Here is a 57,671-nt window from a genome sequence, read left to right as displayed (position 1 = left end):
GCAAGAACGTTGCGGCTAAAACCGGTTCTTTACAAAATGTTTCAAATCTAATGGGCTTTATGAGAACAAAATCAGGAACCAGAGTTCCATTTGTGTTCTATACAAATTCTCTGTCATATGATCAGAAGACCAGAGATCTGGTTAAGTATCATAAGATAGCATCTCCTCATTTAGGATATGAACGTTATGTTCTAGAGCAGATTTATGATGAGAAGGTTATGGGAAGAGACTTCTGATCTGACCAATTTAATTGGTAAGCCTATGAGCTTCATGTTCACTAATCAGGCTTAATGTTGTAAAATCAAGTTTACTCAAAACCAATAATAACTACGGTGTAAAACTTAATATGAAATTACTACAAAAATCTCACAAACTTGATAATGTTTGTTATGACATCCGAGGAAAAATCCATCAAGAAGCTTTACGAATGGAAGAAGAAGGACAGAGAATCCTTAAATTAAACATCGGTAACACCGCGCCATTTGGTTTTGAGGCGCCAGAAGAAGTAGTCCGCGATGTAATCAGAAATATTCCAAACTCTCAGGGCTACTGCGAATCAAACGGAATTTTCTCTGCCCGTAAGGCCATTGCCCAGTACTATCAGCAAAAAGGCTTAAAGAATGTTGATGCTGATGATATTTTTATTGGAAACGGCGCATCTGAGCTTATCACCATGACAATGAACGCATTGTTAAACAATGGTGATGAAGTTTTAGTTCCAGCACCTGATTATCCTCTATGGACTGCAGCTATCAATCTTGCTGGCGGAAAGGCAGTTCACTACATGTGTGATGAACAGTCAAACTGGTACCCAGATCTTGAGGACATGAAAAAGAAATTAAGCTCAAGAACAGTAGGTATCGTTCTCATAAACCCTAATAATCCGACTGGTGCAGTTTACCCTACTCCAATTCTTCAGGAAATTGTTGAGTTTGCAAGACAGAATGATCTGGTTATTTTTGCAGACGAAATCTACGACAAGATCCTATATGATGATGTTGCCCACAGAAGTATCTGCACCCTTGCAGATGACGTTACAATTGTAACGTTCAATGGTCTTTCAAAGGTATACCGTGCCTGTGGATTCAGAATGGGATGGATTCTGATTACAGGTCCAGAGAAGAGAAACAAGGGCTTTTTGGATGGCATCAAGATCATGATGGCTATGAGATTATGCGCCAATGTTCCTCTGCAGCATGCAATTCAGACAGCACTAGGCGGATACCAGAGTATTAACGAGCTGATTATTCCTGGTGGACGTCTGTATCAGCAAAGAGCTGCAATGTATGAAAGACTGAACTCAATTGATGGTATTTCAGTTGTAAAACCTCACGGTGCATTATACATGTTCCCTAAGCTTGATAAGAAGTTCAATATTAAGGACGATCAGAAATTCGCTATGGATCTGCTACGTCAGGAAAAGATGCTGATTGTTCAGGGAACAGGTTTCAACTGGCCAGAGCCAAACCACTTCAGAATGGTGTTCCTGCCTTCAATTGACATCATCAACGATGCCTGTGACAGACTTGAGCATTTCTTAAAGACTTACCGTCAATAAGCTACGTAATAATCACATTATTAACAGAAGGGACTGCCTATGCAGTCCCTTTTCTATGATAAAATTGTCATAAATAAAGTAATTATAATCAGCATCTATTTATGGCAGAAAAAGAAGTAAGTTTTATAACAGATCTTCAGGGCAAAAAAACACATGCTATTTTGCCTATCAACGTATATAACCAGCTGATTGCCCTGCGTGAGCTTGTAAAAAACACCGCACCTTTGGGAGCTCACGAAATTTATACATTCAGTATCAGAAACATAAGTGCCAAAGGATACCCTGAAGGGACACGAAGCAAACCACATTTTGTGGTATTAAAAGGTTCTCAGGCTGTTCTTCAGCCAGTCGAATCAGTACCACAGAATATAAGCAATATAAGAGAAGATTTGCTTTCTAACGGAACTCTGGAATTAGATCCTGTAAATAACTGTTTTGTTTTTGCAAAAGACCTCAAGTTTAAAAGTGCCAGTGCAGCTGCCGCTATAGTAGCAGGCAATGTGAGAAACGGACTTGACGTATGGTTAAACAGAGAAGGATTTACATTAAAAGAATCTGGTTACGGACTAAAGAAAAACAAGCGTGCTAAATAATAATTGAGAGGTCATTATGACATTTGAAAAGAAAGAAGGCAGAAAAGGTTCTGCAAACTATAAAAACAAAAATAAAACTGTAGCACACTCAAATAATCAAAAGGATAATCAGACCGAATTCAAAAAGGACAAAAAATTCTCTGGAAAAAAGGATTTTGCAAGAAACAGCGATAACAAGAGAGCATCCTTCAAGCCAAGAAATAATGACAAGACAAGATTCAGAGAAGAAAGCAGACTTGCAGATACTCAGGCTCATACAGAACATGTAAAACGCAAAGGTTTTTCTGAATTCCAGCTAAGACTTGTAACTTCAATTCTTGAGGATGTACTGGTAATGCACAACTCTCTGGATAGAGCATATGCATTCTGGTTTAACAAAGTAAAGATTGATCCGGTTGAGCAGGGTTTCCTGATTAAACAGATTAACTTCATGTTCTCAAGATTATCTTTATTTGCTTTTGTTTCAAACCTAAAGAGACCTTCTGATTTTGAACGCCATGTTGGCAGATTAACCTTTGCATACTGTGCTTATAAGGACTGGCCTCTTCCTGAACTTGAGGGAGAAGAAGGATTTGATCGCCGAGGTCTAAAAAAGCGTATTGCCGAGGCAAAAGACGATCCGCTATACAATGACGGATGCCCACTATGGTTACAGGAACTTGGCTATTCTGAACTTAAGGCAAAATGGGACGAGGAGCGTAAAGCATTAGGAGGCGAATCTCATCGCTACATCAGAGCCAACACTATCAAGGGAACTCGTGATGAACTTGCACACAAGCTGACAGAGGAAGGGGTTGTAACCAAATCTGTTGCAGGAGTTCCTCTTGCTTTAGAAGTAACATCTAATTCTGCCCTATTTAGAACAAAAGCTTTTAAGGATGGTTTATTCGAGCAGCAGGATGCAGGTTCTCAGCTTATTGGACAGTTTGTGGACGCAAAGAGCGGAGAGAGAGTTATTGATGCGTGCGCAGGCTCTGGCGGTAAAACCCTTCAGCTGGCAGCATCCATGGAAGGCAAAGGCGTAATCATAGCCATGGATACAGAAGCATGGAAACTTGAAGACCTCAAAAAGAGAGCCAAGAGAGCCGGTGCTTTTAATATTGAACCAAGACTTATTGATTCAACAAAAGTTATCAAGAGAATGGTTGAATCTGCAGATAAGGTGCTTATTGATGCTCCATGTTCAGGAACAGGTGTAATCAGAAGAATGCCTGATTCAAAATGGAGAGATGGTCGCGAACACCTAAAAGAGCTTCGTGATATTCAGGCGGATATTCTTGAAAGATATAGCAAAATGGCTAAGATTGGAGGTTTTGTGGTTTATTCTACATGCTCCATTATGCCATCTGAGAATGAAAAGCAGATTGAAAAATTCCTTGAAAACAATCAGGGTAAATTTGAGCTTGTGGAAGATAAACACATCATGCCTTCATCAGGTTTCGATGGATTCTACATGGCAAAGCTAAAGAGAATCGGTTAGAAAAAAGGCCTTACGGCCTTTTAAGTTCATAAAAAATCCCACTAATGTGGGATTTTTTATAGCTGATTCTTGGAGTTAGAATCCCTCTCTTCTTCCTGAGAATGATGATCTGAATCCTGATTTAGAGCCTTTATCGCCACGCTTTAAACGGCCTTTATCAGAACCAAAGTCTAAGCGTTCTCTTCTATCAGAACGACCGCCTCTTGAGCCCCCTTCAAACTTTCTGAAATCTCTTCCAGAATGCTGTCCCTGACGATCAAACTTATCATCGCCAAAACGACCGCCCTTTCTATTTCTATCTCTGCCGCCACGGGAACGTGGTGGTTCAGCTGTATATAAACGAAGATCTAATGGTCTGCCGCAAACTCTTGCCTGAGCAAGAATATGCATGGTGTCCTTTGGCATACCGTCTGGAAGATCAACAGTAGTAAAGGTATCAAAAATTGAGATTTCACCGATAAACTTAGACTCGATGTTACCCTCATTAGCAATTGCTCCAACGATCTGGCCTGGCTTTACACCATCCTTTCGACCAACAGCAACTCTGAAGCGAACCATTGCCATTTCAGGATATTCGCGTAGAGGAGCAGCCTCAGCTGAAGGCAGACCTCTTCTCTGACCTCTTTCCTGATAATTATCATCATCAAAGGTTCTCATACGAGGCTCTGGCTTGGAATCATCTAAAAGCAGAGTTCCATCTTTCTGAACCATCTTGGCAAGTGCGGCACAAAGAGTTTCTACTTCGATTGAATCATCTGACAGCAGCTCTGAAATAACCTCTTCGTACATCTCTAGATTTCCCTCGGCAATGGTCTCCATTACCTGATTCTTGAAGTTCTCAAGACGGGCCTTGTTAACATCTGCAACAGAAGGCATCTGCATAGGTTCAATCTTCTGACCGGTTACTCTTTCAATTAAACGAAGAGCTCTTCTCTCACGAGGAGATACGAACAGAATAGCCTCACCGGTTCTGCCGGCACGACCGGTTCTACCGATACGGTGAACATATGATTCTGCATCATAAGGAATATCGTAGTTAAATACGTGGGTAATTCTATCTACATCCAGACCACGAGCAGCAACGTCAGTTGCAATGATGATATCAAGATGACCAGCCTTCAGTCTGTCAATAATCTTCTCACGCTGACGCTGAGGAATATCGCCATGCAGTGCAGCACATGCAAGACCGCGAGCCATAAGCTTGTTTGAAACATCCTCGGCATCGGTTTTGGTTCTAACGAACACGATTACAGCATCGTAATTCTCTACCTCAAGAATACGGGTCATTGCATCAATCTTATGAGCGCCAGATGCAATCCAGTATCTCTGATGAACAGTCGTTGCGGTAGTAGTCTTTGACTCAATTCTTACATCAACAGGATCGGTTAAATGATTTTTTGCAATCTTTGCAATAACAGGAGGCATGGTTGCAGAAAACAGCACTGTCTGTCTTGAATCTGGAGTATTGCTTAAAATCCAGTCCACATCATCGATAAAGCCCATTCTAAGCATTTCGTCAGCTTCATCAATAACCATAAATGAAAGGTTAGACAGATCGACCTTGCCTCTCTCGATCAGATCAATAAGACGACCAGGGGTTGCAACAACAACCTGAGCACCGTGTCTTAAGGTTCTGATCTGATTCTCATAGGAAGCACCACCGTAAATAGGTGCAACTCTGAAATCCTTAATGTACTTTGAAAAACTCTGACAGGCTTCAGCTGACTGAATAGCAAGCTCACGGGTAGGCTCAAGAATTAAAGCCTGAATACAGTTTCTCTTACAGTCAATTCTGGAAAGAATTGGCAGAGAGAAAGCTGCTGTTTTTCCGGTACCGGTCTGAGCCTGACCAATCATATCTTTTCCAGATAGAACAACTGGGATTGACCTTTCCTGAATTGGGGTAGGAGACTCAAATCCTAGGTCGTGTACAGCATGAAGAACTTCTTTACTTAAGCCTAAATCGTCAAATGTAACGATTGCCTCTTCAGACTGTGAAACCAATAAACTCTCTTCGCCACCAACAGTAGTAGCGACATTTTTTTCAATTAACTCTGACATTTTTGCTCCGATAAAAGAGGAGCGTCCCTTCTTAACGATATGATCTATATGACCTATAGATTAATTAATCTGAAAATACTATACAGACACACATAAATGAGCCAAAAACCCGCGGCTCAAGAAAAGAAAAATAGACACGCCTCAAAACTAATCGTGCAATTATACTTAAAATGTGATCTATATTGCAATATTTTATTTATTTAATTATACAAAACTAGCTTACTCTTTGATATTTCAAACCAAACTCCCCAAGTATTTTTAAAAATTACAAAACAATTAACTTTTGTATACGACCATCCAATTTTAATTTTTCATTGTTTTTTTTACAAAATCATAGCATTTTGCAATCATAAAACTGCACTAAAATATTACATATTTATTTTATATTGTATTTTATTTATTCTATTTTTCAGGTAGTTAGTATATATTTATTTATAATTTTGCAATTTATTTTTGAATTGCAACTCTCTAGTGTTATGATGTCAAAAATACGATACATTGTTTAATCTATTTTTTTACAAAACAATACGGTTTTGCAAAATAAGGAACGGTAATATGGGAACTTCAGATAAAAACCGAGTCATTATTTTTGATACCACACTAAGAGATGGTGAACAGGCACTTCAGCAGTCTCTTACATCAAAACAGAAACTCCAGATTGCATTATGTCTTGAGCAGCTTGGAGTTGACGTTATTGAGGCAGGATTCCCGATTTCCTCACCAGGAGACCTTCAGTCCGTAAGAGAAATCGGTCTGGCCGTAAAAAACTCTACAGTCTGTGGACTATCCCGAGCGCTTGATAAAGACATTGATGCCTGTTATGAAGCTCTCCATGAAACTGATCATTATCGAATCCATACCTTTATAGCCACATCAGATGTTCACGTAAAAGACAAACTGAAAAAAGGCTTTGACGATGTCGTAGAAATGGCGGTAAGAGCAGTTAAAAGAGCCCGAAACTACACAGATGATGTTGAGTTCTCATGTGAGGATGCAGGTAGAACTCCTATAGATCACCTTTGCCGAATGGTAGAAAATGCAATCAAGGCAGGAGCCACTACCATTAACATTCCTGATACTGTAGGCTACACTCTGCCTTATGAGTTCGGTGGCATTATAAAGACTCTATTCAACCGAGTTCCAAATATCGACAAAGCTACAATCTCCGTTCACTGCCACAACGATCTTGGTATGGCAACTGCAAATTCTCTTTCAGCTGTAATGGAAGGAGCCCGTCAGATCGAGTGTACCGTAAACGGACTAGGAGAGAGAGCCGGAAATACCTCATTAGAAGAGGTTGTAATGGCAATGAAGCTTCGTGAGCAGTACATGAAAGGTGTTTACACCAACATTGTGACCGAAAATATAGCCAGAGCCTCTCAGGTTGTTTCAGGTATTACCAATGAACCAGTACCAAGCCACAAGGCTATTGTCGGTTCAAACGCCTTTGCCCACAGCTCTGGAATCCATCAGGACGGTGTACTCAAGAACAAGAGCACCTATGAAATTCTTACCCCTCAGAGTGTTGGATTTAAGGAAAACAACATGCATATGACAGCCCGCTCAGGCAGACATATGATCAAGGCAGTTCTAGAAAAACTTGGCTATAGAGAGAATTCATACAACCTTGATGATGTTTATGCACGATTCCTGAAACTTGCTGACAGAAAAGGTCAGGTATTTGATTATGATCTTGAAGCTTTGCTGTTCCTTTCCCACGAACAGGAAGAAGAATCTCAATTTGAACTGGATAACCTTACTGTACTTTCCGGAGGAAAAAATATCATTCCTACAGCAACCGTAAGACTTAAGATTGGCAAGAGAACCCGTACCGATTCTGGTACAGGCAATGGTCCTATTGATGCAGTATTCAACTGTATTGCAAGACTTACCGGCATTAAGCTTCAGCTTGATAATTTTGTAATTTCGGCAAAAGGCTCGGGTATGAATGCGCAGGGTCAGGTGGACGTGGACGTTATTTACGATGGCGGTCATTACCACGGCAAAGGACTTTCAACCGATGTTATTGAGTCATCTGCTCTGGCACTAATTTCAGCATGTAACAGTATCTACAGAGCCCAGCTTGTTAAAGAAGAAAAGAATGAAAAGGAGAACGTATAAAATGGCTAACAATTATAAGATTGCAGTTTTGGCTGGTGACGGAATTGGTCCTGAGGTAATGGCAGAAGCATTAAAGGTTCTTGATGTTGTACAGAAAAAATTCGGCTTTACTCTTGAATACAAAAAGGAACTGGTTGGAGGATGTGCCATTGATGAATGTGGAACTCCTCTTCCAGAACAGACTATGGCTGCCTGTAAATGGGCTGATGCGATCCTGTTTGGTTCTGTAGGAGGTCCTAAATGGAATCACCTTCCAAATTCTCAAAGACCAGAGGCTGGAGCCCTGCTTCCTTTAAGAAAAGAATTCTCCCTCTTCTGTAATTTCAGACCAGCAAAGATTTATCAGGGTCTAGGTTCTCTATCACCTCTTAGAGCTGATATAGCAATGCGCGGATTTGATATGCTCTGTGTTCGAGAGCTGACAGGAGGCATTTATTTTGGTCAGCCAAAAGGCCGTGAAGGTACAGGACCACAGGAAAAAGCTTTTGATACTGAGATCTATCATCGTTTTGAGATCGAACGTATTGCAAAAATCGCTTTTGAGGCTGCACGTCTGAGAAGAAAGAAAGTTACCTCTGTAGATAAGTCAAATGTTCTTCAGAGTTCTGTTCTATGGAGAGAGGTAGTTAATGAGATAGCTAAAGACTATCCGGATGTTGAGCTTGAACATATCTATGTAGACAACGCCACCATGCAGCTTGTAAAAGCTCCATCTCAGTTTGATGTAATGCTATGTTCAAATATGTTTGGCGATATTCTTTCTGATGAATGCGCGATGATAACCGGCTCAATGGGTATGCTGCCATCCGCTTCTCTAGGCGAAGGCGGTTTTGGTCTATATGAGCCTGCAGGTGGTTCTGCTCCTGATATTGCAGGAAAGAATATTGCAAATCCTGTAGCACAGATCCTCTCTGCAGCCCTTATGTTACGTTATTCACTCAAGGAATATGACGCTGCGCAATGTATTGAAGATGCCGTTGCCAAGGTACTTAAGAACGGTTATCTGACTACAGATTTAATGGAAAGCGGAGCTTCACCATATCCAGCACAGTCAACCTCAGATATGGGCGACAGAATTGTCGAAGAAATAAACAGATAAGCTCTTATAAAGAAATTAGAACACATAGGTTTTTAAAATGGGAAAGACACTTTATCAGAAGGTTTATGACAGCCATATTGTCTTTGAACAGAAAGGCGAGTTACCAACCTTATATATTGACAGACAGCTTGTTCACGAAGTTACATCTCCTCAGGCCTTCTCAGGAATAGAAAACTCTGGCAGAAAACTTCACAGACCTGATTTACATCTGGCAACCATGGATCATGATATCTCCACACGAGAACAGTCCATCGAAGCATGTTCTCCAATGGCCCAGGAACAGATCCGAGCCCTAATAAGAAACACAGAAAAGTTCGGTGTAAAATTCTTTGGCTTTGGAGATGATAATCAGGGTGTTGTCCATATCATCGGACCACAGACAGGCTTTACCCTGCCAGGTACCACACTGGTATGCGGAGATTCCCATACAGCAACTCACGGTGCATTCGGAGCTTTGGCCTTTGGTATCGGAACCTCAGAAGTTGAGCATGTCATGGCAACCCAGACCTTGAAACAGGGACGTCTTAAAACCATGAAGATTAACTGTAAGGGCACTCTTAAAAAAGGCGTATATGCAAAAGATCTGATACTTGCCATCATTGCCAAACTTACCACTGCAGGAGGAACCGGATATGCAGTTGAATTCTGCGGTGAGGCTGTAAGAGCTTTATCCATGGAAGGAAGAATGACACTTTCCAACATGGCCATTGAATTTGGAGCTAAAGCAGGCATGATTGCTCCAGATGAAACAACTTTTGAATATCTTAAGGGAAGAATGTTCTCTCCTAAAGGAGATGAATTTGATAAGGCGGTTGAGTACTGGAAGACTTTAAAATCAGATGATGATGCAGTATTTGACAAAGAGGTAACCATTGAGGCATCAGAGCTTGAACCATTTGTAACCTGGGGAACAAATCCTGGTCAGGGATCCCCTATCACTTCAACTGTACCTTATCCTGCTGATTACTCCGATCAGGTTGTAGCAAAATCCTGTAAAGATGCCCTTGATTATATCGGACTGAAAAGCGGAGATAAGCTCATAGGAACTCCTGTTGACTACGTCTTTATAGGCTCATGTACAAATGGAAGACTTGAGGATTTCAGAGAAGCAGCAAAAGTCCTAAAAGGACATAAGATTGCAAAAAACATTCAGCTTGCTATTGCTGTTCCAGGATCTGGATGGGTTAAACGTCAGGCAGAAGCAGAAGGGCTTGATAAAATCTTTATCGAGGCTGGATTTGAGTGGAGACAACCAGGATGTTCGATGTGTCTTGCCATGAACGATGATAAAGCCCCTTCAGGAATTCGTGTAGCTTCTACCTCAAACCGAAACTTCGTAGGTAGACAGGGTAAGGGTTCTAAGACCCATCTTATGAGTCCTGCAACCGCTGCGGCATGTGCTATTAAAGGTACATTGGCTGACGTAAGAGAATTTATCTAGGAGGAAGATATGCAGAAATTTACAGTTCATACCGGCGTTGCAGTTCCACTAGACTCAGCAAATATTGATACTGACCAGATTATTCCTAAGCAATTTCTTCTAGCTGTGGACAGAAATGGCTTTGGAGCACATCTTTTCCACGACTGGCGATACCTTGATGACGAGGAAAAACAGCCTAATCCAGAATTTAATCTGAATAAGCCAGAATTTAAAGGTGCAACTATTCTGGTTGCAAGAGACAACTTTGGAAATGGATCTTCAAGAGAACATGCGCCATGGGCTCTGATGGGATATGGTTTTAGAGCTGTTATAGCTCCTTCATTTGCAGATATTTTCTACAACAACTCTCTGGGAAATGGACTTCTGCCACTGAAACTGACAGCACAGGAGGTGGATGAGATATTTAAGGTTCTTCAAAAGAAACCAGGAACAGAAATAACCATCTCGCTTGAGGATATGACAGTTACATGTGGAGAGCTACACTTTTCATTTGAGCTAGATCCTTTCCGCAGACACTGTATGTTGGAAGGTTTGGATGCTATTTCTCTAACCCTGCAGCATGAAAAGGAAATCAGCGAATACGAGTCAAGAATGCCAGTATGGATGGCTCACGGAACCAAGTAGAACAACTCTTAATTCAGCACCTCATCTGGTGCTGAATTTCTATTAGAGAAAATCCCAGCAGAGCCTGGCTTCAAATAGAATAATTACAAATAGCATTATCAGCTTTGTTCCCTTCATTCCCTTTCTTACAAAGAACGAACAGCCGACATAATTTCCTGCAATATTAAACAGGCCTGCAATAAATCCCATATATAAAATAACGGAACCGTGGCTTACAAACACAGATAAAGCCGCTATATTAGTGGTCAGATTAATAGCCTTCGTCAAACCGTTGGCATTCTGCACAGAATACTTTGCAAAAGAACAGAAGCCAAGCAAAAGAAACGTTCCTGTACCAGGACCATAGATTCCATCGTAAATACCCACAAAGAAAGCAATAGCAGCACAGGTTGAGATTACATACAGTCTGCTGTATTTGCTCTGATCTGGCTCACCAAACTTTCGATATCTTAAAAGATAAAAAGCGGTTAAAGGCAGAATAACCATGATAGTTATCTTAAGAACCATATCGGAGATCCACAAAGCTAGTTCGGCTCCGATGGATGATCCAAGAATAGCAAAAATAACTGCAACAGCAGCATCTTTATATCGGATATAACCAAGTTTTGCGTATCGTAAAGTCGCAAGAAAGGTACCCATGGTGCTTGAGAGCTTGTTTGTTCCCAAAGCCAGATGAGGAGGAAGTCCAGATAAAAGATATGCAGGAAGAGATATAAATCCGCCACCGCCTCCGACTGCATCAATAAATCCAGCCAGAAAAACGAGAGGACAGACAATAATAAAGAAATATATGTCTAAAACCATTTTTTACCTCAGTCTTAGGCATACATTTTACAGGATCTACAGTTGGATATAGATCCTGCATACATAAAAATTAGCTGAATTTATAAATAATTGACTTAACCAGAGGCTTCTCTGGAGTAACAACTGGATTTAAATCAGCAAACTGTGGAAGATGAGGACAGTCAGGGTAGAACTCAGGTTCAATGCATACAGCACACTGATCCTTGTAAATTAAGCCGTTATCTCTTGCCTTGATTGCACTATCGCCCTGATTTACATAATTTCCGGTATACATTTGGAATGCTGGATAATCAGTAAACATTTCAAGAGAAAGCTTTCTGTCATCAGATGTAAGCTTAATGAAAGGCTTGTTTAAGTCACCTTTAATCAGGAATGGATGGTCATAACCTAAAGCAGCAGTCATCTGATCATCTTTTCTGAAATCACGAGCTAAGGTTTTCTCTGAGGTGAAATCGAAAGCTCCACCTGCAACTTTTCTTACTTCTCCGGTAGGAATTGAGGTGTCATCTAATGGAAGAAATTCTGTTGAATCCATCTTAACAGTATGATTTAGAACAGAACTGTTAACACCGTTCAGATTAAAATAGGCATGATTAGTGATACATGCATAGCACTTGGCATCACACTTTCCAACGTATTCAATCTTCAGTTCATTCTCCTCTGAGACTGTATAAACTACAGTTAGATCGAAATTACCAGGGAACCCCATATCTCCGTCAGGAGAATGCAGAGTATAGGTTAATGAGCTTGCAGATTTTGACTGCAGAGTGAAACGTCTCTTGTCAAAGCCATCAACACCACCATGAAGACAGTGTTTTGCACCTGAGTTTAACTTATACTTCTTACCGTCAATTTCAAATTCTGAATTTGCAATTCTATTTGCAAATCTTCCAATAGTTGCGTTAAAGAAGCAGCTCTGTTTTGACCAGTCAGCAGGATCCTCAAGACCTAATACAACTTCTCTTGAAGACTCACCCTTTACAGGAACCTTACAGGAGATGATGGTTGCACCCCAGTCCATTACGGTAACAGACATGCCCTTAGAATTTGAGATTGTTTCCAGATTTGGATTAACTGAATACTGTTCGCTCATTTTGTATTCCTTATAATACTGTCTAATTATTGTGAATATTTTTATATTCTTTTTTTACATACAGAATGCATTATAAACAGAAAACTTCTAATTTATGTAAACGTTTACAATAAATAGTGATACGCATCAAAAAAACTAATAATTTCTCTCAAGATACAATAATTATTTACCAATTTTTTGTAATAAAATATCAAAAATATTAATAAAGAAATGCAATCAACTTTGGAGATAATTATGGATTTTCTTGATATTTCAAAGCAACGCTACACAACAAAACACTACAATCCAACAAGAAAAATTTCAGATAAAGATATGAAGGATTTGCTGGAAGTGCTCAGACTGGCCCCTTCTGCAGTAAATATTCAGCCATGGCATTTCTACGTAGGTTCTACACAAAATGCGAAAGAAAAAATTCTACCAGCGATTCCTGACTTCAATATTCCAAGGATTCAGGATTGTTCCCATTTTGTTGTGCTCTGTTCTAAAACTAAAATGACCGATCAGGAGTTAAGTGCAATTACACAAAAAGAAGATAAGGATGGAAGATACCCTAAGTCAGAAATCAGAGACACTGTAGATTCTCACAGAAAAATTTTTGCACATATGCATGAGGACCAAGGGGATTTCTCGCAATGGACCGCTAAGCAGACCTATATTGCAATGAGTGCTCTTCTATATGCAGCAGCCTCAAAGGGAATTGACAGTACTCCAATCGAAGGAATGGACTTTGATAAGACAGATGATATTCTTAATCTGAAGAATAAGAACTTAAAATCTGTTATGATCGTCGCTCTGGGTTATCGAGCAGACAACGATTCTAATGCCGATAGACCAAAATCACGATTAAATTCTGATGAAGTTTTTTCATCAATTGATTAGGTATATAAATGTTTGAATACACAACTCACGGCACCTGCTGTAAGAAGATCTTTGTTCAACTAAATGGAAATACAATTGAAGATGTAAATTTTCTTGGTGGTTGCGATGGTAATCTTAAAGCAATCCGCAGACTTGTTCTAGGCAAGAATGCGAAGGAAATAATTGAATTGTTAAGAGGGAATGAATGCAGAAACAAGGGAACCTCATGTGCAGATCAGCTGACATATGCCCTTGAGGAAGCCTTAAAGACAAGCACAAACTAATCCTTTCCCAAAAGGGCCGTATTATGGACGATATTGAGATTCTCTTATCGTCCAACCTTCCATGAAACACAATTCATCTTACTGAATACAAAAGAATTCTAGCTTAGAGAAAATTATTAGATTTGGTGCCGAAGATGGGACTCGAACCCATACGCTTTTAAGGGCGGCGGATTTTGAATCCGCTGCGTCTACCAATTCCGCCACTTCGGCATGAAGATTTGAAAATTTGATAGGTAGTACTAAGTAACTCGCTAATATTACATTAAAAATTCAGCTATTTCAATAAAAATCTGAGCATTTGCTCTCTTCATTGATCATATGGAAATAGCTTGAATTCAAACAAAACCAAATGATAGTTATATTAACAGTGAATTAGGTCTTTCTCTTCAACAGGTATACAGCAAGAGCTAAAAAAACGGCAGACGCAAAGGTTGCGCCTATAATTGGGGGAACACCGTAAACAATTGAGAATGGCGCTACAATCTGGTTTAAAACATAATAACCAAATCCCAACGCAATACCGGACAGAATTCTTGTTCCCATATTCATTGATCTTAATGGACCAAAGATTGTTGATAAAGCCAATAGAAGCATTACCAGCATAATAACAGGAGCTAGGAGCTTATTATAAAAAGAAAGACGATATCGCGATGAATCAACACCGTTCTGCTCAATATAGTTTATGTAATCGTGTAGTTGTATGGCAGAAAGTTTATCTGAGATTTCATTCAGGATCTCAATTCGTTCAAGATTTACTCTTAAAGGCCAATTCTGGTTTTTATATTTATTATAAACAACCCCATCATCGTTAATAATCTGCTCAACCACATCTTCCATAACCCAGTGGTTATCAACATAATTACCAGTTAAAGCTGTTGCAAAGGATTTTAATTTTGTACCTTCATATTCATATTTAGATACACCTGCAATAGTTTTTCTATTTACCATTGCACTGACACTGATAAAAATATTGCCCTCTTTAATCCAAGCTCCACTTGTTGTAAAAGCGAGACCTGTTCCAGATGAACGACGGTAATACTCTCCCTCAGCAAACTTATCCAATTTTGGAACAAATGTTTCTGACAAAAAAACAACAACTAAAATTAAAGGGATTAAACTTTTAAAGCAGGATATACCAATACTTAGTTTAGATAAGCCAATGGACTGAATAATAATAATCTCAGAATTTCTTGCCATCATACCCAGTCCAATAACTCCGCCAATAAGAATTGAGACAGGGAAAAACTGAACAAAAACAATCGGGAATCTATAGCAGGTATATAAAAGGACAAAACCAAAATCAATATCACCTCTGCCGATAAATCTTAATGAATCAACAAGATTAATAAGACTAGCAAACAGAGCTAAGCAGACTGAAACAAATAATACAGAAAAAACTATATTTTTTCCGATGTATCTATCTAATATTCCGTACATAAAATCATTCCATGCAAAAACTGATTTAATTCTACCATACAAGCAATATTAAGATATTGAACAGTCATAATTATGATGGTTTTAAAAATATTCACTTTTAATTTTATTGTTGTTATATATTTCAAAATAAATTGAACAGATTAACGCAATTTGTACAGTAAAAATATAAAAAAAGTAACAATAAGATAATATCTTTAACAAATATTTACATTTTTAGATTATGAATAATTCTTAAAAAAAAGCCATTTTATAAAAGAGTAAAAATTTATTTAACCCAAAATGCGACAATATTCATAATAATGAATATAAAAAAACACCTTTTGTAAAAAATTCTAAAAATCCATGCAGCATTGTTTTATAATTTGTCACATAAATGGACAAGTAATTATAAAGAAAATAAAAAATGACACTAAAATTACCAATTGCTTTAAAAGAACGAACAATTGATTCACCATTCACCTATTTCCGCTATGACAGTGATGAGGACGATTTTGTCGTACCTTTTCATTATCATGAGGGGCAGCAGATTTTCAGAGTTATCGAAGGAAGTGTGAGTATTTCCATTAACTCAAATCCTTTCGTACTGAAAAAAGGAGACTTTGCTATTGTTCCGGAAAACTGTGTACATGCACTATATCCGCTAGAAAAAGGAACAAAGTTCGAGTCTGTAGCTTTCAGCTTAAGAGAACTTTTTGACCTCAGTCAGAGTCATTATTCTCTTATTAAGAAAATCATTACCCATCAGATTGAGATCAGTCTTTACTACAGTTATCAAGATAATAAAACAGTAACTGCTATTGCAGAAGAATTAACCAAAGCAGTCAACTCCAATGAAATGTGTTCTGGAATTATTGCCACAGCAAAGGTATTAGAACTGTTCGGAGAAGCAACAAAATTAAGCAGCTGCAAGATTTACGATAGAGATCTAATAAACAGATATTACAAGTACTACATTAAGTCTACTGTTATCTACAAGTACATATGTGATAACTACCGTAGAGAAGTGACGCTTGAAGAGTTGGCAAATGCAGTTGAGTTATCAGAGAAGTATTTCTGCAAATTCTTTAAGGAACTAACAGATCTTAGACCTATGGAATTTGTGAATATGTTCAGAATTGAAGCCGCAGCAATTGAACTTGCAATTTCTACAGACAGTATCAACGAAGTGGCTTCAAGATGTGGCTTTAAAGATCCTTGCTACTTCACTAAGTTGTTCAGAAGATTCAAGGGAGCATCTCCAAGAGATTTTAGAGAAAGCATCCCAAATCATTTTGAAAAATAAATTACGACAACTATCCTTATAGGCGACTTTACAGTCGCCTTTATTTATTTCTTTTTCTTATTAAAAAGTTACGGTCAATATTCAAAGGAATCAGAACAAAGATCGTAAATATCAGTGGAACAATATACATTCCTGGATATAAAGGGAACTTTTCAGAATTTAAAAGATTTCTAACAGATAAAAGAGCCAAGTAGTAACATACGAAAAGGATGATTGCAGGGCCTAATCTTGCAAATTTTCCCTGTCTAGGGTTAATCATTGACAAAGGAACCGCCATAATTGAAAAAATAAAGCACGCAAAAATGGGAGCAATTCTCCACTGCAATTCAATCTTTGCTGCATTTGACACAGACTTAATGAGGTCAATAGTAGGAATACTCTCAAGAGAATCATCTATAGCATCTTCATCTGATTCATATGGAACAGGAATAGACAAGGTATTGAAATCAACCTTTTCTAATTCAGCTGAAAGTCCATCTGACCTATAAAGAGAACCTTTTTCCAAAACAATCCATTGAGTTCCACTTCTATCCTTTGACATGTGTCCTGATGTTGCATTCAGGAATTCAAAGTCAGTAGAGAAAAGAGCTTTGGATTTTAATGTCCTAATAACAAAAACCTGACCAAGCTGTTTCTCTCCATTCATATCATTAACATCGTGAATATATATAGTGTAATCACCAAAATCAGTAAATTTTCCACTTTCAATCGGTAAATACCTAGGGTTATTCTTTGAAGAATCAGAAAGCGCATTCTTAGCCAGATTTGATGTTGGCATAAAATACAAGCAATTCAATGCAGTCACAGTTGCTGTTATTAAAGAAAGTACCATGCAAATCTTCATGAAAGACACACCAGAAAGGCCGCATGAACGCATTACCACCATTTCCGAGTCAGAAGACATTCTTGATAGAGAGACAATGATTCCGACATAAAGACTCATTGGCAAAAGAATAAAGCCAATGGATGGTAATGAGTAAATAATCATCTCAGAAACAACTCCAATAGGAATACTTCCAGTTGCAGCCTGACCTAAGATCTTAATAACTGTCTGGCAAAGAAATACAGAAAGCAGAACCACAAGCGTTACAGTCTGTACCTTCAGAATATCTTTAAATATGTATTGTTTTATTATCAAAATATATTCCTATATTTTCTTTAGAGAGTTAACCCACGCACTTATCAGCGAGACTGGAGCTCTGCTGTTTAGCATTGGAGAATCAGCTCTTATATACTTCATTTCATTATACGCATCAAGTAAATGCGATGCAGGAATTTTTATAAGTTTATCTAGTGAGTTATTCTTAAGTAATGGCAGAGAATCCTTGTCTATTCTAGCCTTGCATTTTAACAGTTCCAGAATAACTTCCTGCAGAATAAGGAAATTCTGTTCATTTGTAAGTCCCAGGATAAGAGATACCGCTTTTGAAGAATCTCCTTCATTAGAAATATCATCAATTAAAGCAGAAATAATATCTGATGCTTTTACATCAAGCTCTTCTTTATAGTATTTTAAAGCACCTCGGGGAGAGTTAAAGGATAAAGCCAGCGCAATTCTAGCTCGATCCAAAGAAAAATGATTTCCCAGATGAGATTTAAGATAATCCAAAGCAACGGACTCTGAAACCATCGGAATCTGAATCTTGAAGGCTCTAGAGAGAATAGTAGCAGGAAGCAATTCCAAAGTCTTGGTAAGCAGAATTATCAGAGTATTTGAGGTTGGCTCTTCAAAAGTCTTTAATAAAGCGTTAGCCGCCCCCTCTCCCATCAGATGAGCATTTGAGATAACAGCTACTTTGCCGTTACCTAGTACTGAGCCCTGAGAAATCCATTCCGTAAGATTTCTTATTCCATTAATTCTTACAGATTTGTTTCCCTTAGATGCCGTATTTTCCGATTCCTCTTCCTCAAGAGGAGTCCCCATATCAGCAAGCAGTTTTGAAAAACTATGGGTAAGCTCCTCTTCTCTGTCAGATTCTTCAGCAGTAGATGACAGCAGAGAAATAAAATCAGGATGGGATCCGTTCTGGAGATCATCAAAGAGATGACAGGATTTACAGACACCGCAGGCTGATTTTCTATTCTTATCAGAACATAAATACAGCTTTGCAAATTCAATAGCAAGAAAAGCCCCTCCAAGATCAGGAGCTCCGGAAAGAATTACGGAAGAAGGAACTCTTCCACTTTCAAATGCATTTTTAAAAGCCTGAAAAGGAGGCATGAGCCAGGGATCAAACATTTAACTTATCCATGCAGGCGATTACATTGGAACTTACAACATCACGAGGCTTTGAGCCGTCTATAAGAACAATATGGTCTGGATCTTCCTTTGCACACTTGATATAAGTATTTCTGACTCTTACGAAGAAATCCATTTTTGACTGTTCGAATCGATCAAGAGAGCCTCTATGTCTGGCTCTCTTCATTCCCTCTTCAGGATCAATATCCAAAAGGATGGTTAGATCAGGACGAAAATCCCCCAGAACAATATTTCTTACAGCATTGATATGATCCATGTTCATACCTCTGCCACCGCCCTGATAGGCAATGGTTGAGAGATCATGACGATCACAGATAATATCAAAACCTTCAGTAAGTTTTGGCTTAATAAAACAGTTCACGAGCTGAGCTCTTGCAGCATACATTAGAAGTAATTCTGTGGTATCACACATAGAATCATCATCTCTTGGAGTCTTTAGCAAGGCACGGATATCCTCTGCAATTGGTGTACCCCCAGGTTCTCTAACGCAGATTACCTTTCTTCCTTTATTTTTAAGATAACTGCTTATAACCTCAATCTGGGTGGATTTACCTGCACCTTCAGAGCCTTCTAGGGTAATAAATAAGCCTTTTGCCATTTTTTTAAGTCAACAATAATAAACAAAACAGAAAACTTATGATGATTATATCATTAGCTTTCTGGCAAAAAAATTAATAAGGAATACGTTTAAGTATGATTTGACTATTTCTTTTTATCAGATACTGTAGCCTTTGTATTAGTAGCTTTTGTTTTCTTGGAATCAACAGCAGAATTATTTGTGTTCGCAGAAGACATTACCTTATTTGAGGTATCGTCACTCTCTGAGATCTTTATTGTCACAGAGCCTTTTTCTTCATCTATATTGTCAGTGCTTACTGATTCCTTTGAGTTACGACTATCCTTTAATTCATTTCCTGCATTTGAAGCTTTAGAATTGCTAGGGACATTATCCTCGATTGAGGAATTATCAACATCCATATTGTCAGAGACAGATTCAACATTATTTTTTTCTTTTTCATCAGAAACAGACTCTTTTTCACTCTGTGCACTATTCTTATCATCATATAGTTTATAGTTTTTAACCTTTTTCCTATATTCTGCCACTGCCTTATTATGTTCTGTCAGAGTATTGGAGAATACATGCCCCTCTGTTGGAGATATGCCTTTTGCAACAAAATACAGGGCTTTTGACTTGTCCGGATGTAAAGCAGCATGAATAGATTTAGTCTGAGGCATACAGATTGGAGTTGGAGGCAGCCCATCGCGTGTGTAGGTATTATAAGGACTGTCAGCTTTTAAATGAGATCTGGTCAAAGTTCCAGAAAACTCTCTGCTTACACCGTACATGACAGAAGGATCGGTCTGTAGACGCATACCTTTTGAAAGTCTGTTTTCAAATACAGCTGCAATTAAGTTTCGCTCTTCATCAAGAAAGGTTTCTCTTTCTATCAGAGAAGCAAGAATAAGAGCCTCATATGGAGTTTTAATATTATTACTCTCATCTCTGTTATCCCATTCTGCCTTTAGAGCCTTTATCTGGGAAACAATGCCCTGTTTGAAAATTGTATAAAAAGGATCCTTTTCATATAAAGGATATGTTGCAGGAGAAATAAGGCCTTCAAGAGAGCTTACATCTTCTCCAATAAAATCCAGAAGAGCATCATGATCTTTAAGTAAGGTTCTGATAAATGAATCCTCTTTAGCGACTGCACTAAAGAAACGGTCATCGGAGATTTTATTTTTAAAGCGTTCCGCTTTTCTAATGATTTTCGCAAGGTTCATGCCCTCGACAATTGTAAAGGTTGGATAGGTCTTTACAATGACATTTCCCTCTGACATATCCTTCAGGATTGAGATAAAGCTTTTATTCGGTCCAATTAAATACTCTCCCTTCTGTATCGAAGAATAAGAAGTAGAAAAACGCAGATAGAATCTTGCAACCAGACGGTCCCAGGAATTATCCAGAAGATCGTTTATTACGTTTTTAACAGTTGCCCCCTTTTTTAGTTCATAGGTTGCAGTTTTAGGTGAAAGCTCACTGTTATTCAGCTTCTCTATGGATGAATATGCAAAGAAAGAAATTGCAGAAAAAGTAATCAGAATAAGAAAAAGAAAGCCAATTAGAATTTTTTTTGATTTAGTCATGAAAACAAAACAGTTAATTCAGTTGCAAATGATATGCTGTGATTATAGTCCATTAAAATCATTTTAAAGAACAATAATCTGCAAAACGAATGTTAGCACCAAAATACACAACAACATGTAGCAGATATATAGGAAAAGAAAAATAGTTCTCTTCTATTCAATCGTTAAGATTTGTCAGATTCTCTTGAGAAGAATCTCATCGACTTTTTAGTCTCAAGAATAGACTCAGAGATTTCAGTCATTATCTCATTATAGTTTCTTCCTTTTGAGATTGTGCTTGAGGAACCGATTACTGCTCTGAGATTTATGCTGACATCATCAATAGTGAAATTCTTTTCCATCTCATCGTAAAGTTCAGCCTGGACTCTATCCACATCAACGTTAGAACGAATGTTCTGCATCAGAATAATAAACTGAGAACCCACACGACAGATAAAATCATTATAACTTACAACGGATTTAATCCTTCTGGTAACCTCTCGTAACAGCTTATCTCCAATCATAAAATCATAGCAGGAATTTATCTGGTTAAAATGAATAAGTTCTAATACCACGAGCCCATGATCAGCAGAACCTTTTATTCTGTCCTTTACAAGATGCAGAAACTTATCATGTCCTGTAGTTGAGGTTATAGGGTCGATTTCCTTTGATTTTTTTAGCTCGGAGTAAAATCTGAACAGATAAAATACTAATGAAAGTGTAAGAAGATAAAGCAGAAAAAGAACAAAATAAATCTTATTACCAAGCACGGCTGCCTTTCCAGAATTCCTAACCTTTAAAGCCAAATCCCAGTGCTGTTTTCCGAAAAATACTGACTTCTGTCTATAAACTAGATTTCTGTGCTTGAAAAGAGTACTGTCACCCCATATAAAATCACGTTCATCTTTGTTGAGATAGGCTTTTATAGAGTAAACGAACCGTCCTTTTTCCGAGTTTAATTTCATATAATCAAGAAGTTTATAGAAATCAACAATAACGCCAACATATCCCCAGTATTTACCATCCACATATACAGCTTTTCGGTTAAAAATATTAATTTCGTGTGTTCTTGGAGAAACAATAGGCCCCTGAACAATGACATCTCTTGGATTTCGTCTTGCCAGATCAAGGTAATATTCTGTTGTTTTATCATTAAAATTTAACTGGGAGAAATTCTCTTGAGGCTCATTGGAGACAATAAAGAACGAATCATCCGGGGCAATCATGTAACCATTAATAAAATCCTTTGAATTTGAATTAAAAAAAGCAGAAAGATCTTTTGGCAGCAGATTAAGCTCAATAAAGTTTTTTAATTCAGCATTGGTTACTTTAGGATTATCTTCAATATATTTCTGAAGAATTTCAGCATGCTCAATAACCTGATTAAAACTGGACAAAAGATCCTTTTGCAGGTTATCCATTCTTTGGGTTGCAAGCTCACTGTTTTGTTCTTCGAATGTGCTGTTAACACTTACATCCAAATAGATTCCAGCAATAAAAAAAAGAAAAGTAATTACGAAGAAAACAAAAGTATATATGTATAGTCGAAAAGTACTAAATAACACGCATACACCATTTGATCAAACTTTATGATGTGATCTTATCATCACGCCAAAACTAAGCAAAAGCATATGGACCTTTAAGTTAAACCAACTTCAAAGATTTTTTTATTTTAAACCTTTATGGATTTAATCGCTTTTTTTAGCGATAGAAAAATAGTGTGAGAACGGTCAAAAAGTGGTAGAATAACGCATATTTTTTTTGCGCAAAAATGATTAACGAAAGGCTTTAATAATTATGGATATGGAAAAAACCTATACCCCAGAAAATTTTGAAAGCAATACCTACCAGAAATGGGAGAAGGAAGGTTACTTTAAACCTAACTATGATGAATCAAAAGAGTCATTCTCCATTGCACTTCCTCCTCCAAATGTGACAGGTTCACTACACATGGGTCATGCTTTCCAGCAGACTATTATGGATACACTGGTCCGCTACCACAGAATGAAAGGGGACAATACCCTATGGCAGTGCGGAACAGACCATGCCGGAATCGCAACCCAGATGGTGGTAGAGAGAAAGCTTGCAAAAGAAGAAAATCTGACCAGACATGATCTCGGAAGAGAAAAGTTTATCCAGAGAATCTGGGACTGGAAAGAACAGTCAGGCGGAACCATTACCCGTCAGATGCGCAGATTGGGAACCTCTGTAGACTGGACTCGTGAAAGATTCACCATGGACGAAGGACTATCAAAGGCAGTGCTTGAGGTTTTCGTTCGTCTATACGATGAAGATCTGATTTACAGAGGAAAGAGACTGGTTAACTGGGATCCTAAGCTGCGTACCGCAATCTCTGATCTTGAAGTAGAGAACAAGGACGTTAAAGGCTATATGTGGTACGTTAAGTACAAGCTAGCTGATGGCGTAACCACTGCCGACGGCAAGGATTATGTACTGATTGCAACCACCCGTCCAGAGACTCTTTTAGGTGATACCGCTGTTGCCGTAAACCCAGCAGATGAAAGATTCAAGTCAATTGTCGGCAAATACCTTGAATTACCTCTTGTAGGCAGAAAGATTCCAGTGGTAGCAGATATCCATGCTGAGATGGAAACTGGTACCGGATGCGTTAAGATTACCCCTGCTCATGATTTCAACGACTATGCAGTTGGTAAGCGCAACAAGCTGCCAATGATCAATGTTCTTACAGAAGATGCTCATATCAGAGAAGAAGGTGAGGTATTTGACACCAATGGCGAACCAACAACAGAGGTCAGTGGTTATATTCCAGAGGCATACCGAGGATTAGACAGATTTGAGGCAAGAGACAGAATCGTAGAAGATCTTAAGGCTCAGGGCTTATTAGTTAAGATCGAGGACCACGCTCTGTCTCAGCCATTTGGCGATCGTGGCGGTGTTCCTATCGAGCCAATGCTGACTGATCAGTGGTACGTTCGTGCCAGTATTTTAGGCAAACCAGCAGTAGAAGCTGTACAGGACGGAAGAATCAAGTTCGTTCCAGCTCAGTACGCAAACATGTATTATTCATGGATGAACGATCTTCAGGACTGGTGTATTTCCCGTCAGCTATGGTGGGGACACAGAATTCCTGCCTGGTATGATCAGAATGGAAAAGTTTACGTTGCAAGAAACGAGGATGAGGTAAGAGCGAAATACAAGCTTGGTGCTGACGTTGAGCTTACCCGTGATCCAGATGTTCTGGATACCTGGTTCTCTTCAGCTCTTTGGACTTTCTCAACCCTAGGCTGGCCAGATAATACAAAAGAACTTAAGATGTTCCACCCAACCTCAGTTCTTGTAACTGGATTTGATATTATCTTCTTCTGGGTTGCACGTATGATCATGATGACCATGCACTTTATGAAGAATGAAGACGGTACTCCTCAGGTTCCATTCAAGACCGTATACGTTACCGGACTTATCCGTGATGAGGAAGGCAATAAGATGTCCAAGTCTAAGGGAAATGTTTTAGATCCTTTAGACATGATTGACGGTATTGATAAAGACAGCCTGATCACCAAGCGTACTGCTAACATGATGCAGCCTCAGATGGCAGAAAAGATTGCTAAGCGTACCGCAAAACAGTTCCCAGAAGGAATTGCAGCTCACGGTACAGACGCATTAAGATTCACCCTTTGTGCTCTAGCCTCAAACGGTAGAGACATCAACTGGGATATGAAGCGTCTTGATGGTTACAGAAACTTCTGTAACAAGATCTGGAACGCCTCAAGATTCGTACTTATGAATGTAAGTGAAATGAATCTGACCAAGCCAAATCCAGCAGATCTGTCAGTTGCAGACAAGTGGATCAGATCAAAGATGCGTAAGGCTATTGAAAACGTTACCACATCAATCAATGCCTACAGATTTGATCAGGTTGCAAACAATATCTATGAGTTCATCTGGAATGAATACTGCGACTGGTATCTGGAGTTTACCAAGGCTATTCTGAAGTCAGATAAGGCTACTGAATCTCAGAAGAATGCAACTGCATATACTCTGGTTGAGATTCTAGAAGCTGTAATGAGAATGGCTCACCCTGTAATGCCATTCCTGACAGAGACCATCTGGCAGCAGACTGCACCTATGATTGGCAAGCTGAATGAAGATAAGACAATCATTACTGCAAAATTCCCTGTTGCAGAGGATTTTGACAATGATGATAAGGCTGAATCTGATATTGCCTTCATTCAGGAAGTATCAACTGTAATCCGTAACCTAAGAGCAGAGATGAAGGTTGCACCTTCTGTAACACTTGCTCCTATGATGCGTGGTGCCAGCGATGATGAAAAGAAGTGTGCTTCAGATAATTTCATCTTCATGCAGAATCTTGCTAATATCGAAATGATCAAGTTTGTAGAGGCCAGTGATGAAATTCAGCCTTGTACTTCAAAGCCAATCGGTAACGCAGAAATCCTGATTGCAATGAAGGATCTAATCAACAAGGATGAAGAGATCAAGCGTCTTAAGGGAATGATTCAGAAGCTTGAGGCAAACATCAAGTCAGGCGAGAGCAAGCTTTCAAACGAAGCATTCGTTTCAAAGGCTCCTGCAAAGATTATTGAAGGAGCAAAAGCTCAGCTTGAACTGAACAGAACTCAGCTTGAAAAAGTAGTTGCTCAGCTTCACGAGATTGAGAATCTTTAAGAAATAATCTTTTTAGATTAAACGATAAATCCTCACTATGTTTTATACTGACGTATGTGAGGATTTTTTTACTTAATAACATTATATATAAGCAATAATTTATGAAAAAAATATTGTTTTTCTTAGTGATAATTATATTTGCAAACTCTGCTTACGCATACACCGATCCCTATCTATGCTCAAAATACTATAAGCTTAGGATCAAGAATGTTGAAAAGGTTCTGGCAGTAGGTATAAGAAAAGTTAACAATACTTCAGTTGAAACATACGTACTTGGATTCGGAACCCCTATCCATGCCACCATAAATGGAGCAAAACTGACAGATGCCTATATCTCAAAAAGAAGAACACTTCAGTGCAGTGGAGAAACAATCGGTCACGTAAGAATCTATGAACTTGCAGGTCTGGGAATAAAAACTGGAGAGTTTATAATCAAAAGTGGAGACAAGAAAGCCTCCACCTATCTAGAAATTGATTAGATCTTATCTAATGCCTGCTGGATATCAGCAATAATATCCTCAACATCTTCAAGACCAACAGAAAGTCTTACTAAACCAGGAGTAATACCGCATTCCTTTAACTGATCATCAGAAAGCTGACGGTGAGTTGCAGTTGCAGGATGTAGCAGACAGGTCTTAATGTCTGCAACGTGAACCTCAGGGGATGCAAGCTTAACATTATCAATAAACTTGGCTCCGGCTTCTCTTCCCCCCTTAAGTTCAATTGACATAACACCTGAACACAGACCATCGGTCATGTATTTCTGACCTAATGCGTAATAAGGGTCTGATTTTAAACCAGGATAGATAACACGTGAAATCTTCTCATTCTTGGACAGATATTCAGCAACCTTTAAGGCATTCTCTGAATGCTTGCGGATACGTAATGGAAGGGTTTCAATTCCAAGATTTATATAGAATGCAGCCTGAGCTGTCTGGCAGACACCTAAATCACGCATAATCTGAGCTCTAGCCTTAACTATGAATGCAGCCTTTCCGAAAGCCTCAGTATAAACAAGACCATGATAGGACTCATCTGGGGTTGTAAACTCAGGGAATTTTGATGATTTTGCCCAGTCAAAGTTACCACTGTCAACCAAAGCTCCGCCAACCTGAACTGCATGACCATCAAGATATTTTGTGGTTGAATGAATAACGATATCAGCACCGAATTCAAAAGGCTTACATAGAATTGGAGTTGCAAAGGTATTATCCACAATCAGAGGAATCTCATGCTTGTGAGCAAGAGCGGCATAACGCTCAATATCAAACACAGCAAGAGCAGGATTAGCAAGAGTTTCACCAAAGATAGCCTTTGTCTGAGGTCTGATCTTTGCTTCAACCTGAGCATCTGTTTCCTCTGGTTCAAAGAAGGTTACATCAATACCCATTCTCTTGAAGGTAACAGCCATAAGATTAAAGGTACCGCCATAAACTGTAGATGAGCATAGAATATGATCACCGGCCTTGGCAATGGTAAGCACAGCTGTTAAGGTAGCGGCCTGACCAGATGAGGTCAGCATAGCACCAACACCACCTTCAAGCTTTGCCAGTCGCTCTTCTACAAACCCACAGGTAGGATTAGCCAGACGAGAATAGAAATAACCGTTACTCTTTAAATCGAACAGATCAGCGATTGCTTGTGTACTCTCATATCTGAAGGTTGTACTCTGAATAATTGGCATTGCGCTTGGTTCACCATTCTTTGGAGAATAACCAGCATGAATACACAAAGTTGAATCTTTCATTTGAACTCCCAAAACAAAAATAAATCGTTAAAAAACGACATCTTGTTTTATCTTGCCTTTAGATTTGGACTTCCTGAGGTAATGGGAAACTTTTTTCTTTGAGATCACTACCTACTTCTTCTACTGAGGAAGCTCCATTTTGTTTTAAATACTCGACAATCTCATCAACAACATACTGTGGAGCTGATGCACCTGCACTCAGGCCTACTGTCTTGATATTATTAAACCATGAAATTTCAATTTGTGAACTGTCATCGATTAAATAGGCAAAAGCTCCCTCATTTAGGGCAACTTCTTTTAATCGGTTTGAATTTGAGGAGTTAGCGGAACCGGCAATTAATACCAGATCACATTCGCGGGCAAGCTCTTTAACAGCATTCTGTCTAACCTGAGTTGCTCTGCAGGTATCATCTGCCTTTGGTCCCTGAATATTTGGATACTTTTTCTTCAGTGCTTCAACAGTAAGTCTGGTCTCATCAACACTTAGGGTTGTCTGTGTTGCGAACATGGAATTATCAGCATCGATATCAAGAGAATTAACATCGTCTTCACTGATGATGACATGAACCTTAGTTACATCACCAGTATACTGACCGATGGTACCGACAACCTCCTGATGACCTTTGTGTCCAATAACCACTGCATCCATTCCCTTTAATCCAGCCTTATTCATTTTTTTATGAATAACACTGACAACCGGACAGGTAGCATCAATAATAGTGAGGTTTCTGGATTTTGCAGACTCAAAGGTGCTTATACCTACGCCATGGGCTGAGAAAATAAGAACAGAGTTCTCTGGTACTTCATCTAGGGAATCAACGAAGTGAGCACCGATTGAACGTAAGTCATCCACAACATGCTTGTTATGAACGACTTCATGAAGAACATAAATTTCCTGATCAGAAAATTTTAAGATAGCATTCTTTACAGTTTGAATTGCCCTTTCAACACCTGCGCACATACCGCGGGACTTAGCAATTTTTACAGAAAAAGACATAAAAAGCTCCTATTTTTTTATAGGATCTTCTTTTCCTAAAAATCCTATAATCACCAAAAGGCCTGCGCCACAGCAGACTGCAATATCAGCTACATTGAATGCTGGATAAGCATAGAAAAATGAATCAGTTTTTATATAGAACAGCAGGAAATCTATAACGTGAGACCAGAGGATTCTATCAATAAGATTGCCCAATGCACCACCAATTACAAGAGAGATTGCAAGGCAGGTCCATTTCTTTTCACGGGAAGTTCTTAAAAGACAGAAAAGTAGTACCGCACAGATCACAACCGCTATTCCCATAAAGAAATAGCGCTGCCATCCGCCCATTGAGGCTAGGAAACTAAATGCAGCACCTTCATTCCAGACATGAACAATACTGAAAAAAGATGCAACACGATAACCAACTGTATCAACTGGAATAGTTGAACTGATCCAGTATTTGGTCAACTGATCAAGAACAATAACAAGCAAGCTCCATAAGAGGAACTTGCTTCCATTTTCTTTTGAAAACAATGAAGTCATATTAAGCAAATTTTCTTACTTCACCGTTTGACTTGATGTTCTCAATACATCTTGGGCAAAGACCTGGATACTCAGGATCTGCATCTACTGCATCCTCATAATGCCAGCATCTCTCACACTTCTTAGCTGATGACTTGGTAACAGTAAAGGAACAGTCAATTACCTCAGACTTGAAAGCATCAGCAGGAGCAACTACATCTGAAATTACAGCCTTAGAAGTAATCAGCACAAAGCATAACTCGCTTTCAAGCTTCTTAAGATCATCAAAGAGCTGGCCCTTTGCAAATACCTTAACGTCAGCCTCAAGAGAGCCACCGATTACACCGTTATTTCTAGCGGTTTCGATAGCCTTGTTGGCCTCATTTCTGAAGGTCAGCATTCTCTTCCAGTACTCAGAATTGAATTCTGAAGACTCATCAAGCTCTTCTAGCTTATCAAACCAGGTAGAAGTGAATACGAATTCCTCTCTCTTACCAGGCATAGCTTCCCATGCTTCCTGAGCAGTGAATGATAGTATAGGAGCAATCCAGCGGATCAGAGACTCTGCAATCAGATATAAAGCACTCTGACATGAACGACGAGCAGCACTATCAGCCTTAGCTGTATACTGACGGTCCTTGATGATATCAAGATAGAATGAACCTAACTCGATAGAGCAGAAGTTCATCAGAATCTGAACCACCTTGTGGAAGTCGTACTCATCGTAGCAGGCTACAACTTCTTTCTGAGTCTTAGATGCTAAGGATACAGCCCACTTATCAAGCTCAACCATAGAGCTGAATGGAACCATATCGGTTTCAGGATTGAAGCCGTTCAGATTTGCCAGTAGGAAACGGATAGTATTTCTTACACGACGGTATGCATCAGAAGATCTCTTGAAGATTTCATGAGAAACAGCCATATCGCCGGTATAGTCATTTGATGCAATCCACAGACGCAGAACATCAGCACCAAGTTTGTCAATAACTTCCTGAGGAGCGATTACGTTACCCAGAGACTTGGACATCTTTCTGCCCTGGCCGTCAACTGTGAAGCCGTGGGTCAGAACTTCCTTGTAAGGAGCCTTGTCTTTTGTTGCAACAGAAAGCATCAGAGAAGACATAAACCAGCCACGATGCTGATCTGAGCCCTCTAAGTATAGGTCTGCACTGTGGCCCTTAAACTCTTCACGCTGATCAACAACACTGAACTGAGTTGAACCTGAGTCAAACCATACATCCAGAGTATTTGGATCCTTGTGATAAAACTTTGCCTCTTCAGCTCCGATCAGATCTTCAACCTTGAGATCCCACCAGGCCTGAATACCATCCTTCTCAACAGCCTTGGCAACCTTCTCAATAATTGCAGGAGTATCAGGATGAATTTCGTTAGTTTCATTGTTGATTAGGACAGCACATGGCATACCCCAGGTTCTCTGACGGGAAATACACCAGTCTGTACGCTGCTTAACCATTGCCTCAATACGGTTCTGTCCCCATGCAGGGATCCACTTGGTCTTTGAAATTTCCTCAAGAGCTCTGGTTCTTAGGCCCTTGCCATCCATTGAAATGAACCACTGAGGAGTTGCACGGAAAATAACTGGGGTCTTATGACGCCAGCAGTGAGGATAACTGTGGGTAATAGAAATAGCCTTAACTAAAGCGCCCTTTTCTTTTAAAACCTCAATTACCTTAGGATTTGCCTTTAGAACATTTAAGCCGGCAAAGAATTCAACATCCTCTTTAAAGCAGCCGTCAGGGCCAACTGGATTGTAGATTTCAATACCGTACTTAGTGCTTACATTGTAGTCGTCTAGACCGTGACCGCCTGCGGTATGAACACATCCGGTACCGGCCTCCAGAGTTACGTGAGCACCTAAAATAACAGTTGACTCAATATTCAGGAATGGGTGCTTGAACTTCATAAGCTCTAAAGCCTTTCCTGATACTTCATCACCAATCTGCTCGTACTTTTCAATACCACAGCTGTTCATTACAGTTTCAATCAGGTCTGAAGCCATAATAAAACGCTCAGAGCCGCGATCTGTCTCGACCTGAACTAGGCTGTACTTAAGCTGTTCGTTCAGACAGATTGCTCTGTTGGCTGGAAGAGTCCATGGAGTAGTGGTCCAGATTACACAGGAGATTGGGCCCTGACCTTTGCCCTGTGCATTGAATGTATTCAGAACCTTCTCATCATCTGTTGAGGCAAAACGAACATAAATAGAATCTGACTTAACATCAGCGTATTCAACCTCAGCCTCAGCAAGCGCAGACTGACAGTCCATACACCAGTAAACAGGCTTCAGACCTCTTACAAAGTGACCGTTTGCAATAACCTTTCCTAAAGCTCTTAAGGTATCAGCCTCAGTCTTATAGTTCATGGTCAGGTATGGGTTCTCCCAGTCACCTAATACACCAAGACGCTTGAAATCCTTTTTCTGACCTTCAACCTGACTTGCAGCATACTTTCTGCATTCTTTTCTGAAGGTTGCAGCATCAACCTTGGCACCAGGCTTTCCGATCAAACTCTCAACCTTAACTTCAATTGGAAGGCCATGACAGTCCCAGCCAGGAATGTAAGGAGAGTCAAAACCAGATAAGGTTTTTGACTTGATAATAATATCCTTTAAAACCTTGTTAATAGAGTGTCCAATGTGAATATTGCCGTTTGCATATGGAGGGCCGTCATGAAGAATAAACATGTTGGCACCAGCACGTGCTGTGCGAATTTTCTTATAAAGACAACGCTTTTCCCAGTCCGCCAGCATTCCAGGCTCTCTCTGAGAAAGATTGCCACGCATAGGAAAGTCTGTATTTGGAAGGTTTAAAGTATTTTTATAATCAGCCATTTTCCTGTCTACCAAAACAATAATTAAAAATCGTTTATTTCGTGATTATCGAGTACCTCATGAGCAGAAAGACTGTCTTTTGCAAGCTGCTCTCTAAGCGACTCAATATCATTAAATTTCATTTCATCTCTGATTTTTTCAATAAAAAAGACCCTGATACTCTGACCATACAGGTCTTTATTAAAATCAAAGATATTAACTTCCAGAATTGCCTTGCTCTGATTTCTGACAACAGTTGGTCTTACCCCGACATTTGCCATTCCATTTTTCAGACCAAATCTGGTTAAAACTTTTACAGCATATACGCCTCTAAGAGGACTTATCCTGCGATTTACATTCATGTTTGCAGTAGGAAAACCAAGATTTCTACCAATCTGATTTCCATGAACTACAATTCCTGACATAGAATAATATCTGCCAAGAGCTTCTTTAGCGTGATCCAGCTGACCTTTAAACAAATACTCTCTGATTTTAGTACTTGAAATGCGTTCCCCATCCAGGTCCACACCGTCTATTGCACTTGCTTCCATTCCAATTGATGATCCGATTTTTTTCAAATCCTCAATTGTGGATTTTCCACCCTGCCCAAAACTGAACAGAGTACCTACGGTTACGCTCTTGACTCCAAGCTTTTTACCCAGAAGCTCAATAACATAATCATGGGCGCTCATCGCAGCAAAATCAGCATTGAATTTCATACAAAAAACAAGTTCTACACCTGCAGCTCTGAGTGCAAGAAGTTTATCTCTTAATGAATAGATTCTTGCCGGAGATTTGTCTTTGGAAAAATATTCCAGAGGCTGAGGCTCGAAAATCATTACAGCAGGCACAAGATTTAGTCTTTGAGCCTTCTCTTTCATACACTCAATTACAGCCTGATGTCCCTTATGAAATCCGTCGAAATTTCCAATCGCAATGGCTACACCGTTCGGTGTACCCTTAAAATCAGAAAGACAGCGGATAAGATGCATCAAAAAAAAACCGTTAATTGTAGTTATTATGTAAATGTAGTAAATACTATTTGAATTGTTAATTATATCTTAAAACTAAGCATACATCACGGTTTTTTCATGGTTACAAAAATATATTGTTTTTCATTTAGTTATAAAATTGCATATATATAAGTTGGATCTAAGGTTAAAAAGTGTTGTAGAATATGGCACAATTTTTGGTGTTCTACTTTAAATTTGAAAAAAAAATTGATAGAATACTGTGATTATTCACCACTATAAATGTACGGTGGTAATTTTTTAAGATTTCAGGAGCTATCTGTGCCAAATATTAAATCTGCAAAGAAGCGCGTTTTAATTTCTGAGAAGGCTCGTCAGCACAACGTTGCTGCACGTTCTAAGATGCGCACTTTAGTAAAGAACGTACTTAAGGCTGTTATGGCTGGTAACAAGGACGAGGCTAAGGCTGCATTTGCATTAGCTGAGCCTGTTCTAGACCGTGCTGCAGGCAAGGGTCTTATTCACAAGAATAAGGCAGCTCGTCATAAGAGCAAGTTAGCAGCTAAGATTAAGGCAATGAACTAATATACAGTATTACTGTTGATAGTTTGTTAAAAGAAGGGAGGTTTAATGAATCTCCCTTTTGTTTTATCGGAAACACATAAAAGTAAATGTGGCGTACGAGTTGCTTTTAATAATACTCGACCTACCACTGAACTATCAGCTTCTCTATTCGCAAACCTTCCATAAGGCAACAGACTTATCATCTGCGCTGATAACCACTCCGATTCTGATTAGATCTTTTATCGGAAGAATTTCTCCGTAACGCTTATTCTTTGTCTGATCAAGAGCTTCTTCTAAAAGCTTCTGTTCCGAATCTTTTGTTCTTGCAAGCTTGAACTCAAAAACAAACCTTTTCTCAGGTCTTTCTACAACCAGATCAGCGTTGCCCGTTGAGTTTATAACTTCCTTTCTAGAGTTTATTCCGGCAACACACATTGCAAGATCGATAAAATCTCTGCAGTTACGTTCATCAGTAAAGGCAACCTTATTGTCATAGCCGAAGCTGTTTAAAATGACATTAAAATGTTTGATGAGATTTTCATAGTTAAGATTATTGAAGTCATCTTTCAGCGCAATTGCTGTTCTTTCCTCTTTAATTGTAATAGGAGTATCTCTAACCTTAATAAGATATAAGCTGGCCAAAGCGGATTTCACCTCAAGATTAGGAGGACAAAGGTACAGCATTGTTATTGCCAGGTCTGTATCATATTCAACGCGTAATGAAAGATACCCTGTTTGGTAAAGCAGACTTACTGTAGGCGCATCAATGTATTCGTAAAAAAGGTTTAGCTCCTGTTCTCTGATCTCTATTTTCTGAAGCTTTTTAAGAGGAGTATCCTGAATACTCTTTATGTATTTTGCAATCAGAGTAGGATATGATCCGCCCGTTTCATACCAGAAATTTTTAAAGCCATTCTCTGGAGCAGATAAGAAATTCAAAACGGACCAAGGATTATGGAGAAGGGTTTCATTATCAGCATGAAATCTATATCCATCATAATGAGACTTTATCTGAGCATAACACTCTTCTTTAGAGAGATTTAGAATACAGGCTGCATTCTCGACATATTCATCAAAGTAATGATGCATATCCGCTTCCGTGTATCCCAATAAAGGAGCAAACTTAGCTTCAAGACCTAAATCTCTTAGATTGTTAAGCTGAGAGAAAACTGATGTTTTTGCAAAACGTCCAACACCTGTAATGAAGATAAATCTCATCTTTCCAGTCAGAGCCTTAATTGCCCCCAAAAAGCCTTGTAGAAAGACTCTATATTCATTAAACAGTTTCTCATCATCCAGAGAATGCGTTAGAGGATAATCATATTCATCAATTAGGAGAACAAATTCACTAGGAGAACTGGAAATAATATCAGTTAAAAGGGCATCAGATTTATAGGTTCCTGAACTGTTTGTTCGAGTAATACTTAAACTATTCGCTATCTTGTCAAGAATATCGTAAATCTTAGCATCAAAATCAACAGGACTTGTGTAGGCAAAAGAAGAAAAATCAAGATGAATAACCTTATAGGTCTTTCCTTTTTCTCTTTCCTCCCAGAGTTTTTCTATCTTAAGTCCTTTAAAAAAAACAGTTCCATGAGAAAATAAGGATTCAAGAGTAGATATAAGTAGAGATTTGCCAAAACGACGAGGTCTGGATAAAAAATTAGGGCCGTCAAGATAAGCAAATTCATAAATTAAATCAGTATGATCAACATAAATCTGCTTTAACGAACGTAATTCTTCAAAACCACTTTTAGCCTTTGGAAGTTTTGTAATGTCAACCATCTTATATTTCTCTATGAACCTGAAACTGCTCTTATACTCTATGTTGTACATTCTACTACAAACAAATATTTAAATATGCAGGGTTGATTCATACATAGAGCAAGCAAAAGATGATACAAAAAATCCCAACCTCACAAACGAGATCAGGATTTATAGCAGAATTAACAAAAGAATAAATCATCAGATAGCAACTCTTATAAGATTCTATCTAATATCCTTTAGTTAACCTTAAAAGCAGCTGGGGTCACACCGAAATAGCGTTTAAACTCTCTGCTGAACTGGGAAACGCTCTCGTAGCCAACTTCAAAAGCGGCAACATAAGCCTTCACATTCTTGGTAACAATCAGGTCTTTTGCCCTGTTCAGACGAAGCTTCTTGATGTACTGGATAGGAGTATCAGAAGTGATCTGTCTGAAGATACGGTAGAAAGAGGAAACACTCAGATGAGCATCCTCTGCAAGCTTATTGATATCCAGATCCTTGTTGTAGTTATTCTGAATAATACCAATAATATTGGATACCAGAGCCAAAGGACCAGAGTTAAGAGCAATCTTATAAAGAAGTTCAGACTGTTCGCCTGACATCGCTCTATACAGAACCTCTCTTTTAAGTGAGTCACCTAAAATACGGGCATCCTGCTCATTGGTCAGACACTGTAAAAATCTTAAGATTGAACCTCTGAAGGATTCGGACATAACAGAAGGTCCAAAAGGATGAGGTACAACCTTAAGGTCAGTCTTCTGGAATGAATCCATAAGCCCCATTTCTTCAACAAGTTCACGGATTTCATTAATAGTGAAGCCGATAAAGATACCTTTAACAGGCTCTTCCTTATTGGCACAGATTTCACAGTTCAGAGGCATAGTCATAGAGCAGACCACATACTCACCACCAGTGTACTTGAAGCAGATATCATCCATAGTCAGGATCTTAGCACCACTGAACATGATGCATAAACCAGCAGGATAAACGCTAGGTTCTGCATTCTTTGGGAAAGACTCTTTAAAATAGTGCACTCCTTTTACTGGGCAGTAGGTAACGCCGTCAGAAATGCTAGGAAAATATTTTAAAGCTTCTTCAAAAACAGCCATGTAATAACCTCGATGACATATAGTCGAAAATGAAATTTTGCATATTATACTATAAGTTTAAGACATAAAATGAAGGTATTAGGCAACTTATTTACAAAATTGTGCAATTTCATAGAGTAAGCTGTTAAAAAAAATTTTCAAATGAGCCTTTTCTTAGCAAGTGACGTGATATTCTGAACAAAATGTGAGAAATTAAGCTATCGCGCTTATCTGTAGCTGAATACGACTGGCCTGGATTTCATCGAGAACATCAAAACCATCGCCTTTCTCATGAATCTCCTCATAAGATAGAGCTTTGCCTTCATATTCTTTTCTGAGCTTCTCCTGTTTTAATGGAGGAAGTTCCCCAAATACTTCAGGAGCTAATTCTCTCTGGAAAGGAGTTAAAGGTTCTTTTCTAATGCACTGAGCCAGGAAAACCTGAGATAAACCGTCTGAAGAAAAAGCCTCAGTCAGATACTGAGCTCTGTCAAAATCCTCACTCTGAGCATATTTTTTCTGCTCAGGCAGAAGATGAAACTTCTTTCTAAGATTTACATCTTTTTCTTCAGTAACTTTAGGATTGTATAAGGGGTGATCGGTGAGATCATGGGAAAGCATTGCCAGCATTAAAGAAAAATCAGCATGGTTGCCTGCGTGAACATCATGGTTTAGACGCTCACCAAGCTGCATTTCATCTACAAGATACTGATTTCTTATATTAGAAGTTAACACGACAATATTCCCTGCTCTGTCCTTATATATTGATTACGGCAGAAAAGAGATTTTATTGAGAAGAAAATATAAAAAACTTCACAAGAAGATAAAAGCTAGCAATGTGCAAAACATTTTTTGATAGACTGGTCTTCAGACATAATCAAAGAGAATGAACAACAAGTTATTAGTTGTCATAATTATATTTTTAGAAGCACTTTCAGTTCCTTTTTAGGATAAGATTTACTCCATGATTCAGCTCAGCATTCTAATTAGTACACGTATGCTATAATTTCAGTGGATAACCGGAGAATTAGAATGAAAGAAATTGCTCAATCTGAAAATATTGAAGATTTTATTGAGAATAATTATATATACATAGATAAGACTGAGTACATTTATAATCTAATCAGAAGTTATAAAAGAGTTTTTTTCTCCCGTCCCCGTCGCTTTGGAAAATCCCTAACCTTAAATACAATCGGAACTCTTTTTGAAAAAGGAGTAGAACCATACTTTAGAGATACCTGGATTTATGATAAGTGGAATCAAAATAAGTATCCAGTCCTTCATTTAAATTTTCTTGAATATTCAACATCTGATTTAAATGCTTTTAAAACCAGTATGTGTCAGCCAATTCGAGATTTTGCAAGAATGAACGGAATCTTGGACTACACGGATGATAAAGAACCAAATAACCTTATAAGAAACATATTCACTGTTATGCCAGAAGGGATGCAGCTTGTACTCCTGATTGATGAATATGACTGTCAGCTTACTGCAAATATAAATAACAAAGAACTATACGAGGAATTTAGGACCTTTATCAGAGAATTTTATGGCGCACTTAAAGGAAAGAAACAGCTAAAATTCATGGCATTAACAGGTGTCACTAGATTAAAGGATGTTTCAATATTCTCAGTTGGCTCTGACATAAAAGATTTAAGCTATGATCATGCGTTCTCTCAGATGATTGGCTTTACAAGAGAAGAGATAAAGAAATTCTATATTGATTACCTAAAGCTTGGTATTAGCTATGAGAAGCATATAGAAACAGAAGCTGTAACCGATACCGATATTGAAGAATTTCTAGATAGAATGGCTGAGCGTTATGACAGCTACTGTTTCGATAATTACTACGAGAGAAAAGTTTTCTCAACCTACTCTGTGAATAATTTTCTTCAGGCCATAGTAAAGGATGAAAGAGTTGTCTTTGGTGACTATTGGTACGAGGCTGGTGGAATTCCATCAATCCTAAAGAATTACATGGAATCGCATGAAGTTGATATTGAAAAATTCCAGACCTCTGAAATTAATATCAATTATGATGATTTTATGAATCCGACATCTCTGCCAGACATGAACGAAAATGTTCTGATGTGTCAGACTGGATACCTCACCCTAAAATCGGAAATTAGAGCTCCTCGCAAGATAAAACTTGGCTCAGCGAACAGAGAAGTTAGATCTGCATTAAATTCTCTTTTATCACAGAAATTCTTTAATCCAGATGAATTAGATTCTTTTTACGATGCTGATACCATTCTTGAAAACGGAACTGTAGATGAGATTATCAACCATTTGAACAGTGTTCTGGCAACAATTCCTTATGACAAATATCCTGTTGAAAATGAACCTGTATTAAGAGCATTGATTTTAATGTATCTATCAGGCTTAAGATGTGATGTCAGATCAGAACAACATAACTTCAAAGGCAGCAGCGACCTTCTTGTAAACTTTACAAAACGCAGAGTGCTAATTGAATTAAAATTCTCAAAAGATGGTACAGACACCGAAGTTCTTTTAGATGAAGCTAAAGCTCAAATCATAAGAAGAGAGTACGGCATTGAGAATCATGGGGACAGAGAACTGATTCAGATTGCGGCTGTATTTGATGGTTCTAGTAAAGTAAGAAAGATTACGTCATTCGAGCAAATCAATTAACAAAAAAATATCAAGGACACACGATCAAAAGCTAAAGTAAAAAGAAGAATTGGGCTTCATGTAAAGGTCATTCCACTTAGGTAGAAGCAATAGAATTGCAGGCTCATGGATATAGCCCTCTAAGAAGGAAAAGGGTTATTCCTTCCATAAGATTGACACAAATCATTTAGCCTATTTTATAAAAGGAGCTTATGTAACTAATGGAGCCTTACAGTGAGGCATATCTCTTCCAACCTTACCATCTTTAAAATACTTTCGATGGTCACCTAAAATATAATCCGGCAAATGAACATATAATTCCTCACATTCCCGTACAAAATCAATAGATAGAGAAATAGTCAATCTACAAACGGACAAACAATCAGAGAAATTCTTTTTTAAAACAGACGCATTAAATATCTCTATAAACATTGACTGTAATGAAGATTCAATCATTTCCTTACAAAATTTTTCATTTGGATTTGAACTTGTATTTAAAAATAGTGATAGTTCACTAATTCTTATATATAGCTCTTGTCTTGTTTCAATAGGTAATAATTGCTCTAGTTTAGTTATTACAATACTGCATAAATTAGAGAACTCCTCATATGAAAGAATTCTTTTGATTCTATCTCTAGGAAAATTTATTGTTCTACTCTTTTTTTCAAAAAGAAAATCTCTTATTTTTTTCTTATCTAGGACCGTTTTGTTCTGAAAAAGATTATCAAGCTCTCTCGAATTTATAGGGGTCGTATTCTCTATCAAAGAACCGTCAGAACAATTCACTACCTGAATACGCCTGTCTTCATTATTAAATTGCTCGATTATGTTAGAGATGCTCTCCATAGACATTCTATAGTAGGAATTTGTTAAACACTCTCCACCGAAATTTCCTGGCACAATATCTACCAGTTTATATGAATCTCTTTTTTCTATAGATTCATTCTTCTTAAAAAAAGAAGCGTACTTAGAATGAATTGAATCCGTTCCGCACTTTTTACCGTTATCAAATCCAAAAAGATAAAGATTATTAAATCCAAGAAATAAAGATGCAGCTACGCCCATATTTCCAACAAGGGGATTCATGTAGCTAATAGGCTGAACTTCTTTGAATTCATCCTCAATTAGCCTTAAGTAATTAAAGAAAGGCTCGTTAATTTTTCCAAAAAATAAAGTCTTGCTAAAAATATCTTGAACAATTGGGTGGCAAACGTCAGAACAAAGCAGCATAACATCATCTAGAAAATTCTTATCAGGAAGCGAATTTAGTAAAGTCGCGATTTCTGAAATTCGTTCAGTATTTGCAAAAAAATCGGGGTTAATACCAGTATGATACAGAGAGTCAATAGAAGTTCCACAAGCAATTACAATTGCTTTATTTTCATGCTGTTTTATAAATTGAATATCTTTATCGAGTGAAGGACCTGAACCGATTAAAAAAACAGGATATTCAGCGTACTCTTCGATACTAGGCGACGAGATTACAAAATGTTTACCCGAGCTAAGAGCATAGCAACAATGGCTTACACCAAATAAATAATCATCATAAAAACCTAATAGATTGGGAATAAACTCATACTTAGTTTGTAACAGTCTAGAAAATTCGTTAATAAACTCATTTTTATAATGTATAACTGAAAGAAGAGAACAAGATAAATAACAACCTCTCTTTTTAATGATTTCGGATAGTGTATTAAAACAGTTGATAGGACAGGAATCTATAACAATATCTATAGATAGATGTTCTGAAAAAATGTAATTCAGAAAATGCGCCCAGTCAAAGGTATGAAGACTTGCAAAAAACACGTCCGGATCTTGCTCAACTATAACTAATGTTGAGACAGAAATCTTTTCATATAATTCTCCAATAATATATCCCAGCCCAATACCAGTCACTACACACAAAGGAACAGTATCTAGCTCTGAAAAGGTTATCTTATCTCTTGCAGAATTATCTATGTGTTTTAGACATTCATTTAAGTATTTATCAGAAATCTGTCCAATAAAATCTACCTGAGGATTATAGTTTGATACGTTAAATGGTAATTTTAAATAATTAGTAACAATATCTTTACAGTAAAGAATCGGATCATGCGTATTATAGATAAACTCATTTGTATCTGAATAAAAAAGGTTTGGAATACCGTTTTGGCCACAGACAAAATCGATTTTTTTTGAAGGAGTGTAAGTTTCAAAAAAAGAGGCTATCTCAGGGAAATAGTCTCTAAAAGAACTTATATTCTTTTTAAAACGAGACTCTAAGCTGTGTTTCATTTCACATTGCAAGGCTACAAAGCTATCAAGCTCTTCTTCTGATATATTTTTATCGTTAAAATCGGCCATAAATAAGTCCAACACCCGTAAAATGACTTAAAGTTCATCCAGTTATTAATAATAAACGCTGTAAACATAAAAAAAGTACGGCGACAAAATAATAAGGACATAGGTCACATTGTAATTCAACGTAAAGGCCTGTGTTCAACATACAGAATGCTAAAAAACACAGGCTCCAAAACATTAGTTTCTATTTCTGTATATCTGATTTTATGTAACAATTGAATTAGGCCACAATTTTTTTTATAAAAAACAGATTAGAATATGAATACAGTTATCATTTTTAATGAATTTTTGTGTCTCCTCATTTTTATTTTCATAAAACAAGGAGCATATTATTTCCCTGGAAATAAATACTTTTTCAATTGAACTGATATGAAAATATTGGCAGTTATACCAGCAAGAGCAGGCTCTAAAGGAATACCAAACAAAAACTTGAGAATAATTGGTGCAAGACCACTGATTTATTACTCAATAAATAATGCTATCAAATCAACTTATATTACGGATATTGTTGTTTCAACAGACTCAACTGAAGTCGGACTCATAGCAAAACAGATGGGAGTAAAGGTTCATAAGAGAAACAATGAGCTGTGTAAAGATAATGTAACCCTTGATCCTGTAATTTTTGATGCTATTGATAAAAAAGAAAACTGGGATTACATTATCACTCTTCAGCCAACATCACCTACCCTAAGTATTTCTACCCTAGACAAGGCTATACAATTTGCCATTGAAAAAAAACTGGATACACTTATTTCTGCTGTAAATAAACCACATCTATCATGGAAAGAAGACCAGGGAAACAAAATACCTAATTACGAAAAAAGATTAAACCGACAGCAGCTTCCTGCTAACTACGTTGAGACAGGAGCCTTTGTAATCTCCAGAGCAGATATAGTTACAAAGAACACCAGAATTGGAAGAAGGACAGAGATTTATGAGTTGCCAGAAAAAGAAGCCCTTGATATCGACAGTTTTCCAGATCTTCTTGTTGCAGAGTATCTGCTTAACTTAAAAAAAGTGGCAATTTATGTAAATGGAAACAAACAAAGAGGATTGGGGCATGTATATAGAGCTTTAGAGATTGCAGATGAATTTTACACTCCTCCTGATATCTATTTCGATATTAATCAGACTGATCCTTCTATTTTTGGACAGACGAAGCATTCTCTGATTCCTGTGAATGGGATAACGGACCTGTTTAAAAGAGCTGAAAAAGAAAAGTATGATATTTTTATCAACGATATTCTTTCAACCTCTATAGATTACATGATTGCTTTAAGGAAGATACTTCCAAAGAGCAAAATCGTAAATTTTGAGGACATTGGTGAAGGTGTCAACATCGCAGATTTGGTGATCAATGCTTTGTACGAAGATAATTTAATTAATTCACCTAAAATTAAAACCGGAGAAAATTACTATATCTGCGGAAAACCTTTCCTATTTTATCCACCAATAAAAATAAAAAAGAGCGTAAAAAAAATATTTATATCTTTTGGAGGAGCAGATCCTCAGAACTATACAGATACTTTACTACAAATTATTTCCAAGGAAGATTATAGAAATTATAAGTTTACTGTAGTCTTGGGCAAGTCAAAAAACAATGTTTGTGAACTGCTGTCATTTAACAGATTATCAAACATAAAAGTAATCTATGATGTAAATAATATGCCAGAGCTGATGAGTGAATGCGATATAGGAATAACCTCTAGAGGAAGAACTGCATTCGAGCTGGCTCTGTTAGGAATACCTCTTATTGTCATCGCCCAGAATCAGAAAGAAGAAACTCACAATTTCGAAAGAATAGAAAATGGATTCAACTATTTGGGTATGAAGCCGGATCAAGACTTAATTGAAAGCAATTTAAAAATGTATTTGTCTTTATCCTACGAAAGCAGAATATCTTTACAGAACAAGTTATTAAGCCATGATCTTAGAAATGGAAGAAAGAAAGTAATGAGTCTGATAAATTCTATTTAAATTTCTTAAAGGTACAGACAAAATGAAAAAAAACAAACCTTATCTTATAGCTGAAATAGGAGTTAACTTCTACGATACAGCAAAAAAGATGGATATCAGCCCACTTGAGTCAGCTAAACTTTATATAAAAAAAGCAGTAGATTCAGGGGTTGACTGCGTAAAGTTTCAATCATACAAGGCAAAAACTCTAGCATCCAAAAACTCTCCTGCATACTGGGATACAACTAAAGAATCAACAAAAAGTCAGTATGAACTATTTCAAAAATTTGACAGTTTTAATGAAGAGGATTATTTAGAATTATCCAAATATGCTCATTCTCTAAAGGTTGATTTCACATCCACTCCTTTTGACTATGCTTCTGCAGATTATTTAGAGAATATGGTAGATTTCTATAAAATATCCTCTTCAGATCTGAGTAACCTTCCCTTTATATCGCATATAGGAGCAAAAGGAAAGCCTGTAGTACTATCCACAGGGGCATCTTACATTTCAGAAATTGACGAAGCTGTAAGAACATTAAAAAAATCTGGATGTTCTGATATCAGTTTACTCCACTGTGTACTATCCTATCCAACAGAACCTAATGATGCAAACCTTAATTTTATAAAAAGATTAAAAGAAATCTATCCTAATCTGAAAATCGGATACAGCGATCACGTAGCCCCAGATGAATGCATGACAACCTTAACAACTGCATATTTGCTTGGGGCAGAAATAATTGAAAAGCATTTTACTTTAGATAAAAATTTAAAGGGAAATGACCATTACCATGCAGGTGATCCCAAAGATTTCAGCTTAGCGGTAAAAAACTTCAGACTTATAAGTGAGCTACTTGGATCGGAAGAAAAAACTTTATTAGATTGCGAACTTATTCCAAGAAAAGAAGCAAGAAGATCTCTTGTTCTAACGAGAAGCATAAAACAAGGTGAATCTATAAAAGCAGAGGATCTAATTGCAAAAAGACCGGGGACGGGAATTTCTCCAAAATACGCAAATATAGTAATTGGAAGAAAAGCTTTAGTAACATTAAATGAAGATGATATTTTAACCTGGGATAAGATTTAAGACAAAAAGCTTTCCTTTCGTTTGTGATTCCTTAGTTAAAAAAGAATACGACATTGGGAATCATGGAGACAGAGAAATGATTCAGAATGCGCTGTACTTGAACAACTGGACTCATTAGATAATGAAAGCTTACATTTTTCGAACAAATTGATTAACCTTAAGCAAACATATAAGTAAGCATTAACAAAGAGTTTTACTCAACAAAGCTCATCCAATTCTTATAACATATAAATTAAATCTAGACTACATACACAATATCTCTCTTATTTCTTAAAAAGACTTTTCTGAATTTTGGTGTAAAAATAAGATTTTTGCTATTTCAAAATCTATATCTGAGTCTATATCGACACTTCTATCTCTAGGCATTATATAAGCGTAATTTCCTTCTTTGTAAAGATTTAAGTTATTACTAAATTTCTTACAATCAACGATATATATAGCTCCATTGATACGGTAAAACTTATCCATATCCTGCCTTCTTTTAAGAAGAGTACTATCCACAAAATTAGTAAATTGATTATCTTTTGGCAATTTTCCACAAAGTAATGGAGAATGTTCTGTCTCACAAACTGAAACGACTGCTCCTGCAGATTTCTTTTCAAATATATCATAAGCAAGCACAATATCTTCTGCAGTTCTTAGAGGAGAAGTAGGTTGAAGCAGACAAAATGAATCATATAATTGCCCTTTCTTTTTGTATTCAGTAAGGACTTCCTCAACTGTATCCCAGCTGGAAGCGCTATCAGAAGAATTTTTTTGTGATCTTAAAAAAGGGACTTTTGCATGATATTTAATGGCGATTTCTGCATACTTTTCAGAATCAGTTGAAACCATAATTTCATCAAACTTTCCTGATCGAATTGCGGCTTCGATACTATAAGCCATTAAAGGCTGTCCACACAGATCTTTAATATTTTTATCTTTAATCCCTTTTGAGCCACTCCTAGCGGTAATAATTGCAATATTTTTCATATATCAATCTATCAAGTTAACGCATTAATCTTCCCAAACAGGATGCTTTAATACCCATCTGTCAAGCTCATCTTTAACAAATATTTCTCTGTTATATAAAGAATCAATTATTTTCCAAAACTCATACTCTTTATAACCGCAGAATTGACAAAAATCTCTAACAGCTAAAGGATCCAGCTTACTGTCATGCTCTTTTACTAGTTTTACAGCCTCATCTCTAGATATTAGTCCATAACGAACCATTCTAGACGCATAATCTGTAGCAGTAGCATGACCAAATTTTGGATATTTTAACCAAGGATGAACAAGGTAAGCTCGACTATCAACCTGATCAAAGTTCTCAACATGGTGAGTTCTGTCCCACTCATGAGTCAAATCATGAAAGCCAAGTTTTCTGGCAAACTCGTAATTCTTAAAGCTGTTCCATGGTAAAAAATATGAAATATAGATTGGGTCAAGCTTATCTAAGACTTCTGGACTTGGCGCTTTTGTTAAATAAAGATCATCTAAAGTAACATCTCCGTTACAGTTCTGAATCAACTCACTGTCATCAATTCCAGAGGCTACTCCGTTATTTAACTGTTCTTTTGCAGAATAAGTTTCCTTAGCGTCCGCTCCACCATATTCATAGCTGACGTTCTCACCATAAACCAAAAGAGAAGTGTTAAATTTTGAAGCCATCATAAGAGGATATGTGTATATACATCTATCTATATACCATGTTGGCTTGCCATACTTCTCAAACATATAGCGCATAATTGCCTTCTGAGCCTTTATATTTGGCTTAAGACTTATAATAGAGCAACCAAATTCTTCCGAAATATTCTTGAGATTATGAATTCCCGCATTAGTCATTGGGAAGTTGTCTTCAACTGAAAACAGTATTGGATTCATTTTCATCACGTTCTTCATTAGATGAACCTGAAAATGAGAATCCTTTCCTCCTGAAACAGCTACAGCACAATCAGGATTTCCCTTACCATTAATTCCTCTATATTTATCGCATATTTTTTCAAATTCTTTATAACGATTTTCCCAATTGATACTTTTTCTTCTCTCATATGACTGACAGGCAGAGCAAACGCCATCTTCATTAAAAGATATACCTGGACGGGTATCAGGCATTACACACTTAGTACAATATTTCATAATAGTTACCAAATTCAAGATGTTAATATATATGTTTAGCTATACTAAATCAAAAAACTTTTTCTTGAGAACTATTCCTCCAAACTTCAAAACTTCAATAACTTTATATGAGATTTTTTCAGAAGATCCTCCATCACCATAAGGACAACCTGTTACTTTACATACATTAATAAACTCTTTAGACAAAGCTTTTTCCATAGCTAACACTATGTCCTTAGAAGATGTTCCACAATTTATAATACTTTCGGATAAAGCTCTTCCTTTTTGTCTGTCCCCAATATTTACTGTTGGAATATGTAGACATGGAGCTTCAATAATTCCGCTTGATGAATTTCCCAAAACAAATTTAGAATACTTCATAAGAGAAAGATAGCGTCTTACTCCTAGAGAAGAGAACACATGAACATTTGCGTTACGTTTTGCAAATTCCTCCAGTAAACCATTAATTCTTGATCCACCAAGATCTGCATTAGACTTTGTAATAATGAAATGTAAGGAAGGAAAATTATCAATTGCAGAAAAGAAACTCTCCAACATATCATCAATTACGTCGTCTTCCATAGTAACTGGATGATATGTACAAAGTGCATAATCACAATCTACAAGTCCAACGCTTTTAAGAGCTTCTTCCTTACTCATATTGGCTTTATTCAAAATATTCTCAACAGAAGTCGAGCCATAATTAAATACTCTCTGGGGGGCTTCACCTAGTTGAATAACTCTTCGTCTACTTTCCTCATTTGTGACAAAATGAAGATAGCTCATCTTAGTTATTGAATGTCTTATCCATTCATCTATAGCTCCTTCTGTAGTATCCCCTCCGCAGAGGTGAAAAATTGGAGTGTGAGTTAAGCATGCAGCTATAGCTACAGGAAGGATTTCGTATCTATCGCCGAGAAGAATTAATGCGGAATATGATTTATCAGAAAAAATTTTTGTGAACTCTGTCAAATAAACAGATTGATTATGAGCAATATCTGTGGCAGAAAAAGAATCAGTCGGAGTGTTAACAAAACAATCTATACGATCATCTATCTCATCAACAGTCTTGCCAAATTCAGTACTTAAATGTGTCCCAGTAACAATTAATTCAACTTTAAAATCACTACATTCATATTTCCGTAGATTCTTAATCAATGGAGATAATAATCCGTATTCTGCCCTTGTAGTAGTCACAATAGCAATCATTTTCATAGTTCAATTAACTCGTCCTCAGAATAATCTTTCTTAGATATATTTCCTATAACGTCATACCATCTCATGGGAGAAAGTCCTGTACCAGGTCTTTTCACAGTAATATTATTAACAGAAAAAACATCTCCTTTTTTTATTTTAGTTTTAGCAACTATACTTTTGCGGGCGATCAAAAGATTATCTTTTTCAGAATCCGTTATTCTCTTTTCTCCAGTTCCCAACGACTGTTCAATATTTCTTATGGAATCAACCATCTTTTTTAATTCATATGGTTCTAAACTAGATTTATGGTCTGGACCTTCCATTTTGTTTGATAAAGTAAAATGTTTTTCAATAATTGATGCGCCTAATGCTACAGCTGCGATTGGGACCTCAATACCTAAAGTATGGTCGGAATAGCCAACTCTCTTACCAAGTTTTCTTAGAGAACTAAGCACATTCAAATTAACATCTGAAAATGGAGTGGGATATTGTGTATTACAATGAAGAATAGAGATATCTGATGCTCCGTTTTTTTCTAGAATAGATATTGCTGCTTTAACTTCGGTCATACTGCTCATTCCAGTCGACATCACAACTTTACGTTTTGTTTTAGCAATCTTTTCTAAATAAGGAAGATTATTAATTTCACCGGAAGGAATTTTCCAAAAATCCATATTAAGACTTTCTAGAAAATCAATACTATCAAAATCAAATGGAGTAGAAATAAAACCAATTTCCAAATAATCACAGTATTTCTTTAGCTCTATAAAAGAATCAAATGGCAAACATAATTTCTTTACCATTTCTAATTGAGATTCAGAAGATACAGTTGTATTCTTTTGGTATTCAGCTTTTGGGGCATATTTTGAAACCCCCGCCTCTGGAATAAAAGTTTGAAACTTGACATAATCAGCCCCAGATTCTTTTGCAACCTCAATCAATCGTTTGGCAAGCTCAAAATTTCCGTTATGGTTAACTCCTGCCTCAGCAATGATACAAACCTTATCCATGATTGATTCCTGTTTAAAACAAATTGAAGCACTAATGCATATAAAATCTTATTCAACAGCACAAACACCAATTTGTTCGTAATGACAAATAAAAAAAAATTTAATTCTTATAATCAGTAAGTAAAAACAGATTGAATAATGACGATTAATTTAATATTTAGTATAAGAACAATCAAAAATATGATTTAGCAATATTCAAACAGCCATTGACAAACTATAAACATAAACAAAGCTATCATTTAACTATCTGTAATTACAACCATTAGAAATCACGTAACTATAGTAAAAATATGACGAATATGCTCAAAAATCTCTAAATAAAAAACAATAATGCAATTTTAGGAACAACTCGTGTAGTAAAAAAAATATCTTCGCTATATGTTTAGAAATTGATTCCGTAATCATCTTTAGAAAGAATCTCTTTTCCCTTTTCATAGGAGCTAAAACTAATTATATCGGAGGTATCAAGCATAATATCAAATTCACTCTCTATAGCTGCAATTAGACTCATATGGCCAACAGAATCCCATGCTTTTATGCCATTGTATTTCAGACTACCGATCTCAGTTTCATTTAAGTTAAATGTTTCCATAAAAATTTTGTTGTATTTTTCTAAATTATTCATTTTATCTCCGCAACTTTATAGTTTTACACTTCCATTTACGCCTAAAATTTCACCTGTAATGTATTTTGAATAATCAGATGCCAAAAAAACAATTGCATCAGCAACTTCTTCAGGCGTACCTAATCGTCCAATTCTAATATCTTTCAAATAAGACTTTATTTTATCTTCACCTATACTCCTGAACATATCAGTATCAATCATCCCCGGAGCAATTGCGTTTACTCTTATACCTTCAGAAATTAATTCTTTTGATGCTGTTTTAGTTATAGCCGCCACTGCTCCTTTTGAAGCAGAATAAACCATTTGTCCTGGATTCCCTTCAATTCCAACGATACTAGATATATTTATAATTGAACCGCTTTTTTTACTTTTCATAAGCTTGCAAGCCAATTGAATCATATTTATGACACCAAAGACGTTGGTTTCAAATAATTCCTGCATTACCGTGGTTGAAATCATACCAATTAATGCATCTTTCATAATGCCGGCATTATTTACAAGAACGTCCAATCGACCAAAATCCTTCTTTATTTGCAGCATTGCGTTTCTTGCTTCATATTCATTTTTAACATCAAAATACAATGCTTTTACTGGAGTTTGATATTCACTTGAAAGATGAGTACACATTTCATCTATATTAGTACCTCTTGAATTTGCATAAACAATAGCACCTTCTGAGGCAAACTTCTTTACAGTTGCAAGGCCAATTCCTCTGGAAGCTCCTGTAACCAAACAAACTTTTTCTTGAAGTAAATTCATAGCGCGCTCTTCGACTCTAACGAACAATCCCGTCATTGTTTTTGGCAATACCTCTTGCAGGATTACCCAAGGCTATAACTTCATCCGGGATATCTTTAAAAACTATAGATCCCATTCCAACTATTGAATTATCCCCTATTGAGACGCCTTCTTTTATAGCACAGGATAATCCAATAAAAGAAAATGCGCCAATAACAACAGCACCTGCAAGATTTCCCAATCCAGAAATCATACATCCTTTTTTTAGGACAACATCATGACCAATATTACAATTAGGCTGAATATATACATAATCTTCTATGATTACGTTACATGAAATAAAACAACCAGACTGTATAACAACACCATTTCCTATTTTTGTACTTTTAGGAATAACTATATCAGGATGTATTAAGGAAACTATATTTATATTCTTTTCTTCTAATTCTTTATATATTCTTTTTCTTATCAGCGGTTGGCCTATTGCTACAATTGCTTCAATAAGGATGTCCTTCCGATCTTGAATATACTCAAATGTTACAATCTTAGTATCATTTTCACTGATATCAGAAGACTGTTTATCTACAAAAAGGAAATCATCCCATCGATTTTCTTTATTGTTAATAATACGGGCTAACTCAAGGAGTTCTCTAGCCAGACCACCAGCACCAAATACAGCGAGAATTCTTTTTTTCATTTTTATCTATTGATTATAAGTAATAATTACTAGGTATTGTTTTTTATGAAAATTAAAAATTGAGTAAAAGAAAGGCCCCAATAAAAGATAATCTTATTTTTCAATGATTATTCATTCAGAGGATAGACGCACTCTCATTTTCTCAAGTTCAGGAAACTGCCCCATATCCATCCAATCATTTCCCCTGACAGGATACACAGCAGTTCTTCTTCCTTTTGAACGTTCATACTCAATTATATCTGGGAAACCTATTGAAATATTATCCTGAATATCATCCAGAACCTCAGGTTCAACCACATATATGCCGGTATTTGTCAAATAAGAAATTAGAGGTTTTTCTTTCATTTCCTGAATAACACCATCTTTTCCAATTTCAACAACACCATAAGGAATATTAAAATTCTTATATGCGCAAACCATGGTAATCACATTATGATGTTCTTTATGGAATTTTAAAATTTCAGCATAATTTGAATCTAGCAGAACGTCACAGTTGGCAAAAAAGAAAGTCTCGTGAATTTCTTTTTTTAATAAGCTCAGCCCCCCACCTGTTCCCAGAGGCTCATTTTCATCGTACCAACGTATGTTATAGTGAGCTTCATTCTCTCTAAAATAAGTTTTAATCAAATCCTTTTTATAATTAACAATGATGTGAAAATCGGCACATCCATTGTATAAATAGGATTTCATAATCAACTCTAAAATAGGCAGGTCACCTACTGGGATCAAAGGCTTAGGTAAAACCTTTGTTAAAGGATATAACCTAGATCCTTTACCTCCTGCATTTATGACAACAGGGACATTAAGAGATTCACGAAATAATTTTTGCTCTTTAGGATCACCAGTATAAATATCAACTATCCTTCCTTTTTTATCAACAATAGGAATAACAACATAATCTCTTTTATGAAAGATTTTTTTTGCTTCCTTTTGAGATAAAGCACTTTTAGGGGCATTATTGGCAGCCTCAATTGCTCTGCAGTTCATTGCTCCGCCAGATAGAAGATATCTTCTGACATCTCCATCCGTAAGGGAGGCTATTAAAACACCTTTTTCATCAGAAATAAAAACTATTCCATGGGTATTTTTATCAATCATCTGCATTGCTTCTGAAAGAGAAGCTTTTTCACTAGCAATAAAATCTTCCAATGATAGAGAGCTATTCATCCGCAAAATCCCCTAACAGTTTTTCTATTGACGAAACAACATATTCAATCTCTTCAAAAGTAATTTGTGTTGAGCAAGGAATATTTATAATTCTAGAAGCATAATAGGGAGCCTTTTCCAATAAATAAGTTTTTTCATTTTGATAAGGTTTCTGCTCATTTATAAGCCCCCATATGGCTCGAGTTTCTATACCAGAAGTTTTTAGCTGCTCTATTATTTTGCTTATAGGAGTTTTTATTTTGCTTCTGTTAATAAGCAAAGAATAAAACCATTTATTAGAACATGTACCCGATCTAAACGGCATAAGTTGGCAGTAGTTCGAATTAGCCAACAAGCTTGCATACTTATCATAATTAAACTGTTTTCTTCTGATGAACTCAGGCAAGTTCTCAAGTTGCGCAACACCTAACGCAGCCTGGAGATTTGTCATACGATAATTGTAACCTACCTCATCATGAGTATAGTTAACAGGATCTGTTTTTGCCTGTGTTGATAAGAAACGCATATGAGCAACACTTGAAGACGTTAAGGAAGTTACAGCTCCGCCACCTCCTGTTGTGATAATCTTGTTTCCATTAAAACTAAATGCACCAAAATTCCCGATTGTCCCTGCAAATTTGCCTTTGTATTTTCCTTCTGTATAGAATGTTCCCAAAGCCTCAGTTGCATCTTCAATCACTTTTAAATTAAATCGAACAGCAGTATCCATAATTGATTCCATATCTGCCATATTGCCAAATATATGAACCACAATAATGGCTTTTACAGCTGATTTCTGATAATGTAAAACCTTACCGTCCCAATCACACTCTTCTTCGCAGAATTTTCTTAACTTAATTGGGTCAAGACAAAAACTATCGTCACAGTCAATAAATACAGGAAAAGCATGCTGATATTTAACAGGATTAACAGCTGCGATAAAAGTCAAAGGAGAAACAAGAACAGTATCACCAGGGATTACACCTGCCTCTATTAAACTTAAATGAATTGCAGATGTACCGCTTTGACAAACAGCAACATCTTCAACGTTCAAATAGCTGGCCAAATTCTTTTCAAATTTAGAAACATAAGAGCCACCTGTTGATACCCATCCCTTATCAACAGCATCATAAACATACTTTCTTTCATTTCCTTCAAAATTTGGAATTGATAAGGGAATAAAGCTATTCAAAATAAAATCTCCAAAAATTCATCAGATATATCCGTAGTTAGACACCGTCTAAAGGCTGAAAACAAGTGTATATTTACATCTTACTGTCTAAAGATTTTCCTGTCTCTAAGTGATTGAAATTAGGTAAATATTCCTTGAGAATAAGCACAATTTCCTCTTTAGTTGTGTCTGTTTTACTAAAGGCATTGTTTAGGTTAGAAATCAGATTATCGAGGGAATGCTTATCTGGAAGTTCTTTATTGGTAATAACACCAAGTGACGAAAATCTTGTCAAATCAGTATGTTCGTTATCTGCAACAAATTCTTCAAAAGATTTCTCTCCGGAAGTATCAGATATTGAAAAATGTACAGGATACAGCTTAGAACCTTGCTTAAGTGCTTCTGACTTATCTATAGCCTCTTCATCCGAAGTACAGTAACAAACCTCAAAGCCAAGATTGTTAAGTAAAGCTTCGGCTATTCTATCAAATGACATCATCTGAGCTTCATCAAGTTTTGGGAAGAAGATTTCTCGATTTTCTCCAAGAATGCAGGATAAAACACAGATTTCCCCTGACTCAAGAGGAGAAACAAAGTAACGCTTTACATCAGAAGGAGCAGATAAAGGCTGTAATTTTTGAATACGAGCTAAAAAACCAGCAGGTAAAGAGCCATTAGAAAAAGCAACATTTGCAAACCGGGCTGTCTTAACAGGAAATTTATCCGAGTATGAAAAAATCAGATCTTCCATTACTCTTTTTGAGGCTCCCATAATATTTACAGGATTAGCTGCCTTATCAGTAGATACACAGAAATAAACCTCTGGAGGAAAAACAGATAAAGTATCCAACAGTTTTTTTGCATGAAGAATATTATTCTGAATCAAAGCTTCCACAGAGAAAATATCTTTCTCTGATCGAACATGTTTATGCGCAGAAAAATTAGCAACTATATTGAATCCCTTATGACGAAGGAACATTTTTTTAAAAACATTAGAGTCAAAATCCATTGGATAGGTCTTATACACTTTGGGTATATACATATCCTTTGTCGACCTTAAGTCTCTAGTTAATTCTGCAAGGGCATTTTCATTAGTGTCAACGACAACTAGTTCTGACGGTTTAAACCTCAATATCACGTTAATAAAGGAGGAGCCTATTGATCCTGCACCTCCTATTACAAGGATGCTTTTTTTATTTATATTTTTTTCAAGTTTACTGGAATATTTCTCGATATCACAATGAAACATTGAAGCATCTCTATGAGTAACAAATTTGGAAATAAATATATTTAAATCAAGCATTTTTCTTTTATCTAAGTTTATCAGCACCTATACTATCAATGATAGCAAAAGAAAAACTAAAAGATTTCGCATGCATCCACATTTATTGAATAAATAATTATTTGATAACGAAAGTTTTTATTGTATTTTTTTCTAAAACACTGTTGATGCGTATACTTCAGTGAAAAGAAAACGTAATTAAAAATAAGCAATTAAGAAATAGAGGCTATATGATGACAATCAACAACAAACACGAGACTAATATTGATTCAGACAAATGCACCCCTGAAACATTAGCTGATTTTCTTATTTGCCGTTTTAAGAGAAATATAGAAGCATTTAAAAAATATTACCCAAAGATATCAGACAAATTCGAAAATTACGTTCCACAGAAATCAATGGATTTCTTTTGTTCACCAAGTGGGACCCCAAATATGACATTCTCAGGTGATGAAAAAAGTTATTACGAAAAATATTGTTCAGCTCAATATATAAAGTTTGAAATAGAACAATTAGATAAAATAATAAAGAATGGATCCACAACAGAAAAGGATTTGATCGATTATGCAGATCCTAAGGAATTCTCAAAATATCAGGTTAAGGATATTCTGAACAGCAAAATCAATATATTTAATAATGACTGCAGCAAAGATGATTATGGACAAATCCACTTTAAGTATTTTTCAAAAATCTCCCAAATATATGAACAGCGTTATAAAGGAGACGTTTGCAATATTTCAGATTCTAAGCTCATCCCTTTGCTTTGCCTGATAGGAGTCGGTCTAGGATATATTATTCAGGAGTTGTATAAAGAAATAGAAATATCACATTTGGTAATAATTGAACCAGATAATGATGTTTTTTTTGCTTCACTGCATACATTCGATTGGGAAAATTTTTTGAAGGCATTAAATGCAAAGGGAAACATATTAACAATTATTCTTGAATCGAAAGCTGATACCATCGGAACTGAATTTAACAATTGTTTTGTCAGCAAAGGTTTTTATACTCTAGGAGCCTATTGCATTTATCTAACAAGACAATCAGAATCAGACGCTCAAATTATAGATGAATTAAAAAAAAGAGGGCATCTATTGCCTGCGACTTACGGTTTTTTTGATGATAGACTATTCGGAGCTAGTCATGCTGTTAGCAGTATTATGCATAAAAAACATTTTGTTAATACAACAGAGATGAGTGCTGAATTTAAAAATCTTCCTGTTTTTGTAGTAGGTTCTGGACCATCACTTGATAACGATATATCTTTTCTTAGAAAAAATCAGGATAAAGCAATTATTATTGCCTGCGGAACAGCTATTGATGTTTTATATCATGCTGGTATTCACCCTGATTTCTATGCCAATACAGAAAGAGTTCCTGAAACTAAGCAAGCCTTAAGCGTAATAAAGGATTCATCTTTTTTTGAAGACATTATCCTTTTATGCTCTCACGTATGCCATCCTTCTGTAGTCGAGATGTTCGATCATGTAGCTATTTTGTCAAAAGCAGATGAAAATTTCTGTGGTTATATATCTGCTAATTTGAAGCTTCAAAAAATTCGCATAATAACAAAGATGAATCCATTAGTAGGAAACATGGGATTGTCCGGAGCATTAGCCTTGGGTTTCAGAAATATCTATTTGTTTGGATTGGATTGCGGAAAGAAGCTCTCTTTTACATCAAATCACTCTGACTATACTACTTTATATAATCAAATAGGCTATTCAGATGATAATTCTTTTTATAACTCATCTTTTGTAGTTCCAGCAAATTTCTCTGGGGAATGTGGTTGTAACGAAATATTTTATATGTCTATATTGACAATGCAACTTTCTCTAAAAGAGTATTTAGAAGAAGAGAATTTTAGCTGTATCAATTGTTCCGATGGAGCGCTAATTGAAGGTGCAAAGCCAATACATTCAAAAGATTTAGAGAATGATTTTTCGATATATCCTGATATTGATAAAAAAGCATTCATCTCATATATAGATCACATAAAAACAATATCTTTCGATATAAAAATTGATGAGATAAAAAAAATAATGTACCCAGAACTCATCAAAAAAATATGTGAAAACATATTATCAATAATAAAGAAAAGGCCCAAAACAATCAAAGAAAGTCTTCAAATATGCCATAAAATTAACGAGTTTTTAAATGAAATCGGCAAAGATAACTCTTTAATTTATTTTCAAAAAACTATAGAAAGTGCAGTTTGTGGTCCATTGGTGATTATTACAAGTTCATTATTCGAGAATAAAGACAAGAAGTTATGTTTAGGTACAGCAAATAGACTACTGAACATATTGGAAGACTATCTTACAGAAATTCCAGAAGTATACAAAAAGATGCCCGACTATATCATGGGAGAGCATAGAAAATATTATCCTAATGGAAAAGTTGGAAGAGATATGCCTCATTGTAAAGCACCAGATTTTCCAAAGGAAATCAATATAATAAAGAAAAAATATGACGATCCTGTTAAAAAATTTGTGAAAAGATATATATAAAACATATTTATGATACGCATTTTCTGACAGTACTTCATTTTCAAAAGAATACCCCTCATTCACTTGGGATTGTCCATAGACTTTACTAGCAAAATGCATCTAACCAATTATAAAAGGTAAAAATAATAGGAATAAGTATGGAAGAAAATACAATAAATGGAATACAGACAGACTTAGAGAGTTATTTAATAGAAAGATTTGAAGCAAACATTCAATGCTTCAAAAGATATCTTCCAGATATCGCCTCCAAGTTCGAGAATTACCTTCCCCAAAATCCCTTGAAATTTGTCTGTGACAAAAATGGAATCCCAAACATCTTTTTTTTACAGAACGACGAACTATTCTTTAAGAATTCTGATCCTATTGATTTCTGCAAAAAACAGGTCAATAAACTAATTAGTGGACATGCATATCATAGAAAATTTAACGGAGGAATAGTAACTGAGGGATGTTTTCAGGATAAATTCCTATCTCAAATAATTAATGACGCAAAATTTGACAGTAAAGACTTTGATAGTATAAAAAATGTGGGATACATTCCTACAGCAATTATTTTTGGGATAGGTCTAGGATATCAGATAGCTGAACTTCTAGAACAGATTGACGTACAGAACCTCATTCTTATAGAGCCCGATAAAGATATCTTTCTTTCATCACTGTATACCTTTGACTGGGTAAATTTGTTAACTTATTTTTCGAAAAACAATTTAGGATTAAAAATTATAACTGAGGAAAAAACTTGCGTAATTGAAGTAATAAACTATGTGGATAAGCATGGTTTTTTTCTTGCATCAAACGTTGTTTTCTATGTTCATTACGAAACAGATACAATAAAAAAATGGCTCAGTACAAATAAATGTGGGAACAAAGATCCTCTATTCAATCTGAGCCTTCCATTTTTGTCTGGAGGCATCAAAAAGCTTTAA

General features: G+C 36.7%; 47 protein-coding genes and 1 tRNA gene (1 of these 48 running past the window's edge). 19 read left to right on the top strand and 29 right to left on the bottom strand.

Annotated features, from left to right (window positions below):
• The 4 genes from dacB to BM308_RS04430 form a co-directional block, all read left to right on the top strand.
• Window positions 1-236: the final stretch of a D-alanyl-D-alanine carboxypeptidase/D-alanyl-D-alanine endopeptidase gene (gene dacB, locus BM308_RS04445; protein ID WP_074943197.1), read on the top strand. 1,249 nt of this gene lie to the left of the window's left edge; only the last 236 of its 1,485 coding nucleotides appear in the window; its start codon lies beyond the left edge, outside the window; the stop codon is at window positions 234-236.
• Between the two features lie 110 nt (window positions 237-346).
• Window positions 347-1,558, top strand: a complete 1,212-nt coding sequence (locus tag BM308_RS04440; RefSeq protein ID WP_074943195.1) for a pyridoxal phosphate-dependent aminotransferase — start codon at window positions 347-349, stop codon at window positions 1,556-1,558.
• A gap of 101 nt (window positions 1,559-1,659) precedes the next feature.
• On the top strand, window positions 1,660-2,151 hold the full coding sequence (locus BM308_RS04435) for a DUF4357 domain-containing protein (protein ID WP_074943193.1): 492 nt from the start codon (window positions 1,660-1,662) through the stop codon (window positions 2,149-2,151).
• 16 nt (window positions 2,152-2,167) lie between these two features.
• Window positions 2,168-3,631, top strand: coding sequence for an RsmB/NOP family class I SAM-dependent RNA methyltransferase (locus BM308_RS04430; protein ID WP_306705245.1), 1,464 nt, complete (start codon window positions 2,168-2,170; stop codon window positions 3,629-3,631).
• 75 nt (window positions 3,632-3,706) lie between these two features.
• Here BM308_RS04430 and BM308_RS04425 read toward each other — a convergent pair whose 3' ends face one another.
• Window positions 3,707-5,692 carry a DEAD/DEAH box helicase gene (locus BM308_RS04425; RefSeq protein ID WP_074943192.1) on the bottom strand — a complete coding sequence of 662 codons (1,986 nt, stop codon included), beginning with the start codon at window positions 5,690-5,692 and terminating at the stop codon, window positions 3,707-3,709.
• Window positions 5,693-6,247: 555 nt separating this feature from the next.
• Between BM308_RS04425 and leuA the strand changes: the two genes are divergently transcribed.
• Genes leuA through leuD form a run of 4 tightly spaced genes read left to right on the top strand, consistent with a single transcriptional unit; the run spans window position 6,248 to window position 10,977 of the window.
• On the top strand, window positions 6,248-7,813 hold the full coding sequence (gene leuA, locus BM308_RS04420; protein WP_074943190.1) for a 2-isopropylmalate synthase: 1,566 nt from the start codon (window positions 6,248-6,250) through the stop codon (window positions 7,811-7,813).
• Between the two features lies 1 nt (window position 7,814).
• Window positions 7,815-8,912 carry a 3-isopropylmalate dehydrogenase gene (gene leuB, locus BM308_RS04415; protein WP_074943188.1) on the top strand — a complete coding sequence of 366 codons (1,098 nt, stop codon included), beginning with the start codon at window positions 7,815-7,817 and terminating at the stop codon, window positions 8,910-8,912.
• A 37-nt stretch (window positions 8,913-8,949) separates the two neighbouring features.
• Entirely contained in the window at window positions 8,950-10,353 is a 1,404-nt protein-coding gene (gene leuC, locus BM308_RS04410; RefSeq protein WP_074943186.1) for a 3-isopropylmalate dehydratase large subunit, read from the top strand.
• Window positions 10,354-10,362: 9 nt separating this feature from the next.
• A complete protein-coding gene (leuD, locus tag BM308_RS04405) occupies window positions 10,363-10,977 on the top strand; it encodes a 3-isopropylmalate dehydratase small subunit (protein WP_074943184.1) in 615 nt (204 codons plus the stop codon).
• Between the two features lie 42 nt (window positions 10,978-11,019).
• Here the strand turns inward: leuD and BM308_RS04400 are convergent, their stop codons facing one another.
• Together BM308_RS04400 and BM308_RS04395 are read right to left on the bottom strand one after the other, a co-directional pair.
• Window positions 11,020-11,781 (bottom strand): sulfite exporter TauE/SafE family protein, encoded by a 762-nt coding sequence (locus tag BM308_RS04400; protein WP_074943182.1) that lies wholly within the window; start codon window positions 11,779-11,781, stop codon window positions 11,020-11,022.
• A gap of 70 nt (window positions 11,782-11,851) precedes the next feature.
• A complete protein-coding gene (locus BM308_RS04395) occupies window positions 11,852-12,874 on the bottom strand; it encodes an aldose epimerase family protein (RefSeq protein ID WP_074943180.1) in 1,023 nt (340 codons plus the stop codon).
• A gap of 234 nt (window positions 12,875-13,108) precedes the next feature.
• On the opposite strand from BM308_RS04395, the gene nfsB reads away from it, so the two are divergent.
• Entirely contained in the window at window positions 13,109-13,753 is a 645-nt protein-coding gene (gene nfsB / locus BM308_RS04390) for an oxygen-insensitive NAD(P)H nitroreductase (protein ID WP_074943178.1), read from the top strand.
• Window positions 13,754-13,761: 8 nt separating this feature from the next.
• Window positions 13,762-14,016 carry a TIGR03905 family TSCPD domain-containing protein gene (locus BM308_RS04385; RefSeq protein ID WP_074943176.1) on the top strand — a complete coding sequence of 85 codons (255 nt, stop codon included), beginning with the start codon at window positions 13,762-13,764 and terminating at the stop codon, window positions 14,014-14,016.
• Window positions 14,017-14,139: 123 nt separating this feature from the next.
• Here BM308_RS04385 and BM308_RS04380 read toward each other — a convergent pair.
• Both BM308_RS04380 and lptG read right to left on the bottom strand, forming a co-directional pair.
• Window positions 14,140-14,226: transfer RNA gene (locus tag BM308_RS04380), tRNA-Leu, on the bottom strand.
• Between the two features lie 162 nt (window positions 14,227-14,388).
• Window positions 14,389-15,453, bottom strand: a complete 1,065-nt coding sequence (gene lptG / locus BM308_RS04375; protein WP_074943174.1) for an LPS export ABC transporter permease LptG — start codon at window positions 15,451-15,453, stop codon at window positions 14,389-14,391.
• Between the two features lie 403 nt (window positions 15,454-15,856).
• On the opposite strand from lptG, the gene BM308_RS04370 reads away from it, so the two are divergent.
• Window positions 15,857-16,735 carry a helix-turn-helix domain-containing protein gene (locus BM308_RS04370; protein ID WP_074943172.1) on the top strand — a complete coding sequence of 293 codons (879 nt, stop codon included), beginning with the start codon at window positions 15,857-15,859 and terminating at the stop codon, window positions 16,733-16,735.
• 40 nt (window positions 16,736-16,775) lie between these two features.
• Here BM308_RS04370 and lptF read toward each other — a convergent pair whose 3' ends face one another.
• The 5 genes from lptF to BM308_RS04345 all read right to left on the bottom strand — a co-directional run bounded on the left by lptF (window position 16,776) and on the right by BM308_RS04345 (window position 22,600).
• The gene (gene lptF, locus BM308_RS04365; RefSeq protein WP_074943170.1) at window positions 16,776-17,873 is read right to left on the bottom strand and encodes an LPS export ABC transporter permease LptF; all 1,098 of its coding nucleotides are present in this window, start codon (window positions 17,871-17,873) and stop codon (window positions 16,776-16,778) included.
• A gap of 9 nt (window positions 17,874-17,882) precedes the next feature.
• The gene (locus BM308_RS04360; protein ID WP_074943167.1) at window positions 17,883-18,974 is read right to left on the bottom strand and encodes a hypothetical protein; all 1,092 of its coding nucleotides are present in this window, start codon (window positions 18,972-18,974) and stop codon (window positions 17,883-17,885) included.
• Window positions 18,967-19,593 carry a dTMP kinase gene (gene tmk / locus BM308_RS04355; RefSeq protein ID WP_074943165.1) on the bottom strand — a complete coding sequence of 209 codons (627 nt, stop codon included), beginning with the start codon at window positions 19,591-19,593 and terminating at the stop codon, window positions 18,967-18,969. Before tmk ends, BM308_RS04360 begins: the two co-directional genes overlap by 8 nt.
• Before the next feature lie 104 nt (window positions 19,594-19,697).
• On the bottom strand, window positions 19,698-21,140 hold the full coding sequence (mltG, locus tag BM308_RS04350) for an endolytic transglycosylase MltG (RefSeq protein ID WP_074943163.1): 1,443 nt from the start codon (window positions 21,138-21,140) through the stop codon (window positions 19,698-19,700).
• A 164-nt stretch (window positions 21,141-21,304) separates the two neighbouring features.
• A complete protein-coding gene (locus BM308_RS04345; protein WP_074943162.1) occupies window positions 21,305-22,600 on the bottom strand; it encodes a diguanylate cyclase domain-containing protein in 1,296 nt (431 codons plus the stop codon).
• 322 nt (window positions 22,601-22,922) lie between these two features.
• On the opposite strand from BM308_RS04345, the gene BM308_RS04340 reads away from it, so the two are divergent.
• Together BM308_RS04340 and BM308_RS04335 are read left to right on the top strand one after the other, a co-directional pair.
• Window positions 22,923-25,787: a valine--tRNA ligase gene (locus BM308_RS04340; RefSeq protein WP_074943250.1), complete on the top strand. Its 2,865-nt coding sequence runs from the start codon at window positions 22,923-22,925 to the stop codon at window positions 25,785-25,787.
• A gap of 125 nt (window positions 25,788-25,912) precedes the next feature.
• Window positions 25,913-26,266, top strand: coding sequence for a hypothetical protein (locus tag BM308_RS04335; RefSeq protein ID WP_143098562.1), 354 nt, complete (start codon window positions 25,913-25,915; stop codon window positions 26,264-26,266).
• Here BM308_RS04335 and BM308_RS04330 read toward each other — a convergent pair.
• Genes BM308_RS04330 through ribF form a run of 5 tightly spaced genes read right to left on the bottom strand, consistent with a single transcriptional unit; the run spans window position 26,263 to window position 32,857 of the window.
• Window positions 26,263-27,534, bottom strand: coding sequence for an O-acetylhomoserine aminocarboxypropyltransferase/cysteine synthase family protein (locus tag BM308_RS04330; protein WP_074943159.1), 1,272 nt, complete (start codon window positions 27,532-27,534; stop codon window positions 26,263-26,265). The genes BM308_RS04335 and BM308_RS04330 overlap by 4 nt on opposite strands.
• A 58-nt stretch (window positions 27,535-27,592) precedes the next feature.
• Window positions 27,593-28,531 (bottom strand): 4-hydroxy-3-methylbut-2-enyl diphosphate reductase, encoded by a 939-nt coding sequence (gene ispH / locus BM308_RS04325; protein ID WP_074943157.1) that lies wholly within the window; start codon window positions 28,529-28,531, stop codon window positions 27,593-27,595.
• Window positions 28,532-28,540: 9 nt separating this feature from the next.
• On the bottom strand, window positions 28,541-29,056 hold the full coding sequence (gene lspA / locus BM308_RS04320; protein ID WP_074943155.1) for a signal peptidase II: 516 nt from the start codon (window positions 29,054-29,056) through the stop codon (window positions 28,541-28,543).
• A gap of 1 nt (window position 29,057) precedes the next feature.
• Entirely contained in the window at window positions 29,058-31,886 is a 2,829-nt protein-coding gene (ileS, locus tag BM308_RS04315; protein WP_074943153.1) for an isoleucine--tRNA ligase, read from the bottom strand.
• A 23-nt stretch (window positions 31,887-31,909) separates the two neighbouring features.
• Window positions 31,910-32,857, bottom strand: a complete 948-nt coding sequence (gene ribF, locus BM308_RS04310; protein ID WP_074943152.1) for a bifunctional riboflavin kinase/FAD synthetase — start codon at window positions 32,855-32,857, stop codon at window positions 31,910-31,912.
• 300 nt (window positions 32,858-33,157) lie between these two features.
• Between ribF and rpsT the strand changes: the two genes are divergently transcribed.
• Window positions 33,158-33,421: a 30S ribosomal protein S20 gene (rpsT, locus tag BM308_RS04305; protein WP_031492094.1), complete on the top strand. Its 264-nt coding sequence runs from the start codon at window positions 33,158-33,160 to the stop codon at window positions 33,419-33,421.
• Between the two features lie 144 nt (window positions 33,422-33,565).
• Here rpsT and BM308_RS04300 read toward each other — a convergent pair whose 3' ends face one another.
• The 3 genes from BM308_RS04300 to BM308_RS04290 form a co-directional block, all read right to left on the bottom strand.
• On the bottom strand, window positions 33,566-35,185 hold the full coding sequence (locus BM308_RS04300; protein WP_074943150.1) for an AAA family ATPase: 1,620 nt from the start codon (window positions 35,183-35,185) through the stop codon (window positions 33,566-33,568).
• Between the two features lie 218 nt (window positions 35,186-35,403).
• Window positions 35,404-36,276, bottom strand: a complete 873-nt coding sequence (locus BM308_RS04295; RefSeq protein ID WP_074943148.1) for an AraC family transcriptional regulator — start codon at window positions 36,274-36,276, stop codon at window positions 35,404-35,406.
• Between the two features lie 192 nt (window positions 36,277-36,468).
• A complete protein-coding gene (locus BM308_RS04290) occupies window positions 36,469-36,990 on the bottom strand; it encodes a VC2046/SO_2500 family protein (RefSeq protein ID WP_074943146.1) in 522 nt (173 codons plus the stop codon).
• Between the two features lie 297 nt (window positions 36,991-37,287).
• Between BM308_RS04290 and BM308_RS04285 the strand changes: the two genes are divergently transcribed.
• Window positions 37,288-38,907: an AAA family ATPase gene (locus BM308_RS04285; protein WP_074943144.1), complete on the top strand. Its 1,620-nt coding sequence runs from the start codon at window positions 37,288-37,290 to the stop codon at window positions 38,905-38,907.
• 189 nt (window positions 38,908-39,096) lie between these two features.
• Here the strand turns inward: BM308_RS04285 and BM308_RS04280 are convergent, their stop codons facing one another.
• Window positions 39,097-41,229: a motility associated factor glycosyltransferase family protein gene (locus BM308_RS04280; RefSeq protein ID WP_074943142.1), complete on the bottom strand. Its 2,133-nt coding sequence runs from the start codon at window positions 41,227-41,229 to the stop codon at window positions 39,097-39,099.
• A 366-nt stretch (window positions 41,230-41,595) separates the two neighbouring features.
• Here BM308_RS04280 and BM308_RS04275 point away from each other — a divergent pair, with 366 nt between their 5' ends.
• Both BM308_RS04275 and BM308_RS04270 read left to right on the top strand, forming a co-directional pair.
• The gene (locus tag BM308_RS04275; protein ID WP_074943140.1) at window positions 41,596-43,203 is read left to right on the top strand and encodes a cytidylyltransferase domain-containing protein; all 1,608 of its coding nucleotides are present in this window, start codon (window positions 41,596-41,598) and stop codon (window positions 43,201-43,203) included.
• A 22-nt stretch (window positions 43,204-43,225) separates the two neighbouring features.
• Window positions 43,226-44,269, top strand: a complete 1,044-nt coding sequence (locus BM308_RS04270; RefSeq protein WP_074943138.1) for an N-acetylneuraminate synthase family protein — start codon at window positions 43,226-43,228, stop codon at window positions 44,267-44,269.
• 270 nt (window positions 44,270-44,539) lie between these two features.
• Here BM308_RS04270 and BM308_RS04265 read toward each other — a convergent pair whose 3' ends face one another.
• The 10 genes from BM308_RS04265 to BM308_RS04220 all read right to left on the bottom strand — a co-directional run bounded on the left by BM308_RS04265 (window position 44,540) and on the right by BM308_RS04220 (window position 54,256).
• A complete protein-coding gene (locus tag BM308_RS04265) occupies window positions 44,540-45,241 on the bottom strand; it encodes an acylneuraminate cytidylyltransferase family protein (protein ID WP_074943137.1) in 702 nt (233 codons plus the stop codon).
• A 24-nt stretch (window positions 45,242-45,265) separates the two neighbouring features.
• Window positions 45,266-46,390, bottom strand: a complete 1,125-nt coding sequence (locus BM308_RS04260) for an N-acetyl sugar amidotransferase (RefSeq protein ID WP_074943135.1) — start codon at window positions 46,388-46,390, stop codon at window positions 45,266-45,268.
• Between the two features lie 39 nt (window positions 46,391-46,429).
• Window positions 46,430-47,584, bottom strand: coding sequence for a UDP-N-acetylglucosamine 2-epimerase (gene neuC / locus BM308_RS04255; RefSeq protein WP_074943133.1), 1,155 nt, complete (start codon window positions 47,582-47,584; stop codon window positions 46,430-46,432).
• Entirely contained in the window at window positions 47,581-48,576 is a 996-nt protein-coding gene (gene neuB / locus BM308_RS04250; protein ID WP_074943132.1) for an N-acetylneuraminate synthase, read from the bottom strand. Before neuB ends, neuC begins: the two co-directional genes overlap by 4 nt.
• Before the next feature lie 382 nt (window positions 48,577-48,958).
• Window positions 48,959-49,201 carry a cytochrome P450 family protein gene (locus tag BM308_RS04245; RefSeq protein WP_074943130.1) on the bottom strand — a complete coding sequence of 81 codons (243 nt, stop codon included), beginning with the start codon at window positions 49,199-49,201 and terminating at the stop codon, window positions 48,959-48,961.
• A 15-nt stretch (window positions 49,202-49,216) separates the two neighbouring features.
• Window positions 49,217-49,960, bottom strand: a complete 744-nt coding sequence (locus BM308_RS04240) for an SDR family NAD(P)-dependent oxidoreductase (protein WP_074943248.1) — start codon at window positions 49,958-49,960, stop codon at window positions 49,217-49,219.
• Between the two features lie 16 nt (window positions 49,961-49,976).
• A complete protein-coding gene (locus BM308_RS04235; RefSeq protein WP_074943128.1) occupies window positions 49,977-50,636 on the bottom strand; it encodes an acetyltransferase in 660 nt (219 codons plus the stop codon).
• A gap of 111 nt (window positions 50,637-50,747) precedes the next feature.
• A complete protein-coding gene (locus BM308_RS04230) occupies window positions 50,748-51,803 on the bottom strand; it encodes a sugar phosphate nucleotidyltransferase (protein ID WP_074943126.1) in 1,056 nt (351 codons plus the stop codon).
• Entirely contained in the window at window positions 51,796-52,974 is a 1,179-nt protein-coding gene (locus BM308_RS04225; protein ID WP_177214412.1) for a LegC family aminotransferase, read from the bottom strand. Before BM308_RS04225 ends, BM308_RS04230 begins: the two co-directional genes overlap by 8 nt.
• Window positions 52,975-53,047: 73 nt before the next feature.
• Window positions 53,048-54,256 carry a polysaccharide biosynthesis protein gene (locus BM308_RS04220; protein WP_074943123.1) on the bottom strand — a complete coding sequence of 403 codons (1,209 nt, stop codon included), beginning with the start codon at window positions 54,254-54,256 and terminating at the stop codon, window positions 53,048-53,050.
• Between the two features lie 212 nt (window positions 54,257-54,468).
• Between BM308_RS04220 and BM308_RS04215 the strand changes: the two genes are divergently transcribed.
• The gene (locus tag BM308_RS04215; RefSeq protein WP_177214411.1) at window positions 54,469-56,745 is read left to right on the top strand and encodes a motility associated factor glycosyltransferase family protein; all 2,277 of its coding nucleotides are present in this window, start codon (window positions 54,469-54,471) and stop codon (window positions 56,743-56,745) included.
• Window positions 56,746-56,882: 137 nt separating this feature from the next.
• The gene (locus BM308_RS04210; RefSeq protein ID WP_074943119.1) at window positions 56,883-57,671 is read left to right on the top strand and encodes a hypothetical protein; all 789 of its coding nucleotides are present in this window, start codon (window positions 56,883-56,885) and stop codon (window positions 57,669-57,671) included.

Source organism: Succinivibrio dextrinosolvens (genome assembly GCF_900116345.1).
Classification (GTDB): Bacteria; Pseudomonadota; Gammaproteobacteria; order Enterobacterales; family Succinivibrionaceae; genus Succinivibrio; species Succinivibrio dextrinosolvens_B.
This window is presented reverse-complemented; position numbering and strand designations above follow the sequence as displayed.

Coding starts and splice junctions, on each gene's coding strand:
- BM308_RS04280 (WP_074943142.1), bottom strand. CDS start 41,229: ATGGCCGATTTTAACGATAAAAATATATCAGAAGAAGAGCTTGATAGC.
- ileS (WP_074943153.1), bottom strand. CDS start 31,886: ATGGCTGATTATAAAAATACTTTAAACCTTCCAAATACAGACTTTCCT.
- BM308_RS04220 (WP_074943123.1), bottom strand. CDS start 54,256: ATGCTTGATTTAAATATATTTATTTCCAAATTTGTTACTCATAGAGAT.
- BM308_RS04340 (WP_074943250.1), top strand. CDS start 22,923: ATGGAAAAAACCTATACCCCAGAAAATTTTGAAAGCAATACCTACCAG.
- BM308_RS04360 (WP_074943167.1), bottom strand. CDS start 18,974: ATGTTTGATCCCTGGCTCATGCCTCCTTTTCAGGCTTTTAAAAATGCA.
- BM308_RS04435 (WP_074943193.1), top strand. CDS start 1,660: ATGGCAGAAAAAGAAGTAAGTTTTATAACAGATCTTCAGGGCAAAAAA.
- BM308_RS04385 (WP_074943176.1), top strand. CDS start 13,762: ATGTTTGAATACACAACTCACGGCACCTGCTGTAAGAAGATCTTTGTT.
- ispH (WP_074943157.1), bottom strand. CDS start 28,531: ATGTCTTTTTCTGTAAAAATTGCTAAGTCCCGCGGTATGTGCGCAGGT.
- ribF (WP_074943152.1), bottom strand. CDS start 32,857: ATGCATCTTATCCGCTGTCTTTCTGATTTTAAGGGTACACCGAACGGT.
- BM308_RS04300 (WP_074943150.1), bottom strand. CDS start 35,185: ATGGTTGACATTACAAAACTTCCAAAGGCTAAAAGTGGTTTTGAAGAA.
- lptG (WP_074943174.1), bottom strand. CDS start 15,453: ATGTACGGAATATTAGATAGATACATCGGAAAAAATATAGTTTTTTCT.
- tmk (WP_074943165.1), bottom strand. CDS start 19,593: ATGGCAAAAGGCTTATTTATTACCCTAGAAGGCTCTGAAGGTGCAGGT.
- BM308_RS04275 (WP_074943140.1), top strand. CDS start 41,596: ATGAAAATATTGGCAGTTATACCAGCAAGAGCAGGCTCTAAAGGAATA.
- BM308_RS04285 (WP_074943144.1), top strand. CDS start 37,288: ATGAAAGAAATTGCTCAATCTGAAAATATTGAAGATTTTATTGAGAAT.
- leuA (WP_074943190.1), top strand. CDS start 6,248: ATGGGAACTTCAGATAAAAACCGAGTCATTATTTTTGATACCACACTA.
- nfsB (WP_074943178.1), top strand. CDS start 13,109: ATGGATTTTCTTGATATTTCAAAGCAACGCTACACAACAAAACACTAC.
- BM308_RS04330 (WP_074943159.1), bottom strand. CDS start 27,534: ATGAAAGATTCAACTTTGTGTATTCATGCTGGTTATTCTCCAAAGAAT.
- leuC (WP_074943186.1), top strand. CDS start 8,950: ATGGGAAAGACACTTTATCAGAAGGTTTATGACAGCCATATTGTCTTT.
- leuD (WP_074943184.1), top strand. CDS start 10,363: ATGCAGAAATTTACAGTTCATACCGGCGTTGCAGTTCCACTAGACTCA.
- BM308_RS04295 (WP_074943148.1), bottom strand. CDS start 36,276: ATGGCTGTTTTTGAAGAAGCTTTAAAATATTTTCCTAGCATTTCTGAC.
- BM308_RS04265 (WP_074943137.1), bottom strand. CDS start 45,241: ATGAAAAATATTGCAATTATTACCGCTAGGAGTGGCTCAAAAGGGATT.
- BM308_RS04235 (WP_074943128.1), bottom strand. CDS start 50,636: ATGAAAAAAAGAATTCTCGCTGTATTTGGTGCTGGTGGTCTGGCTAGA.
- BM308_RS04215 (WP_177214411.1), top strand. CDS start 54,469: ATGACAATCAACAACAAACACGAGACTAATATTGATTCAGACAAATGC.
- BM308_RS04425 (WP_074943192.1), bottom strand. CDS start 5,692: ATGTCAGAGTTAATTGAAAAAAATGTCGCTACTACTGTTGGTGGCGAA.
- BM308_RS04270 (WP_074943138.1), top strand. CDS start 43,226: ATGAAAAAAAACAAACCTTATCTTATAGCTGAAATAGGAGTTAACTTC.
- BM308_RS04245 (WP_074943130.1), bottom strand. CDS start 49,201: ATGAATAATTTAGAAAAATACAACAAAATTTTTATGGAAACATTTAAC.
- BM308_RS04240 (WP_074943248.1), bottom strand. CDS start 49,960: ATGAATTTACTTCAAGAAAAAGTTTGTTTGGTTACAGGAGCTTCCAGA.
- leuB (WP_074943188.1), top strand. CDS start 7,815: ATGGCTAACAATTATAAGATTGCAGTTTTGGCTGGTGACGGAATTGGT.
- neuC (WP_074943133.1), bottom strand. CDS start 47,584: ATGAAAATGATTGCTATTGTGACTACTACAAGGGCAGAATACGGATTA.
- BM308_RS04230 (WP_074943126.1), bottom strand. CDS start 51,803: ATGAATAGCTCTCTATCATTGGAAGATTTTATTGCTAGTGAAAAAGCT.
- BM308_RS04370 (WP_074943172.1), top strand. CDS start 15,857: ATGACACTAAAATTACCAATTGCTTTAAAAGAACGAACAATTGATTCA.
- mltG (WP_074943163.1), bottom strand. CDS start 21,140: ATGACTAAATCAAAAAAAATTCTAATTGGCTTTCTTTTTCTTATTCTG.
- BM308_RS04430 (WP_306705245.1), top strand. CDS start 2,168: ATGACATTTGAAAAGAAAGAAGGCAGAAAAGGTTCTGCAAACTATAAA.
- BM308_RS04260 (WP_074943135.1), bottom strand. CDS start 46,390: ATGAAATATTGTACTAAGTGTGTAATGCCTGATACCCGTCCAGGTATA.
- BM308_RS04210 (WP_074943119.1), top strand. CDS start 56,883: ATGGAAGAAAATACAATAAATGGAATACAGACAGACTTAGAGAGTTAT.
- BM308_RS04395 (WP_074943180.1), bottom strand. CDS start 12,874: ATGAGCGAACAGTATTCAGTTAATCCAAATCTGGAAACAATCTCAAAT.
- BM308_RS04440 (WP_074943195.1), top strand. CDS start 347: ATGAAATTACTACAAAAATCTCACAAACTTGATAATGTTTGTTATGAC.
- BM308_RS04400 (WP_074943182.1), bottom strand. CDS start 11,781: ATGGTTTTAGACATATATTTCTTTATTATTGTCTGTCCTCTCGTTTTT.
- neuB (WP_074943132.1), bottom strand. CDS start 48,576: ATGGATAAGGTTTGTATCATTGCTGAGGCAGGAGTTAACCATAACGGA.
- lspA (WP_074943155.1), bottom strand. CDS start 29,056: ATGACTTCATTGTTTTCAAAAGAAAATGGAAGCAAGTTCCTCTTATGG.